The sequence below is a fragment of the Caulobacter sp. GW821-FHT10C03 genome (assembly GCF_059415485.1).
This window is the reverse complement of record NZ_JBWKNI010000001.1, coordinates 57,672-108,671: the sequence shown is the minus strand read 5'-3', so window position 1 is coordinate 108,671 and position 51,000 is coordinate 57,672. Positions and strand designations below refer to the sequence as shown.

Annotated in this window: 66 protein-coding genes (2 of these 66 running past the window's edge); 32 read left to right on the top strand and 34 right to left on the bottom strand. The window is 69.1% G+C overall.

What is annotated here, in order from left to right; all coding sequences use genetic code 11:
* The 3 genes in view from purB to AC07NG_RS00550 are tightly spaced (at most 5 nt apart) and all read left to right on the top strand, a layout consistent with a single transcriptional unit that may run on beyond the window.
* Positions 1 to 1,035 carry the 3' portion of an adenylosuccinate lyase gene (gene purB / locus AC07NG_RS00560; protein WP_494591453.1) on the top strand. It extends 276 nt beyond the left edge of the window, so the window shows 1,035 of its 1,311 coding nt (coding positions 277-1,311); its start codon lies beyond the left edge, outside the window; it ends in the stop codon at positions 1,033 to 1,035.
* 5 nt (positions 1,036 to 1,040) lie between these two features.
* Positions 1,041 to 1,793, top strand: coding sequence for a 2OG-Fe(II) oxygenase (locus AC07NG_RS00555; RefSeq protein WP_494591451.1), 753 nt, complete (start codon positions 1,041 to 1,043; stop codon positions 1,791 to 1,793).
* Entirely contained in the window at positions 1,790 to 2,320 is a 531-nt protein-coding gene (locus AC07NG_RS00550) for a DNA-deoxyinosine glycosylase (protein ID WP_494591449.1), read from the top strand. The genes AC07NG_RS00555 and AC07NG_RS00550 overlap by 4 nt, the downstream gene beginning before the upstream one ends.
* 22 nt (positions 2,321 to 2,342) lie before the next feature.
* Here AC07NG_RS00550 and AC07NG_RS00545 read toward each other — a convergent pair whose 3' ends face one another.
* The 3 genes from AC07NG_RS00545 to AC07NG_RS00535 all read right to left on the bottom strand — a co-directional run bounded on the left by AC07NG_RS00545 (position 2,343) and on the right by AC07NG_RS00535 (position 3,860).
* Entirely contained in the window at positions 2,343 to 2,708 is a 366-nt protein-coding gene (locus tag AC07NG_RS00545) for a DUF1842 domain-containing protein (RefSeq protein ID WP_494591447.1), read from the bottom strand.
* Between the two features lie 168 nt (positions 2,709 to 2,876).
* A complete protein-coding gene (locus AC07NG_RS00540; protein WP_110121473.1) occupies positions 2,877 to 3,299 on the bottom strand; it encodes a DUF1842 domain-containing protein in 423 nt (140 codons plus the stop codon).
* Positions 3,300 to 3,542: 243 nt separating this feature from the next.
* Entirely contained in the window at positions 3,543 to 3,860 is a 318-nt protein-coding gene (locus AC07NG_RS00535; protein WP_110121474.1) for a DUF1476 domain-containing protein, read from the bottom strand.
* 389 nt (positions 3,861 to 4,249) lie between these two features.
* Between AC07NG_RS00535 and purC the strand changes: the two genes are divergently transcribed.
* Positions 4,250 to 5,005: a phosphoribosylaminoimidazolesuccinocarboxamide synthase gene (purC, locus tag AC07NG_RS00530; protein ID WP_109454828.1), complete on the top strand. Its 756-nt coding sequence runs from the start codon at positions 4,250 to 4,252 to the stop codon at positions 5,003 to 5,005.
* Positions 5,006 to 5,070: 65 nt separating this feature from the next.
* Positions 5,071 to 5,310, top strand: a complete 240-nt coding sequence (purS, locus tag AC07NG_RS00525; RefSeq protein WP_110121476.1) for a phosphoribosylformylglycinamidine synthase subunit PurS — start codon at positions 5,071 to 5,073, stop codon at positions 5,308 to 5,310.
* A 250-nt stretch (positions 5,311 to 5,560) separates the two neighbouring features.
* Here the strand turns inward: purS and AC07NG_RS00520 are convergent, their stop codons facing one another.
* A complete protein-coding gene (locus AC07NG_RS00520; protein ID WP_494591443.1) occupies positions 5,561 to 6,961 on the bottom strand; it encodes an alkaline phosphatase PhoX in 1,401 nt (466 codons plus the stop codon).
* A gap of 173 nt (positions 6,962 to 7,134) precedes the next feature.
* Positions 7,135 to 9,927 carry a TonB-dependent receptor gene (locus tag AC07NG_RS00515; protein ID WP_494591441.1) on the bottom strand — a complete coding sequence of 931 codons (2,793 nt, stop codon included), beginning with the start codon at positions 9,925 to 9,927 and terminating at the stop codon, positions 7,135 to 7,137.
* A 188-nt stretch (positions 9,928 to 10,115) separates the two neighbouring features.
* Here AC07NG_RS00515 and AC07NG_RS00510 point away from each other — a divergent pair, with 188 nt between their 5' ends.
* From AC07NG_RS00510 to purQ, 9 genes are all read left to right on the top strand, one after another.
* Positions 10,116 to 10,871: a DeoR/GlpR family DNA-binding transcription regulator gene (locus tag AC07NG_RS00510; RefSeq protein WP_199232541.1), complete on the top strand. Its 756-nt coding sequence runs from the start codon at positions 10,116 to 10,118 to the stop codon at positions 10,869 to 10,871.
* A complete protein-coding gene (locus AC07NG_RS00505; protein WP_494591439.1) occupies positions 10,871 to 11,701 on the top strand; it encodes an endonuclease/exonuclease/phosphatase family protein in 831 nt (276 codons plus the stop codon). The genes AC07NG_RS00510 and AC07NG_RS00505 overlap by 1 nt, the downstream gene beginning before the upstream one ends.
* Positions 11,702 to 11,806: 105 nt before the next feature.
* Entirely contained in the window at positions 11,807 to 12,196 is a 390-nt protein-coding gene (locus AC07NG_RS00500) for a DUF2946 family protein (protein WP_494591437.1), read from the top strand.
* Between the two features lie 96 nt (positions 12,197 to 12,292).
* Positions 12,293 to 14,350, top strand: a complete 2,058-nt coding sequence (locus AC07NG_RS00495) for a TonB-dependent receptor family protein (protein ID WP_494591435.1) — start codon at positions 12,293 to 12,295, stop codon at positions 14,348 to 14,350.
* Between the two features lie 2 nt (positions 14,351 to 14,352).
* On the top strand, positions 14,353 to 15,687 hold the full coding sequence (locus tag AC07NG_RS00490) for a PepSY-associated TM helix domain-containing protein (RefSeq protein WP_494591433.1): 1,335 nt from the start codon (positions 14,353 to 14,355) through the stop codon (positions 15,685 to 15,687).
* Positions 15,688 to 15,690: 3 nt separating this feature from the next.
* Complete coding sequence (locus AC07NG_RS00485) at positions 15,691 to 16,131, top strand: copper chaperone PCu(A)C (RefSeq protein WP_494591431.1); 441 nt, start codon at positions 15,691 to 15,693, stop codon at positions 16,129 to 16,131.
* Positions 16,131 to 16,724, top strand: coding sequence for an SCO family protein (locus tag AC07NG_RS00480; RefSeq protein WP_494591429.1), 594 nt, complete (start codon positions 16,131 to 16,133; stop codon positions 16,722 to 16,724). Before AC07NG_RS00485 ends, AC07NG_RS00480 begins: the two co-directional genes overlap by 1 nt.
* Before the next feature lie 59 nt (positions 16,725 to 16,783).
* On the top strand, positions 16,784 to 17,269 hold the full coding sequence (locus tag AC07NG_RS00475; RefSeq protein ID WP_494591427.1) for a DUF3291 domain-containing protein: 486 nt from the start codon (positions 16,784 to 16,786) through the stop codon (positions 17,267 to 17,269).
* Between the two features lie 56 nt (positions 17,270 to 17,325).
* On the top strand, positions 17,326 to 17,988 hold the full coding sequence (gene purQ / locus AC07NG_RS00470) for a phosphoribosylformylglycinamidine synthase subunit PurQ (protein ID WP_487287847.1): 663 nt from the start codon (positions 17,326 to 17,328) through the stop codon (positions 17,986 to 17,988).
* A 19-nt stretch (positions 17,989 to 18,007) separates the two neighbouring features.
* Here the strand turns inward: purQ and AC07NG_RS00465 are convergent, their stop codons facing one another.
* The 4 genes from AC07NG_RS00465 to AC07NG_RS00450 all read right to left on the bottom strand — a co-directional run bounded on the left by AC07NG_RS00465 (position 18,008) and on the right by AC07NG_RS00450 (position 19,897).
* Entirely contained in the window at positions 18,008 to 18,817 is an 810-nt protein-coding gene (locus tag AC07NG_RS00465; protein ID WP_494591425.1) for a hypothetical protein, read from the bottom strand.
* Between the two features lie 141 nt (positions 18,818 to 18,958).
* Positions 18,959 to 19,105 carry a hypothetical protein gene (locus tag AC07NG_RS00460; protein WP_492855209.1) on the bottom strand — a complete coding sequence of 49 codons (147 nt, stop codon included), beginning with the start codon at positions 19,103 to 19,105 and terminating at the stop codon, positions 18,959 to 18,961.
* 136 nt (positions 19,106 to 19,241) lie between these two features.
* Positions 19,242 to 19,637 carry a type II toxin-antitoxin system VapC family toxin gene (locus AC07NG_RS00455; protein ID WP_494591423.1) on the bottom strand — a complete coding sequence of 132 codons (396 nt, stop codon included), beginning with the start codon at positions 19,635 to 19,637 and terminating at the stop codon, positions 19,242 to 19,244.
* On the bottom strand, positions 19,634 to 19,897 hold the full coding sequence (locus AC07NG_RS00450) for a type II toxin-antitoxin system VapB family antitoxin (RefSeq protein WP_492855211.1): 264 nt from the start codon (positions 19,895 to 19,897) through the stop codon (positions 19,634 to 19,636). The genes AC07NG_RS00455 and AC07NG_RS00450 overlap by 4 nt, the downstream gene beginning before the upstream one ends.
* Positions 19,898 to 19,963: 66 nt before the next feature.
* Between AC07NG_RS00450 and purL the strand changes: the two genes are divergently transcribed.
* The 3 genes from purL to AC07NG_RS00435 all read left to right on the top strand — a co-directional run bounded on the left by purL (position 19,964) and on the right by AC07NG_RS00435 (position 23,432).
* Positions 19,964 to 22,171, top strand: a complete 2,208-nt coding sequence (gene purL, locus AC07NG_RS00445) for a phosphoribosylformylglycinamidine synthase subunit PurL (RefSeq protein WP_494591421.1) — start codon at positions 19,964 to 19,966, stop codon at positions 22,169 to 22,171.
* A gap of 123 nt (positions 22,172 to 22,294) precedes the next feature.
* Positions 22,295 to 22,651 carry a hypothetical protein gene (locus AC07NG_RS00440; protein WP_494591419.1) on the top strand — a complete coding sequence of 119 codons (357 nt, stop codon included), beginning with the start codon at positions 22,295 to 22,297 and terminating at the stop codon, positions 22,649 to 22,651.
* A gap of 112 nt (positions 22,652 to 22,763) precedes the next feature.
* Positions 22,764 to 23,432, top strand: a complete 669-nt coding sequence (locus AC07NG_RS00435) for a phytanoyl-CoA dioxygenase family protein (protein WP_494591417.1) — start codon at positions 22,764 to 22,766, stop codon at positions 23,430 to 23,432.
* 6 nt (positions 23,433 to 23,438) lie between these two features.
* On the opposite strand, the gene AC07NG_RS00430 is transcribed toward AC07NG_RS00435, so the two are convergent.
* Both AC07NG_RS00430 and AC07NG_RS00425 read right to left on the bottom strand, forming a co-directional pair.
* A complete protein-coding gene (locus AC07NG_RS00430) occupies positions 23,439 to 23,891 on the bottom strand; it encodes a MaoC family dehydratase (RefSeq protein WP_110121286.1) in 453 nt (150 codons plus the stop codon).
* 40 nt (positions 23,892 to 23,931) lie between these two features.
* Positions 23,932 to 24,615 carry a GntR family transcriptional regulator gene (locus AC07NG_RS00425; RefSeq protein ID WP_494591415.1) on the bottom strand — a complete coding sequence of 228 codons (684 nt, stop codon included), beginning with the start codon at positions 24,613 to 24,615 and terminating at the stop codon, positions 23,932 to 23,934.
* 144 nt (positions 24,616 to 24,759) lie between these two features.
* On the opposite strand from AC07NG_RS00425, the gene ribD reads away from it, so the two are divergent.
* Genes ribD through ribH form a run of 4 tightly spaced genes read left to right on the top strand, consistent with a single transcriptional unit; the run spans position 24,760 to position 27,996 of the window.
* Complete coding sequence (gene ribD / locus AC07NG_RS00420; protein ID WP_494591413.1) at positions 24,760 to 25,725, top strand: bifunctional diaminohydroxyphosphoribosylaminopyrimidine deaminase/5-amino-6-(5-phosphoribosylamino)uracil reductase RibD; 966 nt, start codon at positions 24,760 to 24,762, stop codon at positions 25,723 to 25,725.
* A gap of 14 nt (positions 25,726 to 25,739) precedes the next feature.
* A complete protein-coding gene (locus tag AC07NG_RS00415) occupies positions 25,740 to 26,354 on the top strand; it encodes a riboflavin synthase (protein ID WP_494591411.1) in 615 nt (204 codons plus the stop codon).
* Complete coding sequence (gene ribB / locus AC07NG_RS00410) at positions 26,330 to 27,553, top strand: 3,4-dihydroxy-2-butanone-4-phosphate synthase (protein ID WP_494591409.1); 1,224 nt, start codon at positions 26,330 to 26,332, stop codon at positions 27,551 to 27,553. Before AC07NG_RS00415 ends, ribB begins: the two co-directional genes overlap by 25 nt.
* Positions 27,550 to 27,996 carry a 6,7-dimethyl-8-ribityllumazine synthase gene (gene ribH / locus AC07NG_RS00405; protein ID WP_494591407.1) on the top strand — a complete coding sequence of 149 codons (447 nt, stop codon included), beginning with the start codon at positions 27,550 to 27,552 and terminating at the stop codon, positions 27,994 to 27,996. The genes ribB and ribH overlap by 4 nt, the downstream gene beginning before the upstream one ends.
* 168 nt (positions 27,997 to 28,164) lie before the next feature.
* Here the strand turns inward: ribH and AC07NG_RS00400 are convergent, their stop codons facing one another.
* From AC07NG_RS00400 to AC07NG_RS00390, 3 genes are all read right to left on the bottom strand, one after another.
* Positions 28,165 to 28,938: a hypothetical protein gene (locus AC07NG_RS00400; protein ID WP_494591405.1), complete on the bottom strand. Its 774-nt coding sequence runs from the start codon at positions 28,936 to 28,938 to the stop codon at positions 28,165 to 28,167.
* Between the two features lie 90 nt (positions 28,939 to 29,028).
* A complete protein-coding gene (locus tag AC07NG_RS00395; protein WP_494591403.1) occupies positions 29,029 to 29,445 on the bottom strand; it encodes a hypothetical protein in 417 nt (138 codons plus the stop codon).
* Between the two features lie 41 nt (positions 29,446 to 29,486).
* The gene (locus AC07NG_RS00390; RefSeq protein WP_494591401.1) at positions 29,487 to 29,981 is read right to left on the bottom strand and encodes a winged helix-turn-helix transcriptional regulator; all 495 of its coding nucleotides are present in this window, start codon (positions 29,979 to 29,981) and stop codon (positions 29,487 to 29,489) included.
* A 126-nt stretch (positions 29,982 to 30,107) separates the two neighbouring features.
* On the opposite strand from AC07NG_RS00390, the gene AC07NG_RS00385 reads away from it, so the two are divergent.
* Both AC07NG_RS00385 and AC07NG_RS00380 read left to right on the top strand, forming a co-directional pair.
* Positions 30,108 to 30,917, top strand: a complete 810-nt coding sequence (locus AC07NG_RS00385; protein ID WP_494591399.1) for an SDR family NAD(P)-dependent oxidoreductase — start codon at positions 30,108 to 30,110, stop codon at positions 30,915 to 30,917.
* A gap of 72 nt (positions 30,918 to 30,989) precedes the next feature.
* Positions 30,990 to 31,181 (top strand): hypothetical protein, encoded by a 192-nt coding sequence (locus AC07NG_RS00380; RefSeq protein WP_487287863.1) that lies wholly within the window; start codon positions 30,990 to 30,992, stop codon positions 31,179 to 31,181.
* A 173-nt stretch (positions 31,182 to 31,354) separates the two neighbouring features.
* On the opposite strand, the gene dmeF is transcribed toward AC07NG_RS00380, so the two are convergent.
* From dmeF to AC07NG_RS00355, 5 genes are all read right to left on the bottom strand, one after another.
* Positions 31,355 to 32,287, bottom strand: a complete 933-nt coding sequence (gene dmeF / locus AC07NG_RS00375) for a CDF family Co(II)/Ni(II) efflux transporter DmeF (RefSeq protein WP_494591397.1) — start codon at positions 32,285 to 32,287, stop codon at positions 31,355 to 31,357.
* Positions 32,288 to 32,295: 8 nt separating this feature from the next.
* Positions 32,296 to 32,571 (bottom strand): metal/formaldehyde-sensitive transcriptional repressor, encoded by a 276-nt coding sequence (locus AC07NG_RS00370; protein WP_110121486.1) that lies wholly within the window; start codon positions 32,569 to 32,571, stop codon positions 32,296 to 32,298.
* Positions 32,572 to 32,776: 205 nt separating this feature from the next.
* Positions 32,777 to 33,724 (bottom strand): M20/M25/M40 family metallo-hydrolase, encoded by a 948-nt coding sequence (locus AC07NG_RS00365; RefSeq protein WP_494591394.1) that lies wholly within the window; start codon positions 33,722 to 33,724, stop codon positions 32,777 to 32,779.
* 117 nt (positions 33,725 to 33,841) lie between these two features.
* Positions 33,842 to 34,564 carry a hypothetical protein gene (locus AC07NG_RS00360; protein ID WP_494591392.1) on the bottom strand — a complete coding sequence of 241 codons (723 nt, stop codon included), beginning with the start codon at positions 34,562 to 34,564 and terminating at the stop codon, positions 33,842 to 33,844.
* Positions 34,561 to 35,214, bottom strand: coding sequence for a hypothetical protein (locus AC07NG_RS00355; RefSeq protein WP_494591390.1), 654 nt, complete (start codon positions 35,212 to 35,214; stop codon positions 34,561 to 34,563). Before AC07NG_RS00355 ends, AC07NG_RS00360 begins: the two co-directional genes overlap by 4 nt.
* A 166-nt stretch (positions 35,215 to 35,380) precedes the next feature.
* On the opposite strand from AC07NG_RS00355, the gene AC07NG_RS00350 reads away from it, so the two are divergent.
* The 4 genes from AC07NG_RS00350 to AC07NG_RS00335 all read left to right on the top strand — a co-directional run bounded on the left by AC07NG_RS00350 (position 35,381) and on the right by AC07NG_RS00335 (position 37,431).
* The gene (locus AC07NG_RS00350; RefSeq protein WP_487287870.1) at positions 35,381 to 35,617 is read left to right on the top strand and encodes a BolA/IbaG family iron-sulfur metabolism protein; all 237 of its coding nucleotides are present in this window, start codon (positions 35,381 to 35,383) and stop codon (positions 35,615 to 35,617) included.
* A 5-nt stretch (positions 35,618 to 35,622) separates the two neighbouring features.
* Complete coding sequence (locus AC07NG_RS00345; protein WP_494591388.1) at positions 35,623 to 36,513, top strand: aldo-keto reductase family protein; 891 nt, start codon at positions 35,623 to 35,625, stop codon at positions 36,511 to 36,513.
* A gap of 53 nt (positions 36,514 to 36,566) precedes the next feature.
* Positions 36,567 to 36,908 (top strand): Grx4 family monothiol glutaredoxin, encoded by a 342-nt coding sequence (gene grxD, locus AC07NG_RS00340; protein WP_492855230.1) that lies wholly within the window; start codon positions 36,567 to 36,569, stop codon positions 36,906 to 36,908.
* A 103-nt stretch (positions 36,909 to 37,011) separates the two neighbouring features.
* Entirely contained in the window at positions 37,012 to 37,431 is a 420-nt protein-coding gene (locus tag AC07NG_RS00335; RefSeq protein WP_492855231.1) for an acyl-CoA thioesterase, read from the top strand.
* 171 nt (positions 37,432 to 37,602) lie between these two features.
* Here the strand turns inward: AC07NG_RS00335 and AC07NG_RS00330 are convergent, their stop codons facing one another.
* Entirely contained in the window at positions 37,603 to 37,974 is a 372-nt protein-coding gene (locus AC07NG_RS00330) for a hypothetical protein (RefSeq protein ID WP_494591385.1), read from the bottom strand.
* A 53-nt stretch (positions 37,975 to 38,027) separates the two neighbouring features.
* Here AC07NG_RS00330 and AC07NG_RS00325 point away from each other — a divergent pair, with 53 nt between their 5' ends.
* A complete protein-coding gene (locus AC07NG_RS00325; protein WP_494591383.1) occupies positions 38,028 to 39,164 on the top strand; it encodes a serine hydrolase domain-containing protein in 1,137 nt (378 codons plus the stop codon).
* Here the strand turns inward: AC07NG_RS00325 and AC07NG_RS00320 are convergent.
* Positions 39,161 to 40,075 carry an EamA family transporter gene (locus AC07NG_RS00320; protein ID WP_494591381.1) on the bottom strand — a complete coding sequence of 305 codons (915 nt, stop codon included), beginning with the start codon at positions 40,073 to 40,075 and terminating at the stop codon, positions 39,161 to 39,163. The genes AC07NG_RS00325 and AC07NG_RS00320 overlap by 4 nt on opposite strands.
* Before the next feature lie 84 nt (positions 40,076 to 40,159).
* Here AC07NG_RS00320 and AC07NG_RS00315 point away from each other — a divergent pair, with 84 nt between their 5' ends.
* The 3 genes from AC07NG_RS00315 to AC07NG_RS00305 all read left to right on the top strand — a co-directional run bounded on the left by AC07NG_RS00315 (position 40,160) and on the right by AC07NG_RS00305 (position 41,593).
* Complete coding sequence (locus AC07NG_RS00315; protein WP_110121498.1) at positions 40,160 to 40,642, top strand: Lrp/AsnC family transcriptional regulator; 483 nt, start codon at positions 40,160 to 40,162, stop codon at positions 40,640 to 40,642.
* 115 nt (positions 40,643 to 40,757) lie between these two features.
* The gene (locus tag AC07NG_RS00310) at positions 40,758 to 41,183 is read left to right on the top strand and encodes a hypothetical protein (protein WP_494591379.1); all 426 of its coding nucleotides are present in this window, start codon (positions 40,758 to 40,760) and stop codon (positions 41,181 to 41,183) included.
* 29 nt (positions 41,184 to 41,212) lie between these two features.
* Positions 41,213 to 41,593, top strand: coding sequence for a VOC family protein (locus AC07NG_RS00305; protein WP_494591377.1), 381 nt, complete (start codon positions 41,213 to 41,215; stop codon positions 41,591 to 41,593).
* On the opposite strand, the gene AC07NG_RS00300 is transcribed toward AC07NG_RS00305, so the two are convergent.
* The 11 genes from AC07NG_RS00300 to AC07NG_RS00250 form a co-directional block, all read right to left on the bottom strand.
* On the bottom strand, positions 41,590 to 41,790 hold the full coding sequence (locus tag AC07NG_RS00300) for a hypothetical protein (protein WP_494591375.1): 201 nt from the start codon (positions 41,788 to 41,790) through the stop codon (positions 41,590 to 41,592). The two genes, AC07NG_RS00305 and AC07NG_RS00300, sit on opposite strands and share 4 nt — an antisense overlap.
* A gap of 61 nt (positions 41,791 to 41,851) precedes the next feature.
* Positions 41,852 to 42,784 carry a zinc metalloprotease HtpX gene (htpX, locus tag AC07NG_RS00295; protein ID WP_494591373.1) on the bottom strand — a complete coding sequence of 311 codons (933 nt, stop codon included), beginning with the start codon at positions 42,782 to 42,784 and terminating at the stop codon, positions 41,852 to 41,854.
* 18 nt (positions 42,785 to 42,802) lie between these two features.
* Positions 42,803 to 43,159: a TFIIB-type zinc ribbon-containing protein gene (locus AC07NG_RS00290; protein WP_487287881.1), complete on the bottom strand. Its 357-nt coding sequence runs from the start codon at positions 43,157 to 43,159 to the stop codon at positions 42,803 to 42,805.
* A gap of 407 nt (positions 43,160 to 43,566) precedes the next feature.
* Complete coding sequence (gene rpsD, locus AC07NG_RS00285) at positions 43,567 to 44,184, bottom strand: 30S ribosomal protein S4 (protein WP_110121502.1); 618 nt, start codon at positions 44,182 to 44,184, stop codon at positions 43,567 to 43,569.
* A 186-nt stretch (positions 44,185 to 44,370) separates the two neighbouring features.
* Positions 44,371 to 44,784 carry an ExbD/TolR family protein gene (locus tag AC07NG_RS00280; RefSeq protein WP_494591370.1) on the bottom strand — a complete coding sequence of 138 codons (414 nt, stop codon included), beginning with the start codon at positions 44,782 to 44,784 and terminating at the stop codon, positions 44,371 to 44,373.
* A complete protein-coding gene (locus AC07NG_RS00275; protein ID WP_494591368.1) occupies positions 44,784 to 45,194 on the bottom strand; it encodes an ExbD/TolR family protein in 411 nt (136 codons plus the stop codon). The genes AC07NG_RS00280 and AC07NG_RS00275 overlap by 1 nt, the downstream gene beginning before the upstream one ends.
* A 57-nt stretch (positions 45,195 to 45,251) precedes the next feature.
* Positions 45,252 to 45,641 (bottom strand): hypothetical protein, encoded by a 390-nt coding sequence (locus AC07NG_RS00270; RefSeq protein WP_487287884.1) that lies wholly within the window; start codon positions 45,639 to 45,641, stop codon positions 45,252 to 45,254.
* 125 nt (positions 45,642 to 45,766) lie between these two features.
* The gene (locus tag AC07NG_RS00265; protein WP_494591366.1) at positions 45,767 to 46,051 is read right to left on the bottom strand and encodes a hypothetical protein; all 285 of its coding nucleotides are present in this window, start codon (positions 46,049 to 46,051) and stop codon (positions 45,767 to 45,769) included.
* A gap of 11 nt (positions 46,052 to 46,062) precedes the next feature.
* Positions 46,063 to 46,911: an S-formylglutathione hydrolase gene (gene fghA / locus AC07NG_RS00260; protein WP_494591364.1), complete on the bottom strand. Its 849-nt coding sequence runs from the start codon at positions 46,909 to 46,911 to the stop codon at positions 46,063 to 46,065.
* 5 nt (positions 46,912 to 46,916) lie between these two features.
* Positions 46,917 to 47,060, bottom strand: a complete 144-nt coding sequence (locus tag AC07NG_RS00255; RefSeq protein ID WP_494591362.1) for a hypothetical protein — start codon at positions 47,058 to 47,060, stop codon at positions 46,917 to 46,919.
* Between the two features lie 19 nt (positions 47,061 to 47,079).
* A complete protein-coding gene (locus AC07NG_RS00250; protein ID WP_198577627.1) occupies positions 47,080 to 48,189 on the bottom strand; it encodes an S-(hydroxymethyl)glutathione dehydrogenase/class III alcohol dehydrogenase in 1,110 nt (369 codons plus the stop codon).
* 116 nt (positions 48,190 to 48,305) lie between these two features.
* Here AC07NG_RS00250 and AC07NG_RS00245 point away from each other — a divergent pair, with 116 nt between their 5' ends.
* Positions 48,306 to 49,187: a LysR family transcriptional regulator gene (locus AC07NG_RS00245; protein ID WP_494591359.1), complete on the top strand. Its 882-nt coding sequence runs from the start codon at positions 48,306 to 48,308 to the stop codon at positions 49,185 to 49,187.
* A 112-nt stretch (positions 49,188 to 49,299) separates the two neighbouring features.
* Here the strand turns inward: AC07NG_RS00245 and AC07NG_RS00240 are convergent, their stop codons facing one another.
* Positions 49,300 to 50,772 carry an OmpP1/FadL family transporter gene (locus AC07NG_RS00240; protein ID WP_494591357.1) on the bottom strand — a complete coding sequence of 491 codons (1,473 nt, stop codon included), beginning with the start codon at positions 50,770 to 50,772 and terminating at the stop codon, positions 49,300 to 49,302.
* Positions 50,773 to 50,933: 161 nt separating this feature from the next.
* Positions 50,934 to 51,000, bottom strand: the end of a protein-coding gene (locus tag AC07NG_RS00235) for a TonB-dependent receptor (protein WP_494591355.1). The gene runs 2,831 nt beyond the window's last position; 67 of the gene's 2,898 nt are visible here — the last part of the coding sequence; the start codon falls outside the window, past its right edge; its stop codon occupies positions 50,934 to 50,936.

Below are 51,000 nucleotides of genomic sequence, written 5' to 3'. Positions count from 1 at the left end.
CAGGGCATGACCAGCTCGGACGTGCTGGACACCTGCTTCGCCGTGCAGCTGTCGCGCGCCACCGACCTGCTGCTGGACGGCGTCGACCTCGTTCTCGCCGCCCTCAAGCGCCGCGCCATCGAGCACAAGATGACCGTCTGCGTCGGTCGCAGCCACGGCATCCACGCCGAGCCGATCACCTTCGGCCTGAAGCTGGCCGGCTACTACGCCGAGTTCCAGCGCGCCAAGGAGCGCCTGGCGATGGCCAAGTTCGAGATCGCCACCTGCGCGATCTCGGGCGCCGTCGGCACCTTCGCCAATGTCGACCCGCGCGTCGAACAGCACGTGGCCGACAAGATGGGCCTGGCCGTCGAGCCGGTCTCGACCCAGGTGATCCCGCGCGACCGTCACGCCGCCTATTTCGCGGCCCTGGGCGTCGTGGCCTCGTCGATCGAGCGCCTGGCCACCGAGATCCGTCACCTGCAGCGCACCGAAGTCCTCGAAGCCGAAGAGCCGTTCGATCCGGGCCAGAAGGGCTCGTCGGCCATGCCGCACAAGCGCAACCCGATCCTGACCGAGAACCTGACGGGCCTGGCTCGCCTGGTCCGCTCGGCCGTGGTGCCGGCGATGGAGAACGTCGCCCTCTGGCACGAGCGCGACATCAGCCACTCGTCGGTCGAGCGCGGCATCGGTCCGGACGCCACCATCCACCTCGACTTCGCCCTGCGCCGCCTGGCCGGCGTGATCGAGCGCTTCAACATCTATCCCGACAACATGGCCAAGAACCTCGACAAGCTCGGGGGCCTGGTGTTCTCGCAGCGGGTCATGCTGGCCCTGACGCACAAGGACGTGTCGCGCGAAGACGCCTACGCCGCCGTGCAGGGCAACGCCATGAAGGTGTGGCGCGGCGAAGGCCGCTTCCTCGACTTCCTCAAGGCCGACCCGGTGGTCTCCAAGGCCCTGACCGACGCCGAACTCGAGGAGCTGTTCGACTTCGGCTACCACACCAAGAACGTCGACGTGATCTTCAAGCGCGTCTTCGGCGAACAGGCCTGAACCGTTTGAGCGAGCCGCCGATCCTTCGTCTGAACCCGGCGCTGGATCCGGCGGCCTTCGCGGCCGCCTATGCTCGCGACGGCGTGGTGCGGATCCCGGGGATCTTCGAGCCGGCCACGGCCGACGTCCTGGCGCGCATGCTCGAACAGGGCATGAACTGGGACGTCATCTGCTCCACCGAGACCGGCAAGGCCGAGGTGCTGGACCGGGCGACGATCCAGAGGCTGGGCGCGGCCGGGGTCGGCGAGAAGCTGAAGGCCGCCACCCTGCGGGCCCGCAACGGCTTTGCCTATGTCTATCTCGGCTATCCGATGATCAGCGCCTATCTGAACGGGCGCGACAAGGGTCACCCGATCCACGACCTGACCGACTTCCTCAACAGCCCCGAGATGATCACCTTCGGGGCGGCGGTGATCGGCGAGAGCGGGATCACCAAGCTCGACGCCCAAGCCACGCTCTACCGGCCGGGCGACTTTCTCACCCGTCACGACGACACCGGCGAGGGTGACCGGCGGGCGGCCTACACCATCAGCCTGACCCGCGAATGGCGCAGCGACTGGGGCGGCCAGCTGCTGTTCCACGACGCCGAGGGCGACATCGAGCGCGGCTTCGCCCCGGCCTTCAACGTGATGACCATCTTCAAGGTGCCCCGCCAGCATTCGGTGGCCCCCGTCGCGCCCTATGCCGGCGCGCCGCGGCTGATGGTGACCGGCTGGCTGAAGGACAGCCCGCCGTCGGGCGCACCGCGAGCGGGATGACGCAAGCGCCCTCCCCTGGCGAACGCAAGCGCGGCTTTCCGCCGGTCGTCGATCCCGATGTGCGCCTGCTGGTGCTGGGCAGCCTGCCCGGCGACGCCTCGCTGGCGGCGGCGCAATACTACGGCCATCCCCGCAACGGCTTCTGGCGGCTGATCGGCGCGGCGATCGACCGCGACCTCGCTTCCCTGCCCTATGACGAGCGCCTCGCGGCCCTGCTGGCGGCGGGCGTGGGCCTTTGGGACGTCCATGCCGAAGCCGTACGCCCCGGCAGCCTGGACGCCGCGATCAAGGACGCGGCGAACAACGACCTGCTGGGCCTGGTGGCCAGCCTGCCCCGCCTGCGGGCCGTGGCCTTCAACGGCGGGACGGCGGCCAAGGCGGGGGAGCGTTTAATGGCCGGATCGGGCCTGGCCCTGGTCCCTCTGCCCTCGTCCAGTCCGGCCTATGCGGCGATGGGGTTCGAGGCCAAGCGCGAGGCCTGGCTGGGCCTGAGGGCGTGGCTCCAGGATGAAGCTCCTCCCCCGTGAAACGGGGGAGGAGCTGGCGTCCCTACCCTTCGGCCTTCACGGGAACGTTCTGGACGTGGGTCTGGAGGTAGTCGAACCGGCCCGCGCCGCTCCAGTCGTCGCCCACCGACAGAACGGCGGTGAAGTCGGCCGGCGGCTGGCCGGCGGGCGTGAACTGGCCGCTCAGCGGGATCTGCCGGCCCTGCTCGGCCGGGCCGACCTGGCCCGACACCTCGAACCGATGCCGGCCGCCGATCACCGCCTGATTGATCTCGGCCACGCCGTTGACGCTGGCGCCGTCGATCTGCAGTTCCAGCCGCAGGATCGGCGCGCCGGGCATGCCCACCCGTCCGACGATCAGCTGGACCGCGACCGCCGTTTCTCCGCACACCTCGACGTCGTCCGCCATGTCGTTTTCCCCGAACGCGTGCGGCGGCCCCTGCCCCGCCCCGACGTTCGGCCGCGAACCTATGGCCGCATCGCCGGGTGCGCCGTGCGATTTCGCACACCCCCGGTCCACGAACAGAAAAGGCCCGGCCGGCGCAGCGCCGGACCGGGCCTCGTCTCATCGCCGACCTCAGCCGACGTTCTTCACCGGCACGTTGTCGACGTGGGTGTTGAGGTAGTCGAAGCCGCCGTGGCCGTTCCAGCTCTTGTCGACCACGAGGCCGGCGCGGAACTGCACCAGGAACGCGCCGATGGCGGGCGGCGGCACGCTAGCCACGAACTGGCCGTGCAGCGCGACCAGCAGCTGATCCTGGCCGAAGCCGGTGTGATAGATGTTGCCCTGCACCGGGAAGCGGTGCTGGCCGCCGATGATCGCCTGGTTGATCTCGGCGATACCGCTGACATGGCCCGAGGGCGCGTCGACGGTCAGGGCCAGGCTGACGATCGGGGCGCCGGGCGTGCCGACGTTACCGACCACGAGCTTGACCAGGTAAAGCCCGACCGGGCTGATTTCGGTGGTTTGGGAGTGCAGGTTGCCGACGTCGTCAGCCATGTGTCGTCCTCCGGGTTAGCGGGACGGTCGCTTGGTCGCCGCCCCGTCTTTCGACGATGCGCCTGACGGGCGAATTCACTGCCCGATAAAGCCTGAGGACGATTTCAGATTTTCGACAACTTTAAGGTGTTCATTTTCACAGAACGGCGATAGCGCAAAAGAAAAGGCCCGGCCGGTGCGAACCGGGCCGGGCCTCTTCGTTTTTGCTCGCCCCGGGTTTTTCGCCCCGGCAGACGGCGCGGCTTATTCGCCCGAGCGGATTTGCTCGCGGGCGAAGGCCAGCAGCTCGGCCATCTTCATGCGGACTTCGCCTTCGGACACGGCCACGCCCGAGCCCTTCAGGTCTTCGAAGACCTTGCGGACCACGTCGTCGTCGCCCGGCTGTTCGAAGTCGGACTTCACCACGGCGCGGGCGTATTCCTCGACCGTGGCGAGGCCCATCAGGCCGGCGGCCCATTCGCCGACCAGGCGGTTGCGGCGGGCGGTGGCCTTGAACTCCAGCTCCTGGTCGTTCGCGAACTTGCGTTCGAAAGCCTGCTCGCGGTCGTCGAAGGTCGTCATGAAAGCCCCAAGTTTTCCGAAACGCCTCCGCCGATGGGTTGCAACCCAGGGCGGTAGAGCGGCGATCCAGTGTAAGAGAGTAGATCGGTTTCGTCCCGTGCGAACATAGGGTGTCCGCGAGGCGAAGTGGTTCTTGTGGCGGCTCCATATCCCGTGGCGAGGCGGGGGGCAATCGCCCGCGTCGCCGCAGGGCGAAGGTTTACCACGATGGCAGGCCACGTTTGCGCCAAAGGCCGCGTTCGAGTAGGTTCCAACAGACATTTTTCAGTGAGCGGCCTTGAGTCGAACGCCGCGCGCAGCTATCCGCCGCGCGCGCTTTTCGTTTCTCCAGGAGTCCTTACCGGGCTAGGGCGGCGCGCTTATTCGCAGGAAGGGCCTCGACGAGAGCCATGACCCGTCGCAAGAAGATCTACGAAGGCAAGGCCAAGATCCTGTACGAGGGCCCCGAGCCCGGCACGCTGATCCAGTACTTCAAGGACGACGCCACCGCCTTCAACGGCGAGAAGAAGGCCCAGCTGGAAGGCAAGGGCGTCATCAACAACCGCATCAGCGAGTACATCATGACTCGCCTGAACGCGATCGGCGTGCAGAACCACTTCATCCGCCGCCTGAACCTGCGCGAGCAGCTGATCAAGGAAGTCGAGATCGTTCCGCTGGAAGTCGTCGTGCGCAACATCGCCGCCGGCTCGATCGCCACGCGCCTGGGCCTGACCGAGGGCCAGCCGCTGCCGCGCTCGATCATCGAGTTCTACTACAAGGAAGACAAGCTCAACGACCCGATGGTGTCGGAAGAGCACATCACCGCGTTCAACTGGGCCGCCACCCAGGAGATCGACGACATGATGGCCATGGCCCTGCGGGTGAACGACTATCTGTCGGGCCTGTTCAGCGGCGTCGGCATCACGCTGGTGGACTTCAAGATCGAGTTCGGCCGCATCTACGAGGGCGACTTCTCGCGGATCATCCTGGCCGACGAGATCAGCCCCGACAGCTGCCGCCTGTGGGACGCCGCCACCAACGAGAAGCTGGACAAGGACCGCTTCCGTCGCGACCTCGGCAACGTCATCGAGAGCTATACCGAAGTGGCCCGCCGCCTCGGCATCATGAAGGAAATGCCCACCGTCATCCAAGGCGGCGTGCACTAAGTCAGTCAGGACGCCTCCCTGACGGGAGGCGTCGCGGCGCCGGGCGCCGCTGGGGAGATTTTGCGTTGAAAGCCACTGTCCACGTGTTCCTGAAGCCCGGCGTTCTCGACGTCCAGGGCAAGGCCGTCGAGAACGCCTTGCATGGCCTGGGCTGGCCGTCGGTGAAGGACGCCCGCGTCGGCCGCGTCATCGAGTTCGACCTCGATGCGACCGACGCCGAGGCCGCCAAGACCGAGGTCAAGGCCATGTGCGAGAAGCTGCTGGCCAACACGGTCATCGAAAGCTACCGCATCGACATCGCCTGAGGCTCAGCCTGAGGCGGACGCTTTTGGAAAAAGGGCGGCTGATCCAGCCGCCCTTTTTCTTGTCTCCAAGACCGATCGACATTCAGCCGTTCGCGATCTTCAAATCCGAGCATCCCCGCGAAGGCGGGGATCCAAGCTGACTGTCAGGAAGAGGCCCGGCCGTGGATCACCCGCGGACTCGGCTTGGGTCCCCGCCTTCGCGGGGATGCTCGGTGGAAAATGAGCACAGGCCGGTGAATGCCGACCCGCCCTACACCTTCGCCGAGGCCCACGGCCCCGAGATCGCCACGGTGATCCCCGGGTTCTGGATGTTGACGAACAGCGTGGTCCCGTCGGGCGAGAAGCAGGCGCCGGCCAGCTCGGAATTGCCCGGGAAGACGTTGCGGCCCAGCGTGTAGACCTTGCCCTCGGGGGTCACGCCGCGCAGGTGGTTGCGCAGGGTCTCCGAATAGCGGTCTTCGCAGACGATGACGTGGCCCCACGGGGCGACCACCAGGTTGTCGGCGTAGTCGAGCACGCGGCCGTTGCCGCTTTCCACGAAGAGCTGCAGGCGGCCCGGCTGGTCGGCCTCGCCCGCCTGGCCCTCTAGGGCGCTGGGCACGTAGCGGAACAGCTGGCCCGCCCCGATCGGCCCGCCCGAGGTGCAGGCGAAATAGAGCTCGCCGTGGCCGAAATAGAGCCCCTCGCCCCGGCAGAAGATCGCCGCGCCGGCCTTGTGCCCGCGGCGGCGGATGTCGTCGTGCGGGTTGTCGACGCCGTCGAGGTCGATCCAGCGCACGGTCTTCCAGCTGCGCGGCGCGAACGATTTCTCGACCTGGTTGCGGGTGTCGCCGCCTTCGGGGGCTTCCACGAGGCCCAGGGCCTGCAGGCGCCCGCCGGCCGCCAGGTTCCTGCGGTCGTTGGGCAGGAAGCGGTAGAACAGGCCGTCGGCCACGTCCTCGGTCATGTAGACCACGCCGGTGCGCGGATCGATGCAGGCGGCCTCGTGCTGGAAGCGGCCCATGGCGGTCAGGGCCACCGGCTCGACCAGGCCGAGATGGGCGCTGGGCACCTCGAAGACGTAGCCGTGGCTCTTGCCAACCTCGAGGCCGGCGTCGAGCGTCGTCTCCTCGCAGCTCAGCCACGAGCCCCAGGGCGTGACGCCGCCGCAGCAGTTGATGATCGTGCCGGCCAGACTCAGGTGCTGGCGCTCGGTCTGGCCGGTCCGCAGATTGTAGAGCTGGGTGGTCGTGCCGCCGGCCAGCGGCAGGTCGCCGTTGTGGAAGTCCCAGACCTTCGAACGGTCCACCTTGTCGACATAGCGCATGCCCAGGCCGTAGGGGCCGTAGTCGTGGTCGGTGACCGAAAGCTCGTGATTGCGCACCAGCAGCACCCGGTCGGCGTCGACGCCGAAGCAGCCCATGCCGTCGCCCTTGCCCGGCACCAGCAGGCCGTCGCTCATGGTCTCGCCGACCTGGGCGATGACGCGGTAGCGGAAGCCCTTGGGCAGGTCGAGCATGCCCTTGGGATCGGGGATCAGCGGGCCGTAGCCCTCGACCTGGTTGAGATAGGTCTCCAGTTCCGGCGCCTCGTCCTGGGCGCGCGCGGAAAAGCCGGAGAAGGCCAGGCTGGTGGCGGCCGCGCCGAGGAAGAGCCTGCGGGAAAGAGCCATGGGAACCACCTCGTCGAGTCCGCGAGCGGACTATCTTTCATGTTTCGATGACGCCGCCGCGACGGCGGGTCGGCCTTTGCGGGGCTTTGGAGATCGGCCCGCCGGACGGGAGGCGTCCGGCGGGCCTGGTTCCAGGCGTCTGGGGAACGGCGACGCCTGGAAGGTCTTGTCGCCTAGAAGGTCTTCTTGAAGGTCAGCAGGGTCGTGCGACCGGAGTCGACCACGTCCGACAGGGCCAGGCTGTGCTCGCCGATGTGCGACCAGTAGCTGTAGTCCTTCAGCAGGTTGGCCACCGACAGGTCGACCTTGAAGCCGTTATCGAAGGCGTAGCCGACGTGCAGGTCGACGCTGCGCAGCGGACGGACCCACAGGTTGTCCCACTGGCCGGCCTGGTCGAGCACGTCGTACGAGGCGAGGTACGCGCCGGTGTAGTGGTAGATCAGGTCCACGCTCAGGCCGCCGCGCTGGTAGAACAGTTGGGCGTCGGCCAGCCAGTCGGGGGCGTTCTGGATGCGGTTGTCGATGCCGTCGCCCAGGTCGACGCTGGTCCACTGGCGGGTGACGTTAACGCCCGCGCCCAGGCCGCTGAGCAGGCCCGGCAGTTCGGTGAACTTCTGGCGCAGTTGGAGTTCCAGGCCGTAGACGTCGCCGTCGCCGCCGTTGGTCGGCTGGCTGATGGTGGTCTTGCCCTCGGTGTAGGTGTCGGAGTTCACCGAGCTGGAACCGTTGTCGTACATGTAGTCCGACAGGCGCTTGTAGAAGGCTCCGACCATGGCGTAGCCGCCCTTGCCGCTGCTCCATTCCCCCGAGAGGTCGAGGTTGATGGCGCGGATCGGCTTCAGGTCGGGATTGCCGCGGGAGATCGTGACGTTGCCGTCGTCGCCGACCTGGCGGCGCTCGCCGCCGGCCAGCTGGACGAAGGCCGGACGGGTGTAGGAGGTCCAGACCGAGCCGCGATAGACGCTCGCGTCGCTGGGGCGCCAGGTGACGAACACGCTGGGCAGCACCTCGTTGTACTCGGTGCTGTTGAAGCCCCACGAGCCGGTCTGCTCGCCGGCGCTGGTGGTCGGGATCACCCAGTAGGTGTTGTCGATCTTGGTGTGCTCGTAGCGCAGGCCCGGAACCACCTCGACGTCGCCGAAGCGGTAGTTGGCCATGGCGTAGACCGAGGCCACCGCCTCGTCGCCCTTCTGGGTGTTGCAGTTCATGTTGTTGACGAAGTTCGACCCGCAGGTGTCGAAGCTGGCGGCCGTCTTGTACTTGTAGAAGTAGTCGACCAGCGCCTGGTGGTTCACCTTCGGCACGCGCCAGGTGTACTCGCCCGGGAACACCTGGTCGTAATAGCCGGTGGCGATGCCCAGGCTCGCCCAGGTGACGCCGGCCTGGCCCAGCAGGTTGGCGAAGTGGTCGTTGGTCCAGTCGCGGTTGGTCACCCGGCGGTGGCTGTCGACGTACTTGCCGCCCAGCTTGATCCACTGCAGCGCGCCGCCCTCGAACACCCGCTTGGCGTCGAACTTGAAGCCGTACTTCTCCTGGCCGCTGTACTGCTCGGTCAGCTGGCCGGCGCGACGCGCCAGCAGCGCGGTGTTGGCGTTGTTCAGGGTGTCGTAGATGGCCTGGGTGAACAGCGGCTGGGGCAGGTTGTCGGAATAGCCCATCGACAGGCCGCCATAGGCCAGATTGGAGCCGCTGTTGTAGCGGTCGCTCTGGTTGATGCGGACCGAGGCCTCGATGTGGTCGGGGCGGTCGTTGTCGCCCTCGCTGTAGAAGACCTGCGGCGACAGGGTCCAGGCGCCCAGGGTCTTGTCGAAGCCCAGCTGCACCGTGCCGAGGTCGGCCTCTTCGGGGTTAGTCTCGTACCAGACGCGGGTCGAGATCGCGTCGACGCTGAGATTGTAGCGGCCGCTGCCGGCGACGGTTTCCTTGTAGCTCTTGCTGGCGCTGACGAACTGGCTGAGCGTGGAGTTCTGCTCGGTCTTGGCGAAGGCGTAGGAGCTGCGCAGATAGGCCTTCAGCGTGTCGTCCGGACGCCATTCCAGCGTGAAGTTGCCGCCCCAGCGTTCGGTGTAGCCGTTGGAGACGCCGACGTTCAGGCCGGTCTGGGTGATGTTCTTCTCGGGATCCAGGCCCGGATAGCTGTTGCCGGCCGCGTCCTTGACCAGATAGCCCCAGCCGCCGTCGTTGGTGGCGGCCATGACGCCGGCCATCTCGCTGTTGGCGTAGCTGCGCTTGTCGTAGAAGGCGCTGGCGTAGACGCCGAAGCTCTGTTCGGGGCCGAACCGGTGGGCCCACTCGGCCGACAGGCCGCCGCCCAAGCCTTCGTCGCCATAGTCGCGGGCCCGGCTCTCGACGCGCCCCGAGGCGGTGATCGAGCCGTTGAAGTCGTCGCGGAAGTCGAAGGCCGAGGGCGTGCGGAAGTCGACCGTGCCGCCGATGGCGTCGCCGTCCATGTCGGCGGTCGAGGTCTTGTTCAGCACGATGGTGTGCAGGCCCGACGGCGGCAGCAAGCTCAGCTGCACCTGGCGGCTGTAGGGCATGCCCTGGGCCACGGTGACGCCGTTGATCATGTTGACGTTGAACTCGGCGTTCAGGCCGCGGATCGAGACGAACATGCCCTCGCCGCGCGAGGCGCCGTCGATGCCGCCGAAGAACGACGAGCCGGTGTTCATGACGTTGACGCTGGGCATCATGCCCAGGGCCTCGGCCACGTTGTGCACCGCCGTGTGCTCCAGGTCTTCGGCCGACAGCATCGAGACCGCGGTCGCGGACTTCAGTTGCGCCTGGGCGGCGTCGTTGCGGTTGGCGACGATGACCACCGAGTCGATCTCGGTGGGATCGGCGGCGGCGGTCTCGGCGGCTTGCGCCTGGGCGCCGGCGGCCACGGCCGCGCCCAGGACGGCGCTGGCCAGCAGGACGCGCTTGAAGCGGTGCGGCGCGGCAAGGCGCGAAAGGTTGAAACGTTGCATGAGGCCCCTCTCGACGTCGCATCGGGCGACGGGGGGCCTAGTACGGAGGGCGCAACAAGATTCTGTGACAATTCTGCGGAAAATTCACAAAATGCAAAGTTCAGACACATCAATCTCACATTTATCTCGCACAACTTCCACGAACCCAACATAATCCCTCTCAGCCATCGCATCGAAGGAAGCCGGGCTTGAAACGCGAAGACCGCCAGCGCGAGATCCTGAGCCGGCTGCGTCCGGGCGAAAGCCGGGCCCTGGCCCAGATCGCCCACGAACTGGAGGTCTCCGAGGAGACCATCCGCCGCGAGCTGCGGGTGCTCGAGGCCCAGGGCTCGGTGCTCTGGACCCACGGCTCGGTTCGCCTGGCCGCCGCCACGGCCGAGGGCCCCTTCGACCGCCGCCTGCAGGAGAACGTCGCCGAAAAGACCCGCATCGCCGAGGCGGCCGCCCGCTTCGTCGGCGACGGCGACACCATCTTCATCGACGCCGGCACCACCGCCTGCTTCGTGGCCAGGGTGCTGGCCGGCGTGCGCCGCGACCTGACGGTGATCACCAACTCGCTGACCGTGGCCCAGACCCTGGGCGGCCGCAACGGCAACACCCTGTTCCTGGCCGGCGGCGAGCTGGACTACGACTACAAGGCCTTCTCCGACCACGCAGCCCAGGCCTATCTGGCCCAGTTCACCCCGCACCTGGCCATTCTGACCGTCAGCGCCATCCACGCCGACCACGGCCTGATGGACCGCCACGCCCGCGAGGCCGCCATGAGCCGCATCGCCTATGGCTGCGCCGACCGGGTGCTGCTGGCCGCCGACCACACCAAGTTCGGACGCCTGGGCCTGATCCGCACCGCCACCGCCGACGACGTCGACATCCTGGTCACCGACCAGGCGCTCGACGAAGCCTATGCGGCGATGTTCGCCGGCTCGACCGTGGTGGTGGCCTGATGCGCATGCTGCCCATCGCCGCCTTGCTGCTGGCCCTGCTGCCCGCCGCCGTCCAGGCGGGCGAGCTGCGGGTGATGAGCTACAACATCCGCTACGACAATCCCGACGACGTTCCCGACTGGCGCGCCCGGCGCGGGCCGATGGGCGAGCAGATCCGCCGCGTCGCACCCGACGTGCTGGGCGTGCAGGAGGCCCTGCTGCCGATGGTCGACGACCTGGCGCGCGCCCTGCCCGGCTACGACCACTACGGCGTCGGCCGCGACGACGGGGCGACGGCGGGCGAGAGCACGACGGTGTTCTGGCGCGTCGACCGCTTCGAGAAGGTCTCGGCCCAGACCCAGTGGTGCTCGCCGACGCCGGACGTTCCGGGCAAGGCCTATGACGCCGCCCTGCCGCGCACCTTCACCCGCCTGGTGCTGCGCGACCGCGCGAGCGGCGCGCTGCTGGACATCCGCAACGCCCATCTCGACCACCGCGGCGCGGTCTCCCGCGAGCGCTGCGCGGCCCAGATCCGCGACCTGCCGGCCTGGCCGGGGGCGATGCTGGTGACCCTGGGCGACTTCAACAGCGGCCCGGCCGAGGCGCCGCACCGGCTGCTGACCGCGCCCGACGCCCCCTATGTCGACGCCCGCGCCGCCAGCCCGGCGGTTTCGGGACCCGAAGGCACGTTCAACGACTTCTCCCCCAGCCCGCCGCCCGCGTCGCCGATCGACTTTGTCTTCGCCGATCGCCGGCTGGCGTTGCGCAGCTTCGCCACCCTGACCGACACCGCTTCGGGAAAGGTGATCTCGGACCACTTCCCGATCGTCGCCGACCTGGTCACGCGCTGACGTTCCGCATAGCCCCCTTGGGGGGACAACCCAGGATGTTTCAGCTATGACTGCGGCGTGACCCGCCCGAACACCCTTGCGAGATGGCTTGCGCGCGACGCCTTCATGGCGCTCGCGGTGCTGGCGATCGTGCTCAAGGTGCTGATCCCGGCGGGCTTCATGCCGGGCGCCGAGCCCCGCAACGGCCTGCCCTTCGCCCTGGTGCTCTGCACCGCCGGCGGGGCCAAGACCGTCTCGCCCGGCGAGCTGCTGGACACCCACCAGAGCGACCAGCGGCACGACCAGGACGACGGCAAGCAGCAGCATCACGACGGCCCCTGCCCGTTCGCGGCCCAGGGCCCGGCCGCGCCGCCGGTCGAGATCGCCCTGGCGGCCGAGACGCTGGTCGCCACCGAAACCGCAGCGCCCTCGGCGCTCGCCCGCACCGTCGTTCCCGGCCGGGGTCTCGCCGCCCCGCCTCCGCCGGCCACCGGCCCTCCGTCCCTGCTGATCTGATCCGGCCGCCCTCGGTCGGCTAGCGCCCGCGCGTCCTTTGCGACGCGCGCAGATCATCACGGCCGCCGTGCGCGGCCGAAGGACGAACAAGCCACCATGAAGTCTCTCCTGCTGGCGTCTGTCGCCATGCTCGCCGTCGCGCCCGCCGCCTTCGCCGCCGACGCCGCTCCAGTTCCAGCCGACTCGGACACCGACGTCTCGTCGGTCATCGTCACCGCCCGTCCCAATCCCGAGGAGCCGGCCGTGGTCGCCGCCGCCCGCCGGCGCCTGTCGGAAACGCCGGGCGCGGTGTCGGTGATCTCCCAGGAGTCCTTCGCTTCCCGCCAGTCGCTGGCCCTGGACGACGTGCTGCGCGACGCCCCCGGGGTCTACGCCCAGCGCAAGTGGGGCGGCGACATCCGCATCTCGATCCGCGGTTCGGGGATCGGCAACGCCAGCCACAACCGCGGCCTGCTGCTGGCCCAGGACGGCGTGCCGCTGAACGAGGCCGACGGCTATGGCGACAGTCAGGTCGCCGACCCGCTCAACACCCGCTACGCCGAGGTCTATCGCGGCGGCAACGCCCTGCGCTTCGGCGGGGCCCTGCTGGGCGGGGCGATCAACATGGTCACCCCCACCGGCAAGGACGCCGGCTACGGCGCCCAGCTCCGCGTCGACGGCGGCTCCTACGGCCTGATCCGCGAGCACGTCGCCCTGGCCCGCCAGTCCGGCGACTGGGACGTCTACGCCGCCGCCACCAACCAGACCGCCCAGGGCTGGCGCTCGCAGAGCCAGCAGAACATCCAGTTCGGCAGCCTGAACGTCGGGCGATCGTTCGGCGAGGACCGCGAGGTGCGGTTCATCCTCAACGGCTCGAACGTCAACCAGGAGATCCCCGGGGCCCTGACCCTGGCCCAGTTCCAGGCCAATCCGCGGCAGCCCGCCGCCGCCAGCGCCGCCGCCGACCAGGGCCGCAACCAGCGCGGCCTGCGCGGCTCACTGCGCACCAGCTGGCGGCTGAACGAGCAGCTGGTGTTCGAGGGCGCGGTCTATGCGGTGTGGAAGGACCTCGACCACCCGATCTTCCAGGTCATCGACCAGCAGAGCCGCAACTACGGCGCCTTCGGCCGCTTCGACTGGGACGGCCAGCTGGGCGGCCTGCGCGCCGACGCCTTCTTCGGCGCCTGGTGGCGCCTGGGCGACATGGACTCCAACTTCTACGTCAACAATCGCGGGGCTCGCGGGACGCCGACCTCGCGCACCCAGCAGAACGCCAAGGCCATGGACCTGTTCGGCGAGGGCCGCCTGTTCGTGACCGAGCAGTTGGCCGTGGTCGGCGGCGCCAGCTGGGGCCGGGCCGAGCGCGACTATGTCAGCTTCGCCGTGCAGGGCGTCTCGACGACCTTCAACCTGACGGCCGACAAGACCTATGACTGGTTCTCGCCGCGCGTCGGCCTGCTGTGGCAGAATTCGGCGGGCGACCAGGTGTTCGCCAACGTCACCCGCTCGGTCGAGCCGCCGAACTTCAGCGCGATGAGCCCGACCAACGCGGGCTTCACCCCGGTGCAGCCGCAGGAAGCCTGGACCGGCGAGGTCGGGACGCGCGGCCATCGCGGCCCGCTGACCTACGACCTGACCTTCTATCGCGCGAACCTGAAGCACGAGATGCTGCAGTACACGGTCAGCAGCACCATTCCGGCCACCACCTTCAACGCCGACAAGACCATCCACCAGGGCATCGAGGCGGCGCTCGACTGGGCCGTGGCCCCGCGCTGGCGCATCCGCCAGACCTGGACCTGGTCGGACTTCCGCTTCGACGGCGACGCCCAGTACGGCGACAACCGCCTGCCGATCGTGCCTGAACACTTCTATCGCGCCGAGGTGCGCTACGACGGTCGCGGCGGCTGGTTCGTGGCCCCGTCGGTCGAGTGGTCGGCCAGCGACCAGTGGATCGACTACAAGAACACCAAGGCCGCCCCGGCCTACGCGATCCTCAACCTCAACGCCGGCTGGAAGGCGACCGACAAGGTCTCGCTGTTCCTCGACGCCCGGAACCTGACCGACAAGGCCTATGTCTCCAACACCCAGGCCGCCACGGTGTGGACCGCCTCAAGCGCCGTGCTGTGGCCCGGCGACGGCCGCTCGGTCTATGGCGGCGTGACGGTGGCGTTCTGAGCATGGCCACGATCGAACCAACCCCAGCCGGCGAGGTCTACCGCGCCTTCTGGCGCTGGCACTTCTACGCCGGCCTGCTGGTGCTGCCGGTGCTGATGCTGCTGGCCCTGACCGGCGGGCTGTACCTCTTCAAGGACGAGCTGACGGCGGTCGTCCACCGGCCGCTGGTGGTGGTCGCCGACGGCCCCGCGACGACGCCGGTCGCGACCTGGATCGCCAACGCCGAACTGACCTCGGGCGGCAAGGTCCGGCGGCTGGTCGTGCCGGCGCGGGGCGATCGCTCGGTCCAGCTGGAGGTCGACACCGACGAAGGCCCCCGCACGGCCTATGTCGATCCACACACCGGCCAGGCCCTGGGCGTCACCGCGCCCGGCGGCCTGATGGGCCTGGTCAAGCGGCTGCACAGCCTAGACATCGCCGGACCGGTGGCGAACCTGCTGGTCGAGGTCGTCGCCGGCTGGGCCATCGTGCTGGTCGCCACCGGGGTCTTCCTGTGGTGGCCGCGCGGCCAGGGCGGCGGGGTGGTGACGGTGCGCAGCCAGCCCGCCAAGCGCCTGTTCTGGCGCGACCTGCACGCGGTGACCGGCGCCTTCGCGGGGCTGGTGATCGTGTTCCTGGCCGCCACCGGCATGCCGTGGTCGGCCTTCTGGGGCAAGGAGGTCCGCCAGATCACCACACAGGCCGGCTGGGGTCGTCCCAAGCCGCCGGTGGCCGAGGGCCACCACGCCGGCGCGCCCGCTCCAAGCGCGCCTGCTGAAGGCGTCCCCTGGGCGCTGCAGACCCACGCCGCGCCTGTTTCCATCGCCCATCACGCCAGCCTCGACGTCGATGCGATCGTGGCCAAGGCCCGCGCGGCAGGTCTGACCGGCGGCTTCACCCTGACCCTGCCCAAGGGCCACGGCGGAACCTGGACCGCCGCCTACATGCCCGACAAGGTGGAGGCGACCCGCGCCGTCTATCTCGACGGCGGCGACGGCCAGGTGCTGGCCGACCTCGGCTACCGCGACTTCGGACCGGCGGCCAAGGCCATCGAATGGGGCATCGCCGTGCACCAGGGCCAGGAGTTCGGCCTCGCCAACAAACTGGTCATGCTGGCCGGCTGCGTCGCCGTCTGGCTGCTCGGCGTATCGGCCGTGGTGATGTGGTGGAAGCGGCGGCCCAAGGGTCGCTTGGCCGCCCCCGTTCCGCCGGCCCGTCGCGGCGCCTATTTGGGCCTTCTGGCGGTCGTGCTGCCGCTGGCCGTTCTCTACCCGCTCGTCGGCGCCACGCTGGCGGCGGCGCTGATCCTCGACCTCGTCCTGCGGCGGCTGTCCCCCGCGCCGCGCCTCGGAGCCTGACCGATGAAAGCCTTCGCTCTTCTTCCCCTCGCCTTCGCCGTGCTGGCGAGCCCGGCGCTGGCCGCGCCGCCCGCTCCGAAAGTGACCGTCGCCGACGCCTGGTGCCGCGCGGCTCCGGCCGGGGCCATGGCCGGCGGCTGCTACGTGACCCTGACCGCCAGCGCCGACGATCGCCTGGTCGCGGTGGAGACCCCCGCCGCCAAGCGCGGCGAGATCCACACCATGTCGATGGACGGCGGCGTCATGCGCATGCGCAAGCTGGCCGACGGACTCGCCCTGCCCGCCGGCAAGGCCGTGGCCCTGAAGCCCGGCGCCGAGCACCTGATGGTCATCGGCCCGAAGATCGCCCTGACGGCCGGCGCCAAGGTTCCCCTGACCCTGAAGTTCGCCAAGGCGCCGCCGGTGACGGTTCAGGCCCAGGTCCGCGCCGTGGGGAACCGCTGATGCGCGCGCTCGCCCTGACCCTAGGCCTCACCCTAGGCCTCGTCGCCGCCAGCGCCCTGCCCCTGGCCGGCTGCGGCCAGAAGGAACCGGCGCAGGCTCCGCGCTCGACGATCCAGATCGGCGGGCCGTTCAACCTCGTGGACACGAACGGCAAGCCGGTCACCGAGAAGAGCCTGCTGGGCAAGCCGACGGCGATCTTCTTCGGCTTCACCTACTGCCCCGAGGTGTGCCCGACGACCATGGCCGACATGACCGCCTGGCTGAAAGCCCTGGGTCCCGACGCCGACAAGCTGAACGTGGTGTTCGTCTCGGTCGATCCCGAGCGCGACACGCCCGCCCAGCTGAAGCTCTACCTGTCGAACTTCGACCACCGCATCCAGGGCTTCACCGGAACGCCCGACGAGATCGCCAAGACCGCCAAGGCCTATCGCGTCTACTACAAGAAGGTCCCGCAGGAGGGCGGCGAGTACACGATCGACCATTCCTCGGCGATCTACCTGTTCGACGCCAAGGGCGGCTTCGTCGAGCCGATCGCCTACCAGTCGCCGCCCGACCGGGCGGAGGGCCAGTTGCGCAGGCTGCTGGGAAGCTGAGCCCTTCCGGCGGCGGCCACGGCTTCCTACCTGCGCTTGGAACAAGACGGGAGGACGTCATGGCCGCCTTCGAACTGGCCCAGGTCAATATCGGCCGCCTGCGGGCGCCGATCGACGACCCGGCGATCAAGGACTTCGTCGACAATCTCGACCGCATCAACCAGCTGGCCGAGGCCTCGCCGGGTTTCGTCTGGCGGCTGAAGGGCGACGGCAACAACGCCACCGACCTGGCCGTCGGCGGCGATCCGCTGGTGATCCCCAACCTGTCGACCTGGACCGACATCCCCTCGCTGGGGGCCTATGTCTACCGCTCGGCCCATGTGGAGATCATGCGGCGGCGGCGCGAATGGTTCGAGCCGGCGGAGGGGCCGCATCTGGCGCTGTGGTGGGTTGCGGCCGGCCATCGCCCCACCGTCGAGGAGGCGGTCGAGAAGCTGGCCCTGCTGGCCGCCCACGGCCCGACGCACGCCGCCTTCACCTTCCGCCACCCCTTCCCCGCCCCGGCCGGCGAAGGCGTCGAGCCGGTGCTGGACGAATGCGCGTGACGTTTCGGCCTTCCGGCGCCTGACATTCGATCCGAACGGTGCTACAGGCCCGCGCCATGAAAGCCGCCGTCGTCGTCTTCCCGGGTTCCAACTGCGATCGTGACTGCAAGGTCGCCGTCGAACGCTCCACCGGCGCTCGCGTCGAGATGGTCTGGCACCAGGAGACGGCCCTGCCGGACGACCTGGACCTGATCGTCCTGCCCGGCGGCTTCTCCTACGGCGACTATCTGCGCTGCGGGGCCATGGCCGCCCAGAGCCCGGTGATGCGCGAGGTCGTCTCGGCCGCCAACCGCGGCGTGGCCGTCGTCGGCATCTGCAACGGCTTCCAGGTGCTGACGGAAGTCGGCCTGCTGCCCGGCGCCCTGCTGCGCAACGCCAAGCTGAAATACATCTGCAAGCCGGTCGATCTCGACATCGTCAACGGCCAGACCCGCTTCACCGCCGCCTTCGGCGAGCAGCGCGACGCGGTGATGACCGTCGGCAACGGCGAGGGCAACTTCTTCGCCGACGAGGAAACCCTCGACCGGATCGAGGGCGAAGGCCAGGTGGTGTTCCGCTACAAGGAAAACCCCAACGGCTCGGCCCGCGACATCGCCGGCATCGTCAACGCCGGCGGCAACGTCCTGGGCCTGATGCCCCACCCCGACCGCTCGTTCGACGCCGACCTCGGCTCGGAAGACGGCGCGATCCTGTTCCGCAGCGTTTTCCAGAGCGCCTGAGACTTCAGGGACTGAGGCTTCACGCCGCGGGCGGAATGATCTTCCAGCCCGCGCCGTCGCGCACCACCCGGACGGTTTTCCACTCCGACGGATCGAGACGTCCCTCGGACGCGCTCCAATATTGCTCGCCCGTCGCGCCGGGCAGGATCTTCACGCTCAGCTCGTCAGGGCCTGTCCAGCGCGGATCGCAGGCCATTGGCGCCTCGACCTCGACGATCTCGAACACGCCGTTGCGCTGCTGCGCGATCTGGAGGCCGTCGAACTCGACGCCGGCGTCGTCATTGCCGGCGGACACGAAGGCGCGGTCGTCGGGCGACGGCGTCGGCGGTCCCGACAGCTCGACGATGCGGCCATCGTCGCCGACCACGTTCCAGGTCGTCCATTCGTAGTGCAGGCCGCGCACCACGTCGAACGGCGCACCCGGCATGCGCCCCAGATAGGTGTAGTCGACGCCCTGGGCCTCGTGCTGCTCGAAGGGTTTGGTCTCGAAGCGCGTCTTGCCGACCGTGAGCACCAGGCCTTCGCGCCTGACCCGTCCGGCCGTGGCGGCGATCGCCCGGGCTTCGGCGGCCTGCTCGCGAGCCTGGTGCTCGCGTGCGAAAGCTTCGGGATCGGCGGGTTCGGCGGCGGCGGGGACCCGTCCCTTTCGATGGCAAAAGAAATCCGAATAGTCGGCGACATAGGCCGGTCCGACCGCCGTGGCGGCGCGCGCGACGGGAGCCGCCCGGCTCGCCGGCTTGGCCTCGGGCGCCGACGCCTGCTCGGGCGTACGCCCGCACGCCGCCGCGACGAACGCCAAGGCGGAAATGGCTGGAACAAACCTACGCAAGATCACACCCCCGACAGCGCCCTTCGGTAGAGCACGCCGTCACCCCACGCTCAAGCTCACCCCGGAAGGCTCACGAGAAAAGGGCCGGCGGAGCGAACGCCGGCCCTTCCTCCGATGGAGCGCTGCTAACGCTCAGTCCATTCAGCGTTCGCGGTCGCGATCCGGCTGGTTTTCCTGGCCGCCCGGGTTGCGGCCCGGTTCATTCTGGCGCTGCTGTTGCTGCTGGCCCGGGGCCTGTCGCTGCGGGTTCTGCTGCTGTTGCTGCGGATTGCGGGTTTGCTCGCCCATGGGCTTTACTCCTCTTCGGTCCGCGCGCTGGCTGCGCACGAGACAGAAAACGGGCCGGGGAGTCACCGCGTTCCTCCGGCGGAGCTGCCTTAGTTCCTGCTTAGCTAATGTTTTCACTGAGTTTTCGCGCCATGCGTCAGAGCGCGGAGCGGATGTCGGTATGGGCGAAGTCGTCGCCTTTGTAGAGCAACGGCGCGTCCAGCGACTTGGCCAAGGCGTAGGAAAAACAATCGCCCAGGTTCAACCTCGCCGGATGACGGCCCTTGCCGAAGGTCATCGCCGCCTCGATCGCCAAACGCGCTTGCGGCCGATCGACATCGACGACCTCGATCCCGAGCATCTGCAAATCCCTGTCGAGCTCGTGCGAGACAATCTCCGGCACGAAGACCTTGGCGTAGACGTGGGCGGCCTCGACCACGCTGGCGGCGGACATCGCCTTGCGCGGCTGGGCGAGCAGGACCGAGAGAAACGTCTCGCGCTCGGGTTCTTTCAGAACGATGGCCGCCAACGCCGACGTATCGACGACGATCAACGGGGCAGGCCCTGCTCGTCATACATTTCGGCGTCGATCTCCGCCGCCGTCTTGTCGGAGATCCGAGGCCGTGCATCGACCTCGCGCAACCAGGCCTCAATTTCCGCGCGACGGGCCGTTTCCGTCCGAGGCTCCCGCCCCAGCGCCTTCAGCGTATCGGCCAGCGCATTGTGGATCGCGTCGGTCAGGCTGACGCCCGTGGCCTCGGCCACCTGACGCGCAAGCTGCTCCGTCTCGGCCCGCTTGATGCTGATGCCCATTCTAGAACCACCTTCAGCTTTCTAGAATATAGCGGAATCCCCCCAGCCGCGCTAGAAGGCGCGCCCATGAGCGCACCCTCCACCGCCCCCGCCAAGTCCATGGCCGATACGGCCGCCGAATTCGGTCTGAAGCCCGAGGAGTACGCGGTCGTCCTCGACCGCCTGGGCCGCGAGCCCAACCTCGTCGAGCTGGGGGTGTTTTCGGTGATGTGGTCCGAGCACTGCTCGTACAAGTCGTCGAAGAACCAGCTGAAGAAGTTCCCGATCAGCGGCCCGCGGGTGATCTGCGGCCCGGGCGAGAACGCCGGCGTCATCGACATCGACGACGGCGACGCGATCATCTTCAAGATGGAGAGCCACAACCACCCGTCCTACATCGAGCCCTACCAGGGCGCGGCGACGGGCGTGGGCGGCATCATGCGCGACGTCTTCACCATGGGCGCGCGCCCCATCGCCCTGCTGAACGCCCTGCGCTTCGGCGAGCCGGGCCACGCCAAGACCAAGCGCCTCGTGGACGGCGTGGTCGCCGGCATCGCCGGCTATGGCAACTGCGTGGGCGTGCCCACCGTCGCCGGCGAGACCAACTTCCACAAGGGCTACAACGGCAACATCCTGGTCAACGCCATGTGCGTGGGCCTGGCCAAGTCCGACAGCATCTTCTACTCGGCCGCTCCGGGCGCTGGCCTGGCGGTCGTCTATTTCGGCTCCAAGACCGGCCGCGACGGCATTCACGGCGCGACCATGTCGTCGGCCGAGTTCTCGGAAGACTCCGAGGAGAAGCGCCCGACCGTCCAAGTCGGCGACCCCTTCGCCGAGAAGCTGCTGATCGAGGCCACCCTCGAACTGATGGCCACCGGCGCCGTCGCCGCCATCCAGGACATGGGCGCGGCCGGCCTGACCTCCTCGTCGGTCGAGATGGCCGGCAAGGGCGGCGTCGGCATCGAGCTGAACATGGACATGGTCCCGCAGCGCGAGACCGGCATGTCGGCCTACGAGATGATGCTGTCGGAAAGCCAGGAGCGCATGCTGGCGGTCCTGAAGCCCGGCCGCGAGCAGGACGGCCACGCCATCTTCGAGAAGTGGGGCCTGGACGCCGCCGTCATCGGCTACACCACCGACACCGGCCGCCTGGTGCTCAAGCATCACGGCGAGACCGTCTGCGACGTGCCCCTGGCCCCGCTGTTCGACGACGCGCCGCTCTATGACCGTCCGTGGACCGAGCCCAAGGTCGACGCCCGCCTCGACCCCGGCCACGTGCCCGCCCCGGAGAACTGGGAAGAGGCCGTGCTGAAGGTGATCGGCTGCCCCGACATGGCCTCCAAGCGCTGGCTGTGGGAGCAGTACGACCGTCACGTGATGGCCGACACCCTGGAAGACAGCGCCACCGGCTGCGACGCCGGCATCGTGCGCATCCACGGCACCGGCAAGGCCGTCGCCGTGACCAGCGACTGCACCCCGCGCTACGTCCAGGCAGACCCGTACGAGGGTGGCAAGCAGGCCGTCGCCGAAGCCTGGCGCAACCTGACGGCCGCCGGCTCGCTGCCTATCGCCATCACCGACAACCTGAACTTCGGCAGCCCCGAAAAGCCCGAGACCATGGGCCAGATCGTGCGCGCCACCGACGGCATGGCCGAGGCCTGCCGCGCGCTGGACTTCCCGGTCGTGAGCGGCAACGTCAGCCTCTACAACGAGACCAACGGCGTCGCCATTCCGCCGACCCCGACCGTCGGCGCCGTCGGCCTGCTGACCGACTTCGACCTGCGCACGGGCTTCGGCAACGTGGCCGAGGGCGACACCCTGGTGCTGATCGGCGAGACGCACGGCGAACTGGGCGCCTCGATCTATCTGCGCGAGATCCTGGGCCGCGAGGACGGCGCCCCGCCGCCGGTCGACCTGGCCGTCGAGCGCAAGAACGGCGACTTCGTGCGCGGCCTGATCGGCTCGGGCCTGGTGGCCGGCGTGCACGACCTGTCGGACGGCGGCCTGCTGATCGCCGCGGCCGACATCGCCCTGGCCAGCAAGGTCGGGATCACCCTGAACGCCTCCAGCCACGCCCACGCCCACCCGTATCTCTTCGGCGAGGACCAGGCCCGCTACCTGGTGGCGACGCCCGATCCGGACGCCCTGCTGGAAGCGGCCAAGGAAGCCGGCGTGCACGCCAACCTCGCGGGCGTGGCCGGCGGCGAGGCCTTCGCCTCGACCGACCTGTTCTCGATCCCGCTGGCCAAGCTGCGCGAGACGAACGAAGCCTGGCTGCCGGCGTTCATGGGGTGAGGTGAAAACCTCGCCCTTCGACAAGCTCAGGGTGAGGTTTTCACTCACCCTCGGCGCTGAAATGGTCCTCATCCTGAGCCTGTCGAAGGACGAGGACCACGCGCCTTTCGCTAAAGGAACGCCATGCGCCTGCCGCTGATCGCCGCCCTCCTGCTCTCCCTGACCGCCTGCGCCCCGACGGCTCCGGCTCCCACCCCGACGCCCGTCGCCCAAGGCGACAGCGTCGAGGCCTGCTCGGCCCGGGGCGGCCAGATCGAGACCGTCGGCCGCCGCGGCCTGCCGACCTGCGTCGTGCCCTACGCCGACGCCGGCAAGGCCTGCACCAGCGGCTCGCAATGCCAGGGCGGCTGCGTCCTGGAAGGCAATCTGGAAAGCCGAGACGAGCCGGTCACCGGCCAATGCCGCCGCTCCAACGTGCAGTTCGGCTGCTACGCCAAGGTCGAGAACGGCCGCGCGACGGCGACCATCTGCGTGGACTGACGCGCCCGATCTTCGGATCGGTGTCTATTTCCACTTCAAATGGCAATTCGGACGGCTACGCTCCAGCCCGACCGCGCGCGATCTTCTCGCGGCAGAGTTTCGCAGGAGCGTGATGACCGATCTGCTGGCGCCCACCAAGGTCGCTCCGCTGGACGCGGACCTGGCCGCTCTTCTCGACCACCAGGGCTATCTGTTGCTGCGCGGCGCCGTGCCCGAGGCCTGGCGCGAGGCCATGCGCGCGGCCTTCGACGCCGGTGTCGGACCGCCGGAGCAATGGGGCGCGCCCCGCGCTTTTGGCTGGCGCCACGCCCTCGTCGATCTCGACCCGACGGTGCAGAAGGCCTGCCGCGTCCCGGCCCTGCTGGGCGCCGTCGCGCGGATGATCGCCGGCCCGTTCTTCCTCAGCCAGGTCGAGGGCCGCGAACCGCTGCAGGACAACGGCCACCAGCCCCTGCACCGCGACGGCGCGGGCCTCAAGACCGTCTCGGCGATGGTCTATCTCGACCCCTATGGCCCCGAGAACGGCGCGACACGGGTGATGTCGCGCCATCTCGACGACGGCCAGCTGGACGAGAGCCATGCCCAGGTGCTGTCGGGCGAGGCGGGCGACATCCTGGTGTTCGACGCCGACCTGCCGCACGGCGCGACCCTCAACCGCTCGGGCGCGCGGCGGCGGTCGCTGCTGGTGAGCTTCATGCACGAGAGCCACCGCGCCGGTGAAGACGCCTGCCGCGCGGTCCGCACCGTGCGCATGGACACCAGCGAGATGTTTATCCCCTAGAGGCCTCTAGGCCTTGGCGGGACGGCGGCGGCGCGGGACGCGGACGGTGGCTTCGCCGTCCATGACGACGTCGTCGCCGACCAGGGCGGCGCAGGTCAGGGTCACGCGCGCGCTTTCCTGGTCGATGGCCGAAACGGTGATCCGGGCAGTCACGACGTCGCCGATGCGCACGGGCCGGTGGAAGGCCAGGGTCTGGCTGAGATAGATCGCGCCCGCGCCCGGCAGGATGGTGCCGACCACCGCCGACCCGAACGACGCCGACAGCAGGCCGTGGGCGATGCGGCCGCGATAGGCGGTCTTGGCGGCGAAGGCCTCGTCCACGTGCACGGGGTTGAAGTCGTCCGACGCCTCGGCGAACAGCTGAATGCGCTCTTCGGTGACGGGCACGAGCTTTTCGGCCGTCATGCCAACGAAGAGCTCTTCGAGGATGTACCCGCCGGAGGGATGTTGTTCGATCATGACGCGGCGTTAGCACGGGTCGCGGCGCGTCGCAAAACCGTTACCGCCCCTCGGGTTCAGACGCGCTGGGCGGCTGGCCGATCAGTTGGGCGCAGATCGACTCGGCCAGGACGGCGTCACGGGCGGCTATGGCGTCGGCCATCCGCCGGTGCAGGACGACGTCGATCAGCTGGTCGTCGGGCGCCTGCTTCTCCATCTGCCAGATCCAGAAGCGGGTGGCGGTGTTCTGCAGGCTGACGACGAAGCGGGCCAGGGTCGGGTTCTGGGTGGCGAAGGCCACGGCGCGGTGGAAGGCCAGGTCCATGGCCAGCATGGCCCGGAAATCGCCGGCCGCGATGGCGTCCTCGGCCCCGTCGAAGGCTTCCAGGATGGCCGGCAGGTCGGCTGGTCGATGGTTGCGGGCGGCCAGGCCAGCGGTCTTGGCCTCCAGCATCAGCCGCACCTGGAAGGCGTGCTCGATCTCGGCCACGTCCAGCGGCGCGACGATGGTGCCGACGCGGGGACGGCGCACGACCAGGCCCTCGATCGCCAGCCGTCCGAGCGCGTCGCGCACGCCGGCCAAGCCTCCGGCGTAGCGGACGGCCAGGGCCTTTTCCTCCAGCACCTGCATGGGGGCGAGGTCGCCCAGCAGGATGTCCTGCAGGATCAGCTCGTACAGCCGCGCCTTCTGCAGCCCCGGCGACCAGGCGCCGTGCGGCTCGACGCTGTTGCGCGGCCCCTTCATCGCGGCGGTGGCGAGCGGTCGGTCATGCTTCGCAGTTAAGCCAAAAGGCCCCGAGCGTCATTCCCGACGGGGTCTAAAATGTAAGAGACGCGAACGGCGATGCTGGCTTGGAAAGCCGCCGATGCCGTCATCTATAGGCGGCCGATGACGGCGCCCTTCCCCTCCCCCGACCAGATCGCGACGGCCTTCCGGCTGGCGCTGGACGCCGCCGACCGCTTCGTCGGCGCCACCGCGCCAAACCCGCCGGTGGGCTGCGCCGTGCTGGCGGCGGACGGGTCGGTGCTGGCCGTGGCGGCCCACGAGGCGGCGGGACAGCCGCACGCCGAGGCCGCCGCCCTGGCCGCCTGCCGCGCGGCGGGACGGCTGGACGCGGTCCACACCGTGGTCGTCACCCTGGAGCCCTGCAATCACCACGGCGCCACCCCGCCCTGCGCCGAGGCGATCCTGGCCAGCCCGGCGCGAGCGGTCTGGTACGGCGCGGGCGACCCCAATCCGACGGCGGCCGGCGGCGCCGCGCGACTGGAAGCGGCCGGCCTCGCCATCCAGCCGATCGCCGCCCTAGCCCACCCCGACGCCGCCGACCTGCAAGCCCGCGCAGCCCGGCTGCTCGCGCCGTTCGCCACCCGCCTGACCAAGGGCCGGCCGTGGCTGACGATCAAACAGGCCCTGGACGCCGAGGGCTCGATGATCCCGCCGGCTGGAGCCAAGACCTTCACCTCGGAAGCTTCCCTGACCCTGGCCCACGACCTGCGCCGGCGGGCCGACGCGGTGATCACCGGCTCGGGCACGATCCTGGCCGACAGTCCGCTGTTCACCGTCCGCCGGGTTCCGGACCCGCGCCGCAAGCCGCGCCGCCTGGCGATCCTCGACCGCCGGGGCCGCACGCCAAGCGCCTATCTCGACGCGGCCCAGGCGCGAGGCTTCGCCCCCAGCCTGCACGGCGACATCCCCCAGGCGCTGGCTACCCTCGCCGACGACGGGGTCATGGAGGCCCTGGTCGAGTGCGGCCCGACCCTGCTGGCGGCCTTCCTCGAAGCCGGCCTGTGGGACGAGCACGTGATCATTCGCCAAGGCGCGGACGGCGACGCCGTCACCCGCGTCCTGGCCTAAAAGGAGGAGACCCGATGTTTTCCGGAATCGTCGAGCGCCTGGGCGAGGTGACGGCCGTCGAGACTGTCGCCGACGGCGCCGTGCGCCTGACCTTGCAGACCGGCTTCCCCGACCTGGCCCTGGGCGAGAGCGTGGCGGTCAACGGCGCCTGCATGACCATCGTCGCCAGCGACGCGAGCGGCCGCGCCGAGGTGTTCGTCAGCGCCGAGAGCCTGGCGCGCACCAATCTCAAGGCCCTGGCGGCCGGCGGCTTCGTCAATCTGGAGCGGGCCGTGACCCTGGCCACGCGGCTGTCGGGACACCTCGTTCAGGGCCATGTGGACGGCGAGGCGCGCGTGGCCTCGATCGTCCACGAGGACGGGGCCTGGAAGACCCGCTTCGACCTGCCGGCGGCCCTGGCCCCCTACTGCGTCGAGAAGGGCTCGATCTCCCTCAACGGCGTCAGCCTGACCCTCAATGCGGTGGAGCCGGTCGAGGACGGCCGCTTCGCCGTCGGAGTGACCCTGATCCCCCACACCTGGACCCATACCAACCTGCAGCACGCCGCGCCCGGCGACCCGATCAATGTCGAGGTCGACGTGCTGGCCAAATATGTGGAGCGGCTATGTCACGCCTCCCTGAACGCCTGAGCGTAGCGCTAGAGCGCCTCAAGACCGGCGGCATGATCATCCTCGTCGACGACGAGGATCGCGAGAACGAGGGCGACCTCGTCCAGGCCGCGCAGTTCGCCGACGCAGTCGCCGTCGCCTTCATGGCCAAGCAGGCCAGCGGCCTGATCTGCCTGGCCATGGATGCGCCGCTGATCGAGCGCCTCGGCCTGCCGCCGATGGTCGCCGACAACCGCACGCGGCGCAGCACCGCCTTCACCGTCTCGATCGAGGCGACGCAGGGCGTCGACACCGGCATTTCCGCAGGCGACCGGGCGCGGACCATCCAGGCGACGGTGGCGGCGGGCGCCTCTCCCGCCGACATCGTCTCGCCGGGCCACGTCTTCCCGCTGCGCGCCGTGCCCGGCGGGGTGCTGGCCAGGGCCGGCCACACCGAGGCCTCGGTCGAGCTGGCGCGGATGGCGGGCCTGACCCCGGCGGCGGTGATCTGCGAGATCATGAACGACGACGGGACCATGGCCAGGGGCGACGACCTGGCCGCCTTCTCGGCCCGCCACGACCTGCCGATCCTCAGCATCGCCGAACTGCGGGCGCACCTGATCGCCGCCGATCCGCCGGTCGAGGCGGTGGCGAGCGCCCGCCTGCCCACCCGCCACGGCCTGTTCGAGGCCCGCGCCTTCCGCAGCCGCCTCGACGGCGGCGAGCACCTGGCCCTGGTGCGGGGACCGTTGACCGGCGCGCCGCTGGTGCGGGTGCATTCCGAGTGCCTGACCGGCGACGCCTTCGGCTCGCGCCGCTGCGACTGCGGCGCCCAGCTGGACGCGGCGCTGGCCGAGATCGACGCGTCCGGCAACGGCGTGCTGGTCTATCTGCGCGGCCACGAGGGTCGCGGCATCGGCCTGGCCAACAAGATCGCCGCCTACGCCCTGCAAGACCAGGGGCTGGACACCGTCGAGGCCAACCACGCCCTGGGCTTTCCCGACGACGCCCGCGACTACGACCCCGCCGCCGCCATCCTGCGTTCGCTGGGGGTCGGCGAGGTCCGCCTGCTCAGCAACAACCCGCGCAAGGCCAGGGCGCTGGAGGACCTGGGCGTCGCCGTGCGCGAGATCCTGCCGCTGGTCGTTCCGCCCGATCCGCTGAGCGCCGGCTATCTGGCCACCAAGCGCGCCAAGCTCGGCCACCGTCTTTCCGTCCCGCCTTCGAGGATCCCCGCATGACCGCTTCCCGCTTCGCCGTGGCCATCAGCCGCTTCAATCCCGAGGTCACCGGCGGCCTGCTGGCCGGGGCCCTGGCCGAGTTCGCCGAGCGCGGCGCGCCGGTCGCGGAGGCCGACGTCTTCGAGGCCGCCGGCGCCTTCGAACTGCCGCTGATCGCCCAGGCCCTGGCGCGGACGGGCCGCTACGCCGGGATCGCCTGCCTCGGCTGCGTCATCAAGGGCGACACCGCCCACTTCGAGTTCATCAGCGCCGGCGCCGCCTGGGGCCTGGTCAGCGCGGGCCTGGCCACCGAGACGCCGATCGCCTTCGGGGTGCTGACGACCTACACCGACGAGCAGGCGGAACTGCGCAGCCGCGACGACGCCGGCAACAAGGGCCGCGAGGCCGCAGCGGCCTGCGTCGAAGCAGCGGCGACACTGGCGGCGATCCGCGCGGCGGCGTGAGATCTCCCGCTCCCCCTCACCTCCCGTCATTCCCGCCCTTGTGGCGGGAAACCCTCCATCAGTCGCAAGGGCAGTAGTGGCGGCGTGCTCCGCACGCCGCTGGCGCCTCACGTGTCAGCGGAACCAGGGGTTCCCGCCACAAGGGCGGGAATGACGGGAGACTAGAAACTAAGCGTAGGTCACGTTCTCCAGCGAGAACACGAACGGCTTGGCGTCGGGACCCTCGCCGCCGCCGGTCATGACGATGTCGGCGCCGGCCATGCCGATCAGGTTGATCTCGGTGTTGACCTGCTGGACGACGGAGCTGGTCAGCGGCTCGCCCTCGCGCACCTGCGAGACCGCGCCGATCCAGATCGTCGGCTTGAAGGTGAAGATCACCTGGCTGCCGGGAAAGAGAGCGCGGGTCTGGACATAGGGCTTGCCGGCCCGGAACACCGTGACCCCGACCGAGCCCTGGGACAGCTGGTTGATCACCCCGAAGGCCTCGGGCGAGGTGGTCTGGTCGGTGAGCTGCAGGCTCTCGCCCGAGGGCGTGCTGGTCACCGTGGCCACCTGGCCGTTCTCGATCGCCAGCTGCGGCGAGACGTTGCCCCAGGCGTCGATCACCCCGATCGTCACCGCCGCCGGCCAGACGAAGGGATGGCTCCAGCCCGGCGCGCAGTTCTGGATCACCAGCCAGGCGGACGAGGCCTCGTCGGCGGCCGGGGTCACCGGCTTGCCGAACACCAGCACCTGGGTTCCGGCGCCGCCGTTGGAGCGGTTGACGAAGTTGAGCTTCACCTCCGGACCGCTCGAAGACGCGGCCGCCGTCAGGGGTTCGGACTGAGCCTCGGGCTCGGCGTTCACGGTCGGTGCGGGCGGCGCGGCGACATCCTCGGCCAAGGCCGAGACCGGGGCCGGATCGGTCGCGCCGTTGGCGCTCTTGGCGGTGATGGTGTCCATGGTCGTGCCTCCCCGGTGGCGTCGCTCGCGTCGAGAAAGAGATGCGCACAATCCAGAATAGCTTTCTAGATTAACGCGACCCAAGGACGATCAAAGACAGGCGATCTGATGCACCACGGCGTCGGCCCGCGTCAGGCGCGCCTGAGCATCGACGGTCCATTCGACGGCTATGTCCTCGTTGCAGGGCAGGCCCTCGACCGGCCGCTGCGCCTTGCGCGCTCGGGCGTCGATGGCGAACCGGTTCTTCTCCAGCCAGGTCACCAGGGCCTGCTCGGGCGTTCCCGCCGCGAAGCGGGCGCGAAACCGGACGGCAGAGGCCGGATCGTCCCAGTCGGCGTCCCGCAGCAGGGCCGGACGCTTGTCGGAAAAGATCAGCGCGAAGACGAGGTAGACCGTCTGCCAGTTGACCATGAGGAACACGGCCACGATCACCCCGGCGGCCCCCGCCAGGAAGCCCGCCGTCGCCTTGGCCTCTCGCGCCTTTTCCGCGTCTTTCGCCCCACTCATGGTTGCAGCATGCCGCCTCGCGCCGGATCGGACAACCGCCCCTAGCGGCCGCCGCCCGCGATCAGCGCCAGGCGTGCGAGCACCGCCTCGCCCGCGGCCGGGCCGGCGGCGTAGGCGAAGTCCGCCCCGTCGATCGGCTTGCCGCTGCGGGCGTCGACCACCACCGGCTCGGCGGTCTGGCCCGTCTCGCGATCGACCAGGCAGCTGGCGATCCCCTCCTTGGCGAGATGGCGGTTGCCGAAGGCCAGCAGCGCCGTCAGCACCGGACCGAAGTCGCGGCCCATTTCTGTCAGCACATATTCGTGGCGCACGGGCCGATCCTGGTAGGGCCGCCGCTCGAGAAAGCCGGATTCTACAAGCGCCCCGAGGCGCTTGGTCAGAATGTTCGGCGCGACCCCGAGGCTCTTTTCGAACGCGTCGAAACGGGTGAGGCCGTGGAAGGCGTCCCGCAGGATCATCAGGCTCCAGACGTCGCCGACGCGTTCCAGCGTGCGGCCGACGGGGCACTGTCCGGGATCGAAGGCGCGCGTGGTCATGGACGAAAGATAGGGCCTGGCTAGCAAAATGAAAGCCGGTCACTTGCAATTCGAAAGTCACTTGCCATCTGCAAGTCACGCCGGGCCGAGCGCCGAGGCGACAACCATCCCGAGGGGATAGAGACCATGAGCAAGCAACAGTTTCCCGGCGCGGCCCTGGTGACGGGCGCCTCCACCGGCATCGGCGCCACCTATGCCGACCGCCTGGCCAGGCGCGGCCACGACCTCGTGCTGGTCGCCCGCGACGCCAAGCGCCTCGCCGACCTGGCCGAACGCCTGAAGGCGCAGACCGGCGTCAAGGTCGACGTCATCCAGGCCGACCTGACCGACGCCGCCGACCTGGCCCGCGTCGAGGCCCGGCTGCGCGACGATGCGTCCATCGACCTCCTGATCAACAACGCCGGCGCGGCCCTGGCCGGCGACTTCGTCGACCAGGACCTCGACAAGGTCGACAACCTGATCCAGCTGAACGTGGTGTCGGTGACCCGCCTGGCCCACGCCGCGGCCGGCGCCTTCAAGGCCCGCGATCGCGGCGCGATCGTCAACATCTCGTCGGTTGTCGGCCTGCTGCCGGAGTTCCGCTCGCCGGTCTACGGCGCGACCAAGGCCTATGTGACCTACTTCACGCAGGGCCTGCGCAGCCAGCTGCCGGAGAGCGTGAAGCTGCAGGCCGTGCTGCCCGGCGCCACCCGAACCGAGATCTGGGACCGCTCGGGCAGCGGCGGCGCCGACGCGCTGGATCCCTCGACCCTGATGGAGGTCGGCGACCTGGTGGACGCGGCCCTGGCGGGCTTCGACCAGGGCGAGCTGGTGACCATCCCCTCCCTGCCCGACGCCGCCGACTTCGCCGCCTATGACGGCGCTCGCCTGAACCTGGCGCCGAACCTGTCGCGCGACCGGCCGGCGGCCCGCTACCGGGTTCCCGAACAGGCCTGAGCCCTGGACGGCGGCGGCCCGGAACGAAAGCCGCCGCCGTCCGCTCCCCCTTCGCAAGCAGGGAGGCGCGCCATGTCCGTCATCGCCAATCTCGACGAGTTCATCCTGGAGGAGTCCGAGCACGGCATCTTCCTGACGCTCACCGCCGACGACGACCAGACCCTGCGCGTGCGGGTGACCCTCGACGATCTCGAAGAGATCATGGAGGTCATCGACGAGGTGTTCGGCGTCGAGGTCGAGGCGGCCAACGACGAGGTGGACTGATCCCCTTCTCCCCTTGCGGGAGAAGGTGTCGACGAAGTCGACGGATGAGGGGTCGCACCCACGAAAAACGCCGCGGCGGCTGATCGGCTGCCGCGGCGTCTTGCTTCTGAGAGACCCCTCACCCGACCTCCCTGCGGGAGGCCACCCTCTCCCGCAGGGGGAGAGGGACGCTGCTAGGAAGCCTCCACCGTCAGGTGCCGCAACTCGTGCACCGGGACCAGCCGACCGCGCACGGCCTCGGCGGACAAACCCGCCACGCTGACGATGGCGGCGTGGGCCTGGGGACCCACCTTCCAGACGTGCAGGTCCAGGATCCGGGCGTCGCCGGGGCCTTCGACCAGCTCGCGCACTTCCTCGGCCACGTGATCGTCGGTGGTGTCGAGCAGGACGGCGGCGGTGTCGCGCATGAGGCCGATGGCCCAGCGGCCGATGACCACCGCCCCGACCACGCCCATGATCGGGTCCAGCCAGGTCCAGCCGAACTGGCGGCCGGCGACCAGGGCGACGATGGCCAGCACCGAGGTCAGGGCGTCGGCCAGCACGTGCATGTAGGCCGAGCGCAGGTTGTTGTCGTGGCCGCGCCCATGATGAGCATGGTCGTGGTGCGCGTGGTCATGATCGTGGTGGTGGTCGTGACCATGGTGATGCCCATGGTGATGGCCGCCCGACAGCAGGGCGGCGCTGGCCAGGTTCACCAGCAGGCCGACCACCGCGATGACGATGGCCTCCATGAAGGCGATCGACGACGGCTCGAACAGCCGGCGCACCGACTCCACGCCGACGCCGATGGCGATCACCGCCAGCACCAGGGCCGAGGCGAAGCCCGACAGGTCGCCGACCTTGCCGGTGCCGAAGCTGTAGCGGGCGCTCGTGGCGTGCTTGCGGGCATAGGCGTAGGCGGCGGCCGCCACGGCCAGGGCGCCGGCGTGGGTGGCCATGTGGAAGCCGTCGGCCAGCAGGGCCATCGAACCGGTCCACCAGCCGGCCAGGATCTCGACCACCATCATCACGGCGGTCAGCGCCACCACCCACAGGGTGCGGCGGGCGTTGGCGTCGTGGTCGGCCGCCAGGAAGACGTGGTCGTGCGGAACCGGGGCGGCGGTCATGTCGGATCTCATTTCGAATAGCGGCGGAAGGCCTCGATCACCTCGGCCGCGCCCTTTTCGCGCTCGGCGTCGGTGAGGCCCGGAGCGGCCACGTGCTCGCGCAGGTGGGCCTCGACGATCTCGTCCAGCAAGCCGTTCAGCGCGCCGCGGGTGGCGGCGACCAGATGCAGGGTCTTGGCGCAGTCGTGGTCGCCCTCGATCGCGCGCTCGATCGCCGCGACCTGGCCGGCGATGCGGCGGACCCGCTTGAGCAGGGCGTCGTTGTCGGTGGAGAGGTGAGCCATAGCATACCCCCCTATAGTATATGAGATCGAAAAGCACGTCCCTTCTCCCCTTGCGGGAGAAGGTGTCGCCGAAGGCGACGGATGAGGGGTCGCACAAACGCAAAACGCCGCGACGGCTGATCAGCTGTCGCGGCGTCAGGTTTCTGAGAGACCCCTCACCCGACCCCGCGCTGCGGGGCCACCCTCTCCCGCAAGGGGAGAGGGATCAGCGCCCCGAGGCCTTCACGATCTCCCCCAGCCGCTCGTCGAACGCCCGGGTGGCCTGGATCACCGTCGCCACCGAGCCCTTGAAGAAGGGCTGGGGGATGGTTTCGAAGTCGTCGGTGGGCTGGTGGTATTCGGGGTGGTCCTCGACGCCGAAATAGACCCACGGCACGCCCTTCTGCGCGAAGGCGCCCTGGTCGGACTGGAAGGTCCAGTTGTTGTCCTTGCCCTGGGCGTCGGTGTCGTGGCCCTGCTTGAGGGTCACCGGCGCGGTCCTGGCGACGTCGTCGAGAATGGGCTTAAGGAACGGCTGCGGCGAGGATCCGGAGACGTAGAGCTCGCCCTTGGCGTTCTTGCTCAGCATGTCGAAGTTCACCGCCAGGCCGATGCTCGCCAGCGGGACCGAAGGCTCGGCGGCGAAGGCCTTGGCGCCGCGCAGGCCGCTCTCCTCGGCGTCGAGGGCGACGATCAGCACGTCGTGCTTCGGCGGCTTTTCCTTGAACGCCTCGGCCACGGCCAGCAGGCCCGCCACGCCCGAGGCGTTGTCGTCGGCGCCGTTGTAGATCTGGCCGTTCCTGACCCCGATATGATCGTAGTGGGCGGTGACCAGCAGCGCCTTGCCGCCGCTCTCCGCCCCCTTGATCCGGGCGACGAGATTGACGCCGGTGACCGTCACGCCGTCCTTGCGCTTGAAGCGGAACGGCCGCTCGAAGCCCTCGCCGATCGGCGCCAGGCCGACGCCCTTGAAGCGCTCGAGGATATAGGTGCGCGCCAGCTGCGAACCGGGCGAGCCCACCGCCCGCCCCTGCATGGCGTCGGCCGACAGGATCCTGACGTCGTCCAGCGCCAGATCGCCCGGACCGGCCAGGGCGGGCGCGGCGAGGCCGGCGAGGCCGGCGAGAACGGCGGCCAGGGCGAACGCCGGAGCGGCGGCTAAAAACGGACGCATCGAGGCTCTCGGTTACTTGTCTTCGGCTCGCCCGGACGCCGAAGCGGCGGGCTCGTCGAAGGTTTGATCATCCGGCGCCGGATCACGCAACCAACGGCGACCGACGCGCGGCGGCGATCATCGACCGCCTCCCGCGAAATCGCTCAGCCCCGCCTCGCGGATCCAGCGATAGTCCACGACGTGGCCGTCGCGGAAGCTACGGCGGGCGGCCTCGCGGACCGCTTCTGGTCCGTCGACGGCGCAGCCGGATTCCTCAATCACACGCACCCCGGGCCAAGCCGGCTCGGCGTCGCCCTCCGGCCCGCAGAGAACCATCCACATCCGCAACGCCTTGACGTCGCCATCGCCCGGATCGCGCTCGACGACCTCGAAGGCCAGATATTCGTATGCGCCTTTGACCTCGGACGGCTGGGCGATGTCGGCCAGCGTTCCCGGCCCCGACGGCGCACCGTCCACGAGATGCAGTTGCAGGATCGGAGGCGTCCCGCCCACGATGAGGTGAGGCAGGACAAGCCAACTATAGGCGGCGGGCCTGACGGGCCGACCTTCCTGGTCGATATCAAGGCTCAACTGCAGGATCTCGCCGCCGCGCACCAGGATGGCGTTGTCCCTGGCGCAGGAAGGCCACCGCCCCAGGGAACGCTCGCCGCGAAACCGGCAATTCTCCTCCTGCGAGACCCATAGCCCATCCCGCAAGCGCGGCGCGCCGGCGACGTCGGCGAGCCCAAACACCGGCTCTCGCGTGGCCATCGGCGTGCATCCGCCAAGCCCCATCGCCGCCGCAGCCGCGACCATCAGGCCCAGCCGTCTAAGCCTTTCACGCAAACCTGCGGCGATCATCGGCGCACCTCGGCGAAGTCGTCGGGCCGAGGTTCACGAACCCAGCGCCATGTGTTCACGGGCTCTGTTCCGGAAGGCTTGTTCGCCTTGGCCGCCGCGAGAAGGCCCTGCAGGCTTTCAGCGTCGCAGGCGCTCTCCCCATCCCGCCATTTCAGACCGGGCCAGATCGGGCGCCTTCCATCGGCGCCCTCCGGCTGATCGTCGTCCACGCAGGAGAGCGGCCACCAGCGCAGAACGGTCACCCGCCCCTCGGCGTCCGAACCGGCCGTCTCAGCTCCGGCATAGACGTAGAAGGCGATTTCCCCATTCTCGTGCAGTTGCAGGATCATCGGATCGCGCCCAGCCAGAAGCAGGGGTGACGACTGCCAGTTCCAGTCCTGGTCTTGACGGCGGAGGCTTAGATGCTCGCCCTCGCGGATCAGCGAGATCTCGCAATTTGACCATTTCCACAGCGGCAGTTCCGCAGGCGCGTGGCAGCCGTCCTCTCCGACCCTGACCCACAACCCCCGCCGAAGTTCCGGCGCGCCCCGCGCGTCCCCCGGACCGAACCAGGGCTTTTCGGACATGACCAACGAACACCCGCCCAGCCCCATCGCGATCGTCGCCGCGACCACAACCCCCAACCACCGCATCACGTCCACCTCACGCAAGATTCACGGATGCGTGATCGTTGCGTGAGATCGCGTTATCGTCAAGCGCGATCGACGGCGCTCGCTCGTCCCTGCGTCGATTGCACCTGAGCGCGACACCCGCCATATGCGCGATCTTAAGGTTTATCGGGCATCTAGCCCTTCCAAGGATCGGAGACTCCGCCCCATGCCCATGGCGCCCGACGTGCTCGAAGCCCGCCTGAACGCGGCCTTCCCGGACTCCGAGATCGTGCTGACGGACCTCGCCGGCGACGGCGATCACTACAAGGCGCGCATCGTCTCGCCCGCCTTCCGCGGCCTCAACCGCGTCAAGCAGCACCAGATGGTCAACCGCGCCCTGGCCGACGTGCTGGGCGGCGAGCTGCACGCCCTGGCGCTCGAAACCGCCGCCCCCACGGAGTAAGGCCCTTGCGCTATCGTCCGTTCGGCAAGGAAGGCATGGCGATCTCGGCGATCACGCTGAGACTGGCCGACCATCCGCGCATGGGCGGCAAGGACTGGCGCAACCTGATCTTCACGGCCCTCGAAGCCGGCATCAACAGCTTCGAGGTGCACGGCTCGTCCAACGCCCTGCTGGAGGGCGTGGGCGAGTCCCTGACCACCATCGAGCGGCGGCTGCTGTTCGTGGGCTGGCGCCTGCGCAGCGGCGGCGAACTGCTGAGCGCCCAGGCCGCGCACGACACGGTCGATCTGGCCGTCGAGCGCTGCGGCCTGTCCTATGTGAACCTGGTCACGGTCGACGACCCGGGCTCGGCCTTCCCGCCCTCGGCCATGGCCGCCCTGCTGGGCCTGCGCCAGTCGGGCCTGATCCAGTCCCTGGGCCTGGCCAGCCGCGGCGACAGCCAGGAGCGCCATCTGGCGACCGGCGTGTTCGACGCCCTGGCCGCGCCGTTCAACCTGTCTTCGGGCTGGGCCGACCGCCACCGCGTCCGCAACGCCTTCGGCCGCGACGTGGCGGTGATCGGCGAGGACTTCTGGCCCCAGTCGATCCGCGACCGCGAAGCCAGGCCGATCTTCAAGAAGCCATCGCTGTGGCGTCGCCGCACCGACCCGCTGGCCAATCTCGGCGGCTACGACTTCCTCGACAGCACCCCCGGCTGGACCGGCCAGGAGCTCTGCCTCGGCTACGCCCTGACCGAGCCGTCGCTGGCCACCGTGCAGGTGATCACCCACAAGCGCGACAAGCTGGAAGCCCTGGCCCGGGTGACCGAGCGCGACCTGCCGACCGGCTGCGCCGCCCAGATCGAGATGGCGCGGTTTTCGGCCGAACAGGCCGATGGGGCCAAGCGCCGCGCTTGACCCGGGGCCTTGCGGCGCCTAGCTGAGAGGCTACGCCCAAGGAATTCCCCGTCATGACTGAAGTCGCCGCCTCTCCCGCCATCGAATTCATCGCCAAGACCGTGGCCGAGCACCCGGTGGTGCTGTTCATGAAGGGCGTGCCCGATCAGCCGCGCTGCGGCTTCTCGTCGGTGGCCGTGCAGATCCTCGACCACCTCGGCGTCGAGTTCGTCGGCGTCGACGTGCTGCAGGACGACGAGCTGCGCCAGGGCATCAAGACCTTCACCGACTGGCCGACCATCCCGCAGCTCTACGTCAAGGGCGAGTTCGTCGGCGGCAGCGACATCGTCCGCGAGATGTTCCAGTCGGGCGAACTGAAGACCCTGCTGATCGACCAGGGCGTGATCTCGGCTTGAGCCCCCAGCCGAAGTGCGAAGCGCTTCGGCGCCCGGGGGGCTCACCTCCTAAGAAGAACGCGCGTCCCTTCCCCGAAACCGCTCACACTTTCGGGGGACGCGCGTGAGCCGACTGTTCGTCCCACCTGCTGACGCCTATCCCCTGACCTTCGAGCCGAAGGCGTCGGACATCGACGCCAACGGCCACGTCAACAACGTGGTCTATCTGGGCTGGGCTCAAGATCTCGCCATCGCGCACTGGGAGGCCTGGGCTTCGGAAGAAGAACGGGCTCCCTGGAGCTGGGTCGCCCGCCGCCACGAGATCGACTACCGCCGCGAGCTACTGCCGCACGAGGTCGCCACCGGCTACACCTGGGTGGGCGAACTGAAGGGCCCGCGCTTCGAGCGCTATGTCCGCATCGACGGCCCCGACGGCGAAATGTGCGCCCAGAGCCGCACCGACTGGGTGCTGATCGACATCGCCGCCAAGCGCCCGGCCCGCGTGCTGCCCTGGATGATCGAGCGCTTCACGCCGAAGGGCTGAGAACCCTTCTCCCCTTGCGGGAGAAGGTGTCGGCGAAGCCGACGGATGAGGGGTCTCTCAAATGTGAGACGCTCCCACCCGGCCTGGCCGCTGCAGGCGGTTTTGAGTTCTGAGAGACCCCTCACCCGACCTCCCTTCGGGAGGCCACCCTCTCCCGCAAGGGGAGAGGGATCAGGGATGTGGATTGAGCACCCGCACCGCCCGCGCTCCCGTGATCCCCAGCTCACCCCACCCGAACCGCACCTCGACCGCCTCCGGTTCGCCGCCCTTGCAGGTCTCCAACCTACGCCGGGCGAAGGCCACCGACGGGACGCCGCCTTTCCGGTCGACGAAGAAGCGCAGGTCTTCCTTGCGCAGGCAGCCGGCCGACTTCAGGCGCACGACCAGGCCGTCGGCCTCGACCCGCACGCCCAGCAGCGGCTCCAGCTCGCCAGGCGCATCGGACCCGGCCGGCAGCAGGCGCGGCGGGGTTGGCGGCACGGCGGCGCAGCCTGAGAGCAAGAGCCCGGCCAGCAGCACGCGGCGGTTGAAAAAGACGCCCATGGCCGCCAAGGTCGCCCGGCGCGAGGGTGCGCGCAACAGTGGGGCCTGTGGAAATGCGTGGAAAGTCTCTGGCGTGGGCGGCGGCGAGCTTGTGTCTGGCCGCCGGATCGGCGCGCGCCGAAAATCCGAAACTGGATGATGAAATCGCCCGGCTGACGAGCGTGGGCAAGATCCCCGGCGTGGCCGTGGCCGTGATCGAGAACGGCAAGGTCGTCCACGTCACGGCGATGGGCGTGCGCAACCAGAAGGGCGATCCCCTGACGCCTCAGACGGTGATGTACGCCGCCTCGCTGACCAAGACGACCTTCGCCTATTACGTGATGATGCTGGTCGACGAGGGGAAGCTCGACCTCGACAAGCCGATCGCCGAGATCCTTCAGAAGCCCCTGCCCGACTACAAGGCCTATGCCGATCTCGCCGGCGATCCGCGCTGGCGCAAGATCACCCCGCGCATGCTGCTGACCCACTCGGCGGGCTTTCCCAACTTCCGCTGGCTGAACCCCGACGAGAAGCTGGACATCAAGTTCGAGCCGGGCAGCCGCTACGCCTATTCGGGCGAGGGCCTCAACCTGATGCAGTTCGTCATCGAGCAGGGCCTGGGCCTGAAGGTCGGCGAGGACATGGACCGGCGGCTGTTCAAGCCGCTGGGCATGAGTCGCTCGGGCATGGTCTGGCGCGACGACTTCGCGACCGACCTGGCCGACGGACGCCAAGCCGACGGCAAGTGGGAGGGCCACGACGACCGCTCCAGCGTCAAGGCGGCCGGCTCGCTCGACACCACGATCGACGACATGGGCAAGCTGGCCGCGGCCATCGCTGGCGGTTGGGGCCTGTCGAAGAAGGCCCGCGCCGAGTTCTCGCGCGGCAGCCTGGCGATTCCGGCCGCCTATCAGTTCCCGCCCTTCACCGAGGACAAGAACCCCGACAACGCCAGGATCAAGCTGGCGGCGGGCGTGGGCGTCGTCACCTTCGACGGGCCGCAGGGCCACGCCTTCTTCAAGGGCGGCCACAACGACATCACCGACAACATGCTGGTCTGCGTCGAGAAGCGCCGTCGTTGCGTGGTCGTGCTGACCAACGCCGGCGACGGCCAGCGGATCATCCCGTCGATCGTCAAGGCGGCCCTGGGCGAGACGGGCCTACCCTGGGGCTGGGAATACACCCGGCTGCTGCCAGTCGAAGCGCCTTAAGCGCCCGGCCGCTCCAGCGCCTCGGCGTCGTCGATCACCGCGCTCTCGGGCGTGGTGGTCAGGATCGCGCCGGCCGAGGCGGCGACGATGCAGGCTATGGCGCCCCACTGCTGCAGCGACAGGTGCTCGGCCAGCACGAAGAGACCGGCCAGGGCGCCGATCGCCGGCTCGACGCTGAGCATGACGCCGAAGGTGCGCTTGGGGATGCGCTTGAGGGCGATCATCTCCAGCGAATAAGGCACGGCGCTGGAGCAGACGGCGACCACCAGGCCCAGCAGCATCAGACGCGGGTCGAGCAGGGCCGCCCCGGCCCCGGCGACGCCGAACGGCACGACGATCAGAGCCGCCACGCTCATGCCCAGCGCCACCGAGCGGCCGCCGTGCAGGTGGCCAAGGCGCTTGCCGGCGACGATGTAGAGCGCCCAGCAGACAGCCGCGGCCAGGGCGAAGGCCACGCCGACCGGATCGAGGGCAGGCCCGCCCAGCTTCAGCGGCAACAGCAGCATCAGGCCGAAGGCGGCCAGGCCGATGCACAGGAAGTGGCTGGGCTTGCGCGCGTGCAGCAGCGACAGGGTCAGCGGCCCCATGAACTCGATGGCCAGGGCCACGCCCAGCGGGATGGTGCGCAGGGCCATGTAGAAGCTGAGGTTCATCACCCCGGTGGCCGCGCCGTAGAAGACGACGCCCATGACGTCGCGCCGGCTCAGCGGAAAGCGCCAGGGTCGCCACAGGACCAGCAGCAGCAGGGCCGCGAAACCGACCCGATAGGCGCTCGTGCCCTGCGCTCCGACCAGCGGGAACAGGCTCTTGGCGAACGAGGTGCCGCCGGCCAGCGTCACCATGCCCCCGAACAGGGCGGCATAGGGCAGCAGCGCGTCGAGCGCGGGACGGCGAAGGGCGACGGAGGACATGCCCGGAAAATAGGCGTCGATCCTCGACGCTTCTCGCCGAAATTCGTCGTATACCGCCTGAAACAGGCGATATCGGAGGCCCGAATGACGAAATCCGTCACGCTCGACAATTTCGACCGCAAGCTTCTGGAACTGGTCCGCCGCGACAACCTCGAGCCGGCCCGCAGCCTGGCGCAGAAGGTCGGCCTGTCGGAAAGCGCCGTGCTGCGCCGCCTGCGACGGTTGCGCAAGGAGGGCGTGATCGTCGCCGACGTGGCCATCGTCGATCCGGCCCGGCTGAACGCGGGCCTGACCATGCATGTGCTGGTCGAGATGGAGCGCGAGGGCAGCGCGCTCTTCAACGCCTTCGCCGCCGGGGTGGCGGCCCGCAAGGAGGTGCTCAGCGCCTGGCACGTGACCGGCAGCACCGACTTCCTGCTGACCGTCACCGTGCCGACCATGGAGGCCTACGAGGCCTTCACCCACGAGGTGCTCAACGACGACCGCCGGGTGCGCTCGTTCATCACCCTGGTCGGCATCCGCGAGATCGTGCGGCTGGATCCGTCGCGCGCGCCCCTGGTGGAGTGAGCCCGCCAAAAACATCCCAAAGGTGGAATGTGACCAAACTACATCCGCAAAGGTTGTTGACGACAACGTCGGATGGATGTCGAAATCGATGCAACAAATGTCGGGAGGCGAACTCATGAAGGCGCACGTCATCGCGATCGGCCTGGCCCTGTCGCTCGCCACGGTAGGCGGCGCGGCCGCCAGCACCTGGCACTGGGCCCAGGCCTCGACCAAGGAAGACGCCATGGCCGCGGCCACCGCCGAAGCCCAGGCCAAGGCCACGCGCAAGGGCACCTGCTACAAGCCCGCCGTCACCCTCGACAAATGCCGCCAGACCGCCGACGGCTTCAGCTGCCGCGCCGACAGCGCCGACATCAGGGGCACCTGCCTGGCGTGGGACGACTGGGTGGCGATGCCGATGCGCCTGCCGCCCGCGGGGCCGGCGGCTCCCTTCCCGGGCATGTCGTATCCCGCCTACCAGACCATCACCTACCCCAACTATCCGGGCTCGCCGTTCACGCTCGGCGTGTACGTCCCGCCGCCGCCGTTCCCCTCGCAGTGAGCCCGGACGCCTGACCGCGGGATCCGCGCATGCTCGGCGACACCGCCCCGATGGGCTTTCTGGCGGTCAGCGACGTCGGGAAAGCCCGCGCCTTCTACGAAGGCGTGCTGGGCCTGACCTTCGTCAGCCAGGACGACTTCGCCCTGGTGCTGCGGGCCGGACCGATCTTCGTCCGGATCACCACGCCGCCGCAGCCGGTCATCGCGCCCTACACCGTGTTCGGCTGGCGGGTCGACGACATCGAGGCGGCGGTCGCTGACCTGGCCGGTAAGGGCGTGGCGTTCGAGCGCTATCCCTTCTTCGGCGACGACCAGCGGCCCGACGGCGTCTGGACCGCGCCCGGCGGCGACAAGGTCGCCTGGTTCAAGGATCCGGACGGCAACCTGCTGTCGCTGTCGCAGCACGGCTAGGAGCGCTTGGCCCAACTCCGCTGCAGCGCGACGACCCCGACCGCTCCGGCGATGAACGATACGGCGCGTAGCACCGGCGTTTTGTAGGTGCTGTCGGCGCCGACGACGCCGTTCACCGCAAACACGACCAGCACCGCCGCGCCGAATATCAGCGCGAGCCAGCCACAAGTCTGCAGAATGAACCTAAGAACCCGCATGGCGCCCCCGCTCGAGCCGTAGCCTAGGCGGGCACGCGGGCCTCAGGCAAGTATCGGCTTGTCAGCTCCACGGCCCCGGCTTGCGGCTGGGCGCGCTGGTCGGCACGGCCGTCTCAAGGCGCTGACGCGTCCCCTGCCCGATCGCCAGCTTCAGCAGGGCCTCGATGCGGTTACGGGTGGCCGGGTGGGTCGAGAACAGGTTGTCGGCGCCGCGGCCGGCCAGCGGGTTGATGATGAACATGTGGGCCGTGGCCGGATTGCGCTCGGCCTCGTGGTTGACCACGCCGCCACGGGCATAGGCGTCGATCTTCTCCAGCGCACGGGCCAGACCCCGGTTGTCGCCGGCGATCTGCGCCCCCACGCGGTCGGCCTCGTATTCGCGCGAGCGGCTGATGGCCATCTGCACCAGCATGGCGGCGATGGGGGCCAGGATGGCCAGGGCGATGGCCCCAATGATCCCGCCCGGACGCTCGTCGTCCTCCCGCGAACCGCCGAAGAAGAAGGCGAAGTTGGCCAGGGCCGAGATCGCGCCGGCGATGGTCGCCGTCACGGTCATGGTCAGGGTGTCGCGGTTCTTCACGTGGGCCAGCTCGTGGGCCATGACGCCGCGGATCTCGTCGCGGTCGAGCATGGCCAGCAGGCCCGTGGTGGCGGCCACGGCGGCGTTTTCGGGATTGCGGCCGGTGGCGAAGGCGTTGGGCTGGTCGCTGTCGATGATGCAGACGCGCGGCATGGGCAGGCCCGCGCGCTGAGCCAGGTCGCGAACGTCGCGGGCGTAGTTTCGCACCAGCGGCTCGGGATGGCTCTCGTCGACCTCGACCGCGCCATAGGCCCGCAGCACGATCTTGTCGGCGTTCCAGTAGGAGAAGACGTTCATGCCGGCGGCCAGCACGAAGGCGATCAGCATGCCGGTCGCGCCGCCGATCATGTAGCCGGCCCCGACGAACAGGGCCGTCAGGCCGGCGAGCAGGGCGAAGGTCTTGAAGTGGTTCATGGCCTTTGAGGGTGTGGATCAGTCGAAGATGTCGAAGAGGTCGAAGCGCTTCTTCTTGTGATGGCCGTGACGGCGATGGTCGTCGTCATGGTCGTAGCGCTTGTGGCCGTCGTGGCGCTTGTGGTCGCCCCGCCAGGCGTCGTCGTAGCGACGCGGCTCGGGGCGCTGTTCATAGGTCGGCTGGGCGCGATTGAAGGGCGACGGCTGCGGCGCGGGCGCGGCCTGCGCGTCCTCGCGCTCGAGGGCCATCAGCTTTTCCAGTTCGCCGCGATCGAGCCACACGCCCCGGCACTTGGGGCACATGTCGAACTCGACGCCGGCGCGTTGCACGGCCTGCATGGAGCCGTCGCAGTTGGGGCACATCAGAAGGGGCATGGTCGGTCGGGTCCCTGTTCCAAGAGTGGACGGGTGTTCCCGACGTCAGGTCCGGCACGAGGGGGGAGGGAAACCCGGACCCAGACATCGAGAACACCCGATGCGGTCCGACATCACGCGCGTTGTGTCCCACAACGCTGCGCCAGAGGGGCCCGGCCCGCTCATTGGAGATAGGGAGGGGTTTTGGGGTTTCAAGGGGGGCAGCATGAGGAACCTCCCCCTATGGGGGAGGCGATCGCGTAGCGATCGGAGGGGGGAGTTAGTGCGAGATCCGCCAACGCCCAGGAAGCTGAAAACGTCCCCCCACCGGCCTTCGGCCGCCTCCCCCACGAGGGGAGGTTCCAAAACAAAAAAGGGCCCCGGATCGCTCCGGGGCCCTTTCCGATCTCTTGCGAGTTCGACGCGTCTTACGAAGCGTAGAATTCGACGACGAGGTTCGGTTCCATCTTCACCGGGTACGGAACTTCCGACAGTTCCGGAGCGCGGACGAAGGTGGCCGACAGGCCCTTGGCGTCGACCGAGACGTACTCGGCGAAGTCACGCTCGTTCGAGGCGACGGCTTCGAGCACGAGAGCCATGTTGCGCGACTTTTCGCGGACCGCGATCACGTCGCCCGGCTTGCAGCGGTACGAAGCGATGTTCACGCGCTTGCCGTTCACGGTCACGTGGCCGTGGTTCACGAACTGGCGGGCGGCGAACACGGTCGGCACGAACTTGGCGCGGTAGACGATGGCGTCCAGGCGCGACTCGAGCAGCGCGATCAGGTTTTCCGAGGTGTTGCCCTTGCGGCGGGCGGCTTCCTCGTAGGTGCGCGAGAATTGCTTCTCGGTCAGGTTACCGTAGTAGCCCTTCAGCTTTTGCTTGGCGCGCAGCTGCAGACCGAAGTCCGACACCTTGCTCTTGCGACGCTGGCCGTGCTGGCCCGGGCCGTAGGACCGCTGGTTGACCGGCGACTTGGGCCGGCCCCAGAGGTTCTCGCCCATACGGCGATCGATCTTGTACTTGGCGCTATGGCGCTTGGACATAGGTCACTCTTTATATCGATCCGGGCCGGTCCTCCCTAGGGAGGGCGATTGCAACGGCGGCGTCGGGTCATTCCGTCATAAGGTCGTCGCGCCGCGCGGCGAGCCGGCGGCGTGAAGGCGCGGTTTATGACGGAGGGGCGACGGGGAGTCAACGGCGGGCGCGGTTCCGGGCCGGTCCCCCAGGCTTTAACGGATGTCCTCGTTAAGCAGGCGAGGCCGCAACCCAGCCTCTTCGACCGCGCGGATCACTTCGAACACCTCGGCGTAAGGCGTGTCGGGGTCGGCCCGCACCTCGACCAGCGACCAGCCGGCCGCCTGGGACGTCTCGTGCAGCGCGTCGGCGAACTGTTCGCGCGGTACGGCCTGGTCGCCGACGAACCAGCGGCCGTCATGGATGGATACGTAGGTTCCCTCGCGTGGACCCGCATCCATCGCCGGCGGAAGCGCGGCTGGAATGTCCAGCCGCAGCTGACGGTCCGGCCGTCCCGCCAGGGTCAGGGCGGTCACGCCCGCGACCAGGGCCAGCAGCACCCCGACCAGCGGCGTCAGATCGACGGCCGCCATCGGCCCGTCGGACCGCCGTCCCGCCAGCCGCGCCATCAGTGGATTTCCTCGTTGATGAAGCCCGCCTTGAGCCCGGCCGCGTCCAGGGCGCGGACCGCCGCAGCCACGGTCTCGTAGCGCACCTCGGCGTCGGCCCGCAGGGACACGACCATCAGGCCATGGGCGCGCGCCTCGCCGATCGCCTCGGCCACGGCGGCGTCCAGATTGGCCGCGCGCCTGTCCGCCACATAGATCGGACCGCCCCGCTGGAAGGAGATGTACAGGCGATCAGGCCCGGGCGGCGCTCCCAGTGAGCACACGTCAACATGGAGGTTCACGGCCTTGGGCAGCCCGACCGAGGTGGCGGTCACCACGGTGAACACCGCCAGCAGCACGCCGATCAACGGCGCCATGTTGGGCGCCGCCATCGGCTTGTCGCTCAGCCGTCCCGCCAGCTTCTGGGCCATCCGCGCCTCTCTCTCGAAGCGAGAGTGGCGCGGCGGCAGAAGACTGACAAGCGTAATTTACGGCCGCTGCAGCGGGTTGCGCACGCGGATGCGGTCGTTGCGCTGCACGCCCAGGCCGTCGAGGTCGAAGCGCACGTCCTTGCCTTCGGGAACCAGGGCGCGGCACAGGTCGGGACGCTCGCGGACCAGGGTGATGGCGACGACGGAGTCGCGGCGGTTGGCCTCGACCTTGAAGTCCTCGGCCTTGGTGCAGCCGTTCGACGACACCCGGGCCACCAGCTCGCCCTTCTCCAGACCGACGGCGTAGATCGACTCCAGGTCGTCGCTGTCGTTGATCTTCACGGTGACGTCGCGCTTGCCGCCGTGGTCGGCGTCGATGATGACGCAGGCCGAGGTCGACAGGCCCGCGGCCATCACCAGGGCCAGGACGGCCAGTTTCTTCTGCATGTTCTTGAACCCCTCAGCGGCCGAACTTGGCCTTGGCGGAGAGGAGCGCTCGGCGGCTGAACCCGGGATGAATTACCGAAAGTTCACAACCGGGTGGTGTGGCGGGCGGCGTGGCGCCTCGGGCGTCAGTCCAGCACCACGGGCGGCTTCGACGCCGCGGGCCGACGGCGGCGCCCCCGTCGCCACAGACCGTAGGCGGCCAGGAAGACCGCGGCCGGCGCCAGCAGCATCACCCCGAGCGATATCCACTCGACCGAGGTGAGCGGCGTCCCCGCCGATCGCATTCGCAGAACCGCCAGCAAAGCCGGAACGGCGAAGCCGGTAACCGCGAGGACGGCCAGCACGACGTCGCGCCAGACCTTGCCCGGCCGCGCCCGCGCCACCCGTTCGATGTGCTCGTCGACATCCATCGACGGCGAAGCTACAGCCGCGCCGCGTGCCAGTCGATGTGGTCGCCGATGAACGTGGCGATGAAGAAGTAGCTGTGGTCGTAGCCTTCCTGGCGGCGGACCGTGACCTTCAGCCTAGCCTCGGCGCCGGCCTCTTCCAGCAGTTGCGGCTTCAGCTGGTTTTCCAGGAAATTGTCGGCGAGGCCCTGGTCGACCAGGATCTCGTCGAAGCCCTGGCCGAAACCGTCCTCGATCAGGGCGCAGGCGTCGTGGGCGCGCCACGCGGCTCGGTCAGGGCCGAGATAGGCGGTCAGGGCCTTGTCGCCCCACGGGCAGTTCAGCGGCGAGACGATCGGCGAGAAGGCGCTGACCGACTTGAAGAGCTGCGGGTTGCGCAGGGCGATGGTCAGGGCGCCGTGGCCGCCCATCGAGTGGCCGAAGATCCCCCGCCGGGCCGGATCCAGCGGAAAGGCGCCGTCGACGGCCTCCAGCAGGTCCCTGGTGACATAGGAATACATGCTGAAGTGCGACGCCCACGGAGCCTGCGTGGCGTCGACATAGAAGCCCGCGCCCTGCCCCAGGTCATAGGCCGGATCGTCGGCGACGCCTTCCCCGCGCGGGCTGGTGTCGGGCGCGACGATGGCGATCCCGTGCTTCGCCGCCCAGGCATAGGCACCGGCCTTGGTGGTGAAGTTGTCTTCGGTGCAGGTCAGGCCCGACAGCCAGACGAGATAGGGGAACGGCCCCTGCCCGCCCTTGCTGTCTTTGGCAGGAACCCAGACGCTGAACTTCATCGGCGTGCCGGTGCTGGCGCTGTCGTGCCGGCAGTAGCGCAGGGTCCCGCCCTGGGTGCGGTGGGTGGCGAGGGTTTCGACGGTCATGGCGGCTACCTGAGCGATCCTTCTCCCCTTGCGGGAGAAGGTGGCCTGCGAAGCAGGTCGGATGAGGGGTCGCACCGGCCGAAACCGTGCGCGGCTGATCGCGCCTTCAACCCCTCATCCGTCGCCTGCGGCGACACCTTCTCCCGCAAGGGGAGAAGGACGAAGAGACTAGAACGTCACCACGGTGCGGATGCTCTCGCCCGCGTGCATCAGGTCGAAGGCCTCGTTGATGCGCTCAAGCGGCAGGACGTGGGTGATCATCGGGTCGATCTGGATCTTGCCGTCCATGTACCAGTCGACGATCTTGGGCGTGTCGGTGCGGCCGCGGGCGCCGCCGAAGGCCGTGCCCTTCCAGACCCGGCCGGTGACCAGCTGGAACGGGCGGGTGGCGATCTCCTTGCCCGCCTCGGCCACGCCGATGATGATGCTTTCGCCCCAGCCGCGATGGCAGGCTTCCAGCGCCTGGCGCATGACCGTGGTGTTGCCGGTGGCGTCGAAGGTGTAGTCGGCGCCGCCGTCGGTCAGGGCCACCAGGTGGGCGACCAGATCGCCCGAGACGTCCTTGGGGTTCACGAAATGGGTCATGCCGAACTTGCGGCCCCATTCCTCGCGGTCGGGGTTCAGATCGACGCCGACGATCATGTTGGCGCCCACCAGCTTCAGGCCCTGGATGACATTGAGGCCGATGCCGCCCAGGCCGAAGACGATGGCGTTGGCGCCCGGCTCGACCTTGGCGGTGTTGGTCACCGCGCCAACGCCGGTCGTCACGCCGCAGCCGCAGTAGCAGGCGGTCTTGAACGGGGCGTCCTTGCGGATGCGGGCCACCGCGATCTCGGGCAGCACGGTGTAGTTCGAGAAGGTCGAGCAGCCCATATAGTGGTGGATGGTCTGGCCCTTGTAGGAGAAGCGGCTGGTGCCGTCCGGCATCAGCCCCTTGCCTTGCGTGGCGCGGATGGCCGTGCAGAGGTTGGTCTTGCCGCTGAGGCAGCTTTTGCACTGGCGGCATTCGGGCGTGTAGAGCGGGATCACGTGGTCGCCGACCGCCAGGCTGGTGACGCCGGCGCCGACCTCGACCACCACGCCCGCGCCCTCGTGGCCCAGGATCGACGGGAACAGGCCCTCGGAGTCGAGGCCGTCCAGGGTATAGGCGTCGGTGTGGCAGACGCCGGTGGCCTTGATCTCGATCAGGACTTCGCCGGCCTTGGGCCCTTCGAGGTCGACCTCGACGATCTCCAGCGGCTTCTTGGCTTCGAAAGCGACGGCGGCGCGGGTCTTCATCGTAGGGCTCCGATCGAACTTGAGCGCCTGTGGTACGCCGATGCGCGGGGTTCGATAATCCCAATTGATGCAAAACATTGTTGCCATGAAGGGACAATGAGCGCACCATCGCCGCCATGGGCGCCTGGGACGGCATCGACGAATTCGTGGCCACGGCCGAGGCCGAGAGCTTCTCCCAGGCCGCGCGACGGCTGGGTCTGTCCACGTCCGGCGTCAGCCGCGAGGTGGCCCGGCTGGAAGAGCGCCTCCAGACCCGCCTGCTCTATCGCACCACCCGCCGGGTCAGCCTGACCGACGCCGGGCGGGCTTTCCTGGCCCGCTGCCGCCAGCTGGTCCACGACCGCGACGAGGCCCTGGCCGCCGTTGGCGAGGAGGACGGCGAGGTCAAGGGCCTGCTGCGGATGACCTGCTCGACGGCCTATGGCGAGCGCTACGTCGTCCCGGCGGTCAACGCCTTCGTCCTGGTGCACCCGCGGCTGTCGGTGCACATCGAGCTGGACGACGCGGTGCGCGACATCGTCAGCGAGGGCTTTGATCTGGCCATCCGCTTCGGCCGCCTGACCGACAGCCGCCTGATCGCCAAGCGCCTGGCCTCGCGCACCCGCCGCCTGTGCGCCGCCCCGGCCTATCTGGAACGAGCCGGCACGCCGCGCACCATCGCAGAGCTGGAGGGCCATGCCTGCGTGCTGGGCGCCGTTGACGCCTGGCCGTTCCGCGACCCGGGTCCGGAAGGCGACCGCGAAATCGTCTTCAAGCCCCAGGGCCGCTGGCGCTGCAACAGCGGCCAGGCGGTGCTGGACGCCACGCTGCAAGGCCTGGGGATCTGCCAGCTGCCCAACTTCTACGTCGACGCAACCGTCGCCGAGGGCCGACTGGTCCCGTTGCTGGAGGACTGCCTGCCCGCCGACGAGGGCGTCTGGGCGGTCTATCCGCACCTGCGCCTGCTGCCGGCCAAGGTGCGGCTGCTGGTGGAGCACCTGGAGCGGGGGTTGGGGTGAAGACCCCCTCCGGCCCTCTGGGCCACCTCCCCCAGAGGGGGAGGATCTACGCCGCGGATGCTCCCCCTCTGGGGGAGCTGTCGCGGAGCGACTGAGGGGGTCCTCTCCGACCTCAGAACGCGATCCGCGCCCCGCCGCCGATCACGATCCCCTTGCCCTCCGAACGCCCGCGCAGGGACAGCTCCATCGGGAAGGCGGTGCCGTCGTACAGGGTCTGGTCGGCGTGGATCACGCTGTCCTTCAGCTTGATGTACGAGGCCCCCAGGTCGAGGTTGATGTTGCGCTTGGGCGTGACCGTCGCGCCAAGGCTGTAGATCATCCGGTCGCCGTCGGGCACGCGGGCGTCGCGGTACTGGTCGTTGGTGGGGGTCGGGTCCTTCTGGACGCCGGCCCGCAGCGCCAGCCACTTCGTCGCCTGATAGTCGACGCCGACGGCGACGTTGGTGGTGTCCTTGTAGAACTCGTTGACGACGATCTGCTTGGGCAGCAGCGCCCCCGGCAGCAGCTGGCCCGCGCCCTTCAGGTCGACCGTCACCGTGTCGAAGTCGCTCCAGCCGAAGCGCTGCACCTGGGCGTGGACGGCCAGCTTGCGGGTCGGCTTCGCCGTCACCCCGGCCGTGGCGATCCAGGGCGTCGAGAAGCTGGTCGTCGCCTCCTGTTGGCTGGTGACCAGCGAGAACGGCCCCTGGAAGCCGTAGATCGCCACCGTGCCGTCCAGCTCGTGCTTGTAGCCGGAGCGGTAGGAGCCGGCGACGACCAGGCGGTCGCCCGGATGCACCTGGAAGCCGGCGTTCCAGCCGTAGCGGATGTCCTCGCCCTTGACCTCGATCTTGCCGTCCGGGAACGGCGCGGTCAGGTCGGGGCCCATCTGGCTGAAGGTGGCGTCGAAATAGTCGATGTTGCCGCCGCCGCCGACGCTGAGCCAGTCGGTGACCCGATAGGCCAGGGCCGTCTGCATGTTGATGTTCAGGAACCGCGACTTGATGGCGTTGTAGCGCACCCAGCTGTCGCCGTCGTAGGTGGTCACGGCGTTGAACGGGGCGTTGATCCCCACGCCCAGCGACAGGCGGCTGGTCAGCGGCATGGCGAAGGCGAAGTTTGGCACGATCGACTTGGGGATCGGGTTCTTGGCTGTCGAATTGCCGCCCACCGCCAGGGCCGGCTGCAGCGGAATGTTGGGCAGGCTCTCCAGGGTCGGGATCAGCACGCCGTTGGTCAGGCCCGGCAGCACGCCGCTGAGCAGGCCGGTGACCCCGTTCGGCAGGCCCGGGATCGACGTGCCCAGCACGGCGGGGATGTTCAGCGTCGGCCGTTGCAGGGTCGAGCCCTCGTCGGTCACCTCGCCGGTGACGAAGATGCCGGCGGCCCCGGTGTAGAGCTCCTTGTCCTCGATCCGGCCGATGGCGGCGGGGTTCCAGAACATCGCCGAGGCGCCGACGTCGGTGGACTCGCCCGAATAGGCGCGGCCCATGCCCTTCACCGACTGCTCCTGGATGTAGAAGGCGCCCGCGAAGGCGTGTCCGGCGCAGACGACCGCGCACACGGCCGCGCTCACGGCGAGCCGTGTCTTCAGGTGCTTGCTCACGCTGATTCCTCCCTGCGACTCCCGCATTTTCAGGAGCTCAGCCGGGCAACGCAGGTCACCGCCAAAGAGTTCCGGCGATTTACGTTACGTCATTACTCGCGAAGACTGGACACAATTACGCCATCATCACGAACCGTGCACCTTCACCCTTTCCCGAAGGGTCAGAGCACCTTGCGCAAGCTGAGGCGCACGGTGCGACCGGCGGCGTCCATGTAGTCTTCCTGGTAG

What these genes read in the sequence shown, in the direction of transcription:
- AC07NG_RS00315 (WP_110121498.1), top strand. Translation starts at nt 40,160, where the DNA reads ATGACGAAATCCGTCACGCTCGACAATTTCGACCGCAAGCTTCTGGAA.
- AC07NG_RS00460 (WP_492855209.1), bottom strand. Translation starts at nt 19,105, where the DNA reads ATGGGCGAGCAAACCCGCAATCCGCAGCAACAGCAGCAGAACCCGCAG.
- AC07NG_RS00515 (WP_494591441.1), bottom strand. Translation starts at nt 9,927, where the DNA reads ATGCAACGTTTCAACCTTTCGCGCCTTGCCGCGCCGCACCGCTTCAAG.
- AC07NG_RS00430 (WP_110121286.1), bottom strand. Translation starts at nt 23,891, where the DNA reads ATGATCGAACAACATCCCTCCGGCGGGTACATCCTCGAAGAGCTCTTC.
- AC07NG_RS00395 (WP_494591403.1), bottom strand. Translation starts at nt 29,445, where the DNA reads ATGAGTGGGGCGAAAGACGCGGAAAAGGCGCGAGAGGCCAAGGCGACG.
- AC07NG_RS00270 (WP_487287884.1), bottom strand. Translation starts at nt 45,641, where the DNA reads ATGCAGAAGAAACTGGCCGTCCTGGCCCTGGTGATGGCCGCGGGCCTG.
- AC07NG_RS00360 (WP_494591392.1), bottom strand. Translation starts at nt 34,564, where the DNA reads ATGATCGCCGCAGGTTTGCGTGAAAGGCTTAGACGGCTGGGCCTGATG.
- purL (WP_494591421.1), top strand. Translation starts at nt 19,964, where the DNA reads ATGAGCGCACCCTCCACCGCCCCCGCCAAGTCCATGGCCGATACGGCC.
- AC07NG_RS00300 (WP_494591375.1), bottom strand. Translation starts at nt 41,790, where the DNA reads ATGCGGGTTCTTAGGTTCATTCTGCAGACTTGTGGCTGGCTCGCGCTG.
- AC07NG_RS00540 (WP_110121473.1), bottom strand. Translation starts at nt 3,299, where the DNA reads ATGGCTGACGACGTCGGCAACCTGCACTCCCAAACCACCGAAATCAGC.
- purC (WP_109454828.1), top strand. Translation starts at nt 4,250, where the DNA reads ATGACCCGTCGCAAGAAGATCTACGAAGGCAAGGCCAAGATCCTGTAC.
- AC07NG_RS00370 (WP_110121486.1), bottom strand. Translation starts at nt 32,571, where the DNA reads ATGGCTCACCTCTCCACCGACAACGACGCCCTGCTCAAGCGGGTCCGC.
- dmeF (WP_494591397.1), bottom strand. Translation starts at nt 32,287, where the DNA reads ATGACCGCCGCCCCGGTTCCGCACGACCACGTCTTCCTGGCGGCCGAC.
- htpX (WP_494591373.1), bottom strand. Translation starts at nt 42,784, where the DNA reads ATGAACCACTTCAAGACCTTCGCCCTGCTCGCCGGCCTGACGGCCCTG.
- AC07NG_RS00350 (WP_487287870.1), top strand. Translation starts at nt 35,381, where the DNA reads ATGCCCATGGCGCCCGACGTGCTCGAAGCCCGCCTGAACGCGGCCTTC.
- AC07NG_RS00435 (WP_494591417.1), top strand. Translation starts at nt 22,764, where the DNA reads ATGACCGATCTGCTGGCGCCCACCAAGGTCGCTCCGCTGGACGCGGAC.
- AC07NG_RS00415 (WP_494591411.1), top strand. Translation starts at nt 25,740, where the DNA reads ATGTTTTCCGGAATCGTCGAGCGCCTGGGCGAGGTGACGGCCGTCGAG.
- grxD (WP_492855230.1), top strand. Translation starts at nt 36,567, where the DNA reads ATGACTGAAGTCGCCGCCTCTCCCGCCATCGAATTCATCGCCAAGACC.
- AC07NG_RS00425 (WP_494591415.1), bottom strand. Translation starts at nt 24,615, where the DNA reads ATGAAGGGGCCGCGCAACAGCGTCGAGCCGCACGGCGCCTGGTCGCCG.
- AC07NG_RS00305 (WP_494591377.1), top strand. Translation starts at nt 41,213, where the DNA reads ATGCTCGGCGACACCGCCCCGATGGGCTTTCTGGCGGTCAGCGACGTC.
- AC07NG_RS00330 (WP_494591385.1), bottom strand. Translation starts at nt 37,974, where the DNA reads ATGGGCGTCTTTTTCAACCGCCGCGTGCTGCTGGCCGGGCTCTTGCTC.
- AC07NG_RS00535 (WP_110121474.1), bottom strand. Translation starts at nt 3,860, where the DNA reads ATGACGACCTTCGACGACCGCGAGCAGGCTTTCGAACGCAAGTTCGCG.
- AC07NG_RS00500 (WP_494591437.1), top strand. Translation starts at nt 11,807, where the DNA reads ATGGCGCTCGCGGTGCTGGCGATCGTGCTCAAGGTGCTGATCCCGGCG.
- AC07NG_RS00485 (WP_494591431.1), top strand. Translation starts at nt 15,691, where the DNA reads ATGAAAGCCTTCGCTCTTCTTCCCCTCGCCTTCGCCGTGCTGGCGAGC.
- AC07NG_RS00495 (WP_494591435.1), top strand. Translation starts at nt 12,293, where the DNA reads ATGAAGTCTCTCCTGCTGGCGTCTGTCGCCATGCTCGCCGTCGCGCCC.
- AC07NG_RS00545 (WP_494591447.1), bottom strand. Translation starts at nt 2,708, where the DNA reads ATGGCGGACGACGTCGAGGTGTGCGGAGAAACGGCGGTCGCGGTCCAG.
- AC07NG_RS00450 (WP_492855211.1), bottom strand. Translation starts at nt 19,897, where the DNA reads ATGGGCATCAGCATCAAGCGGGCCGAGACGGAGCAGCTTGCGCGTCAG.
- AC07NG_RS00480 (WP_494591429.1), top strand. Translation starts at nt 16,131, where the DNA reads ATGCGCGCGCTCGCCCTGACCCTAGGCCTCACCCTAGGCCTCGTCGCC.
- AC07NG_RS00290 (WP_487287881.1), bottom strand. Translation starts at nt 43,159, where the DNA reads ATGCCCCTTCTGATGTGCCCCAACTGCGACGGCTCCATGCAGGCCGTG.
- AC07NG_RS00365 (WP_494591394.1), bottom strand. Translation starts at nt 33,724, where the DNA reads ATGCGTCCGTTTTTAGCCGCCGCTCCGGCGTTCGCCCTGGCCGCCGTT.
- AC07NG_RS00505 (WP_494591439.1), top strand. Translation starts at nt 10,871, where the DNA reads ATGCGCATGCTGCCCATCGCCGCCTTGCTGCTGGCCCTGCTGCCCGCC.
- AC07NG_RS00550 (WP_494591449.1), top strand. Translation starts at nt 1,790, where the DNA reads ATGACGCAAGCGCCCTCCCCTGGCGAACGCAAGCGCGGCTTTCCGCCG.
- ribH (WP_494591407.1), top strand. Translation starts at nt 27,550, where the DNA reads ATGACCGCTTCCCGCTTCGCCGTGGCCATCAGCCGCTTCAATCCCGAG.
- AC07NG_RS00490 (WP_494591433.1), top strand. Translation starts at nt 14,353, where the DNA reads ATGGCCACGATCGAACCAACCCCAGCCGGCGAGGTCTACCGCGCCTTC.
- AC07NG_RS00310 (WP_494591379.1), top strand. Translation starts at nt 40,758, where the DNA reads ATGAAGGCGCACGTCATCGCGATCGGCCTGGCCCTGTCGCTCGCCACG.
- AC07NG_RS00280 (WP_494591370.1), bottom strand. Translation starts at nt 44,784, where the DNA reads ATGGCGCGGCTGGCGGGACGGCGGTCCGACGGGCCGATGGCGGCCGTC.
- AC07NG_RS00390 (WP_494591401.1), bottom strand. Translation starts at nt 29,981, where the DNA reads ATGACCACGCGCGCCTTCGATCCCGGACAGTGCCCCGTCGGCCGCACG.
- AC07NG_RS00400 (WP_494591405.1), bottom strand. Translation starts at nt 28,938, where the DNA reads ATGGACACCATCACCGCCAAGAGCGCCAACGGCGCGACCGATCCGGCC.
- AC07NG_RS00275 (WP_494591368.1), bottom strand. Translation starts at nt 45,194, where the DNA reads ATGGCCCAGAAGCTGGCGGGACGGCTGAGCGACAAGCCGATGGCGGCG.
- AC07NG_RS00320 (WP_494591381.1), bottom strand. Translation starts at nt 40,075, where the DNA reads ATGTCCTCCGTCGCCCTTCGCCGTCCCGCGCTCGACGCGCTGCTGCCC.
- AC07NG_RS00245 (WP_494591359.1), top strand. Translation starts at nt 48,306, where the DNA reads ATGGGCGCCTGGGACGGCATCGACGAATTCGTGGCCACGGCCGAGGCC.
- purQ (WP_487287847.1), top strand. Translation starts at nt 17,326, where the DNA reads ATGAAAGCCGCCGTCGTCGTCTTCCCGGGTTCCAACTGCGATCGTGAC.
- AC07NG_RS00380 (WP_487287863.1), top strand. Translation starts at nt 30,990, where the DNA reads ATGTCCGTCATCGCCAATCTCGACGAGTTCATCCTGGAGGAGTCCGAG.
- fghA (WP_494591364.1), bottom strand. Translation starts at nt 46,911, where the DNA reads ATGACCGTCGAAACCCTCGCCACCCACCGCACCCAGGGCGGGACCCTG.
- AC07NG_RS00325 (WP_494591383.1), top strand. Translation starts at nt 38,028, where the DNA reads ATGCGTGGAAAGTCTCTGGCGTGGGCGGCGGCGAGCTTGTGTCTGGCC.
- rpsD (WP_110121502.1), bottom strand. Translation starts at nt 44,184, where the DNA reads ATGTCCAAGCGCCATAGCGCCAAGTACAAGATCGATCGCCGTATGGGC.
- AC07NG_RS00440 (WP_494591419.1), top strand. Translation starts at nt 22,295, where the DNA reads ATGCGCCTGCCGCTGATCGCCGCCCTCCTGCTCTCCCTGACCGCCTGC.
- ribD (WP_494591413.1), top strand. Translation starts at nt 24,760, where the DNA reads ATGACGGCGCCCTTCCCCTCCCCCGACCAGATCGCGACGGCCTTCCGG.
- AC07NG_RS00385 (WP_494591399.1), top strand. Translation starts at nt 30,108, where the DNA reads ATGAGCAAGCAACAGTTTCCCGGCGCGGCCCTGGTGACGGGCGCCTCC.
- ribB (WP_494591409.1), top strand. Translation starts at nt 26,330, where the DNA reads ATGTCACGCCTCCCTGAACGCCTGAGCGTAGCGCTAGAGCGCCTCAAG.
- AC07NG_RS00265 (WP_494591366.1), bottom strand. Translation starts at nt 46,051, where the DNA reads ATGGATGTCGACGAGCACATCGAACGGGTGGCGCGGGCGCGGCCGGGC.
- AC07NG_RS00520 (WP_494591443.1), bottom strand. Translation starts at nt 6,961, where the DNA reads ATGGCTCTTTCCCGCAGGCTCTTCCTCGGCGCGGCCGCCACCAGCCTG.
- AC07NG_RS00250 (WP_198577627.1), bottom strand. Translation starts at nt 48,189, where the DNA reads ATGAAGACCCGCGCCGCCGTCGCTTTCGAAGCCAAGAAGCCGCTGGAG.
- AC07NG_RS00475 (WP_494591427.1), top strand. Translation starts at nt 16,784, where the DNA reads ATGGCCGCCTTCGAACTGGCCCAGGTCAATATCGGCCGCCTGCGGGCG.